The sequence below is a fragment of the Pseudomonas caricapapayae genome (assembly GCF_001400735.1).
Taxonomy (GTDB): Bacteria; Pseudomonadota; Gammaproteobacteria; order Pseudomonadales; family Pseudomonadaceae; genus Aquipseudomonas; species Aquipseudomonas caricapapayae.
Genome location: NZ_LJPW01000054.1, coordinates 1 through 57671, shown reverse-complemented (window position 1 = coordinate 57671; position 57671 = coordinate 1). Strand labels below are relative to the sequence as shown.

The window sequence follows — 57671 nt, the reverse complement described above, 5'->3', positions numbered from 1 at the left end:
CAGTCTTGTCTATCCATCGTCCTTGAGCCACTTAGGGTGATGAACGCCATCACCTTCCGTGCGCACAGCCCGTATTACCGAATACCGATGAGCAGCCCTGGCTGCTCCATCAGGAGAGCACCATGCATCGAAAATCAATTTGCGCAGCACTGGCCATCCTGTCCGCAGCCACACTCACCACTTCATTGGCCTACGGCGCGAGCATCACCGGGCTCCCTGCAAGCGCCCCTGCCGACAGGTCGGTAGGCAAGCTTGAACAGGTGCATGCTTTTTACGATGCAATGCCTACCGGTGTGACAGTCACTGAAACCGGGCGTATTTTCGTCAACTTCCCTCGTTGGGGCGACAAGGTGCCTTTTACGGTGGGCGAGATTCGTGACGGCAAAGTGGTTGCCTACCCGGATCTGGCGGTCAACCGGGAGAATCCGAAGGACCCCGGCGACGGGCTGATCAGCGTGCAGAGTGTGGTGGCGGACGGCAAAGGACGCGTCTGGCTTCTGGACACTGCAGCACCGCAGTTTGCTGCTCCGCGTCCGGGTGGTGCCAAGCTGATTGCGGTAGACCTGGCCACCAATCGAATCGTCAAGCGGCTGGTGTTTCCGGATAACGTCATCTTGCCCAGCACTTATGTCAACGACATGCGCTTCGACTTCCGCAAAGGATCGCAGGGGACTGTCTATGTGACTGACTCTTCGGTGAGCGGACCGGGCGCAATCATTGTCATGGACATTGCCAGCGGGCATGCCGTACGGCGCCTGAGCGGCGCGAAGGCGACGTCTGCCGATCCGGCTTTCGTGCCCGTGGTCGAGGGCGTGCCCGTGCTGGGTGATGGCCCGGACGGATCGCGCAAACCGGTTCACGTAGCCGCAGACGGCATTGCGTTGTCGGCAGATGGCAAGACGTTGTATTTCTCGCCACTGTCCAGCCGCCACCTGTATTCCGTCGCTACCGAGCTGCTGAACGACAGCGCTGTGAATGAGCAGCAATTGGCAGCCGCCGTTCAGGACCTGGGTGAAAAGGGCGCCTCCGATGGTCTTGAGGCTGATGCAGACGGCGCTGTGTATGCAGGTGACTACGAGCACAATGCAATTCGCAAACGCCTGCCGAGCGGTGTCTGGCAAACCGTAGCGCACGATCCTCGCATGCTGTGGCCTGATACTTTATCTATCGGTCCGGATGGCTACCTGTATTTCATCGTCAACCAATTGCACCGTCAGGCCGGTTTCAATTCGGGCCACGACAAGCGTGCAAAACCTTATAGCCTGCTACGCGTGAAAGTCGACGCTGCGCCGGCCCCCACTCATTGATCGAATTGAATACCGGAGCATTGATAATGAATACACCTGCAAAGCCGTTGGCCTTGATCGCAGTCCTGAAAGCCGTTGCCGGCAAAGAGTCCGCATTGAAAGAAGCATTATCAGCACTGGTGGAGCCGTCCCGATCAGAGCCGGGCAATATCGAGTACACACTGTTCGAGGCGCGCGATGAGCACGGCACGTTTTACATGCGTGAATGCTTCAAGGATCAGGCAGCACTGGATGCGCACGTTGCCACGCCACATTACCGACAGTTTGCGGCTGTAAGCGGCGAGTGGCTGGCAGAGCCGCCGCAGCTGATATTCCTCGATCAGGTGTCTGGCTGATCTGGATAAGGGGCTCGACGCGTTCGAGCCCCTGTACGGATACCCCAGACACGCTCAAACGCATGATGGGCACCTTCTCTCAAGAGATAGGTATCATCATTCATTGGTCAAGGCGGCCACTGCCCCGGAAATCACCATTATCAGCTGAATGCCTAGCAATACTGCCAGCCACTTCGGGCCTCTGCGAATAAACCAGTAGGCTGCATTGAGCACTGTCGAGATCAGGTTAGCGAACCACAACGCAGTAATCGCCAGCACTTTCTGTACCTGAAACCAGTCACGTTGCAGGCTCAGAAAAAAGAGGGCGACACCGATGCCGATCACGACAACTGCGATGGACGCAAAACCAATGTACCTGCTTCGGTCGAAAGAGCTGAAAGGCATGCCCGTCTGGTTTTCCATTACGGGGTAAAGGTCTGCTGGTGTGTCATTGAAGTTCGGATGAGTTGCTGTTAACTGCGTAGCAGGGCCGCAGGTGAATTCAGGCTTGCCAGGATAGGCTTCAACAACCAGTAAGCCATTGGGGCGGTCATGGTCAGTGGGGGCTTCCGGAATTGTTTTATCCATCGTTTTCGCTTCCTCTGCAGAGCGCAAAGGTTATAACGAATGTCGTGACCAGTACGAGCACTTGTGCACGCCGTCAACCAACCCTCAGGCAGCAGATACGCCCGGTATCTGCCACCCACCCAGGTTTTAAAAAATATTGATCGGATAGCTGACAATGATCCGGTGCTCATCGGAATCACGCTGGCTGGCGAATTCGGTACGAAGTTGCGCATGGCGCAGTGCAACGCTGAGGTTTTTCGCCGGGCCGGACTGCACCACGTAACTCAGGGTCACGTTGCGTTCCCATTCCTTCTTGTCGCCGTCGGATGTCTGGATGTTCGAACCGCTTTCATACATGGCCAGGAAGTTCAGCCCGGGAACGCCAAGCTTGGCGAAGTCATAGCCGTAACGGACCTGCCAGGTGCGTTCTCCGGCGCGCTGGAACTTGCCGATCATGGATTCGGTCATGAAGTAAGCGGTTGATCCATCGCCCTGATTCAACCACACCGCGTCGCTGTCGCCGGTCACTGCCTGATAACCGGCAGCAAAGGTATGACCGTTGATGAGGTAGGTAAACTGGGCGCTGGACAGGCGGCTGTCGACTTCACCTTTGGTGACACCGTTGCCGTAATAGCCCACGGTGTAGAACGCCGGGTCATGGCCGTTGGCACCGTCCGAGCGGTTGTCGAAGTGACGAAGATCAGTGCGCAGGGTGCCAGGACCCAGTTGCATGTCGTATTTCAAACCGAGAAAGTTCTGCTTGTAGAAGTTTTCCAGGTTGCCGTAGTAGTACTGCAAGGTCAGGTCTTTGGTCGGTTTGTAATCGACGCCTGCGTAGTAGAACTTGTTGACGAACTCGCCGGTCAGCGGGTTGTTGGCACCCGGAATGGACATGCCCATCTGATTGGTCGAGCCACGGCCCATGACATGTTCCAGCTGGCCTGCGGTGAAGGTGAAGTCCTTCAGGTCGCCAGACTGAATCTGCCCGCCACGAAAAGTCTGTTGCAACATGCGGTCGGTGGACATCACCACCGGCAACATCGGCACCAGCGTTCCGTACTTCAGCTCGGTTCTGGACACACGTGCCTTGAGCGTCGCGCCCAGGCTGCTGAATTCATCGACCGCACGCCCATCGCTGTCAGTCGGAAAGACATTGCCATTGAACGCGGTACTTTGCGGGTTGTAGTGACGACCTTTGCCTGAGTCCAGGCGAATGCCCAACTGGCCGAGTGCATCGACACCGAAGCCCACTGTGCCCGGCGTATAGCCGGACTGATAGTTGAGCATGAAGCCCTGGCCCCACTCCTGTGTGTAGTTTGGGTCGGCAGCGCCGCTGCGATTGTCTGCGTTACTGAAGAAGTTGCGCGCGAGAACGCTGGCCTTGCTGTCTTCCAGAAAACCTTCGGCGTAGCCCTGCTGCGCAATCAGCAGGCCACAAAAGCCCGCAACGAAGGGGGTGGCGCGATTGATACGCTCCATCGGGTTCATCCTCATGCTGTCATTAAGTGTTTTGGGGAGGCAGAGTCAGGCGGCAGTCAGGTTTCTTATTGTTTTTCAGCGGCGAGCGCTTCAGATGAGTTCTTTGTGGGGGTTGCTGCACGGGGCACCTGGTGAAGCGTGATGCGAGGCAGGCGATGCAAAGCGAACAGCGCAAGTACGCCGAGCCCGGCGCAGATCAACAGTCCTGTGCCCACAGCCTGGGCGAGGGCGGTGCGGGCAATCAGTAATGCGGCGTCGGCGTGCGCAGGCGTGCGCAACAGCACCTGAGGGTCGGCCAGACGCGTTAACGCCAGTGCCTGTCCTGCTGCAGGCAGCGCACTTTGCAGGTTGGCGACATACAAGACCTTGACCAGTACGCCCATGGCCGCAGTGCCCAGCAACCCGCCGACCAGCCGCAAGGATTGGGTCAGTGCGGTGGCAATGCCGAGAAACTGCCGTTCGGCGAGTGTCTGGGTGAACACGGTAAGGTTGAGCAGAATGAACCCCAGCCCCAGCCCGGCCAGCAGAATGAGCACGAGCAACGTCCAGAACCCGGCATGCAGTCCGACCAGCGCCAAGGCAATACAGGCAACCGACAAGGCGATAAAGCCGGCAACCGGCAGCCGGTTGGGGCTTGCCATGCGCGTGACGATCCGGCTGTTGACGATCGCACCCAGCGTGATGCTCAGGGCCAGAGGGGTGAGCAGCAACCCGGCGTCCTGTGGCGAGTAGCCGTAGCTGCCCTGCAACAACAGCGGCAGGTAGAACAACAGGGTGAACATGATCGCCCCGGCCAGCAGCGAGAGGATGAACAGCAGGCGGATGCTGCGATTGGCAAACAGTCCTGCGGGCAGTAGGGCATAGGCGCAGTGGCGTTCCTGGAACCACAGGCCGGTCATGGCGAAAAGGGTCACAGCGCCGCATGCGAGGCTGGTCGACAGAGAGCGCTGTCCCAGCCATTCGACGAACAGTTGCAGACTGCCCAGGGTCAGTACGATCAGTAATGCCCCGAACCAGTCGAGCCTGATCGCACCGGCAGATTGCGGGCGATACCAGGGTAAAAAACGCCAGGCGAAAAACAGGGCAATCACGCCTAGCGGCAGGTTCAGCCAGAACACCGAACGCCAGCCGAACTCACCGGACAGGTAGCCCCCCAATCCGGGGCCGATGGCGTTGACCACGCTGAACATGGCGCTCAGCAGTACCTGCCAGCGCAACCGCTGGCGAGTGTCGGGAAACAGCTCTGGCACGCACGCAAACGCTGTACCGATGAGCATGCCGCCACCCACGCCCTGCAAAGCGCGGCCAATGACCAGTAGCAGCATGCTGTCGGCCAGCGCGCAGACCAGCGAGGCAAGGGTAAAAATCACTGTGGCGGCCAGCACGAACGGCTTGCGCCCGTAGAAGTCGCCCAGTCGGCCGAAGATGGGGATGGTGACGATAGATGCGAGCAGGTACCCGGTGGCCACCCAGGCATACAACTCGAAACCATTGAGTTCGGCGACGATGCTTGGCAGTGCGTTGCCGATGACCGTCTGATCAAGCGCGGAAAGCATCAGCACCAGCGAAATGCCGAGCATGGCCAACAAGGCCTGTTTGAAGGTCAGGGCTGGATGGCTCGGCGTGGTCATGGCGAGGCGCTCAGCGCAATGCAGCGACAGCAGTCGCAATGCGCGTGCAGCCGGTTTCAAGGGTGTCGAGGGCTGTCGCTGTGGACATGCGGAAAAACGGTGCCAGGCCATAAGCGCTGCCTGCAACCACGGCTACACCCTGGCTTTCCAGCAAGTACAGGACCACATCGGTGTCGGCCTCCAGTACCGAACCCGAAGGGGTAATTTTGCCGATCAGCGCCCCGCAATTGACGTAAAGATAGAACGCACCCTCGGGTTTTATGCAGCTCAGGCCCTCAATCGCATTGATCAGCTCAAGGCATCGGTCGCGACGCTGCCGGTAAACCTTGACGCTCTCGCCGACAAACGACTGGTCACCATTGAGGGCGGCCACCGCAGCGGCCTGGCTTACCGAGCAGGCGTTGCTGGTGGATTGCGATTGCAGGGTGGCCATCGCATTGATGATATCGCCGGGGCCTGCGGCATAGCCGATACGCCAACCGGTCATGGCATAGGTCTTGGATACGCCGTTGATGATCAGCACACGCTCGCGAAGTGTCGGTTCAACCGTCAACAGATGGCTGAGCGGGGCGTCGTCATAGCGAATGTGCTCATAGATGTCATCGGTCATTACCAATACATCGGGGTAGTCGAGCAGTACATCGGCCAGGGCCCGCCATTCAGCTGCGCTGTAGGTGGCACCGGTCGGGTTGCTCGGCGAATTGAGCAGCAGCCAGCGGGTGCGCGGGGTGATGGCCTGGCGCAGTTGCCCGGCGGTGAGTTTGAAATGGTTTTCCTCGGGGCATGGCAGTGCCACAGGACGCCCGTCGCAGGCCAGCACCATGTCCGGGTATGACACCCAGTAAGGTGCCGGGATCAGCACCTCATCGTCGATCCCCAGGGTTGCGGCGAACGCATTGAAGATCGCCGCCTTGGCACCGCTGGTGACAACGATCTGACCAGGAGCGTAGGTCAGACCGTTTTCACGCTTGAGTTTGGCGGCGATAGCCTCGCGCAGGACCGCCGTACCCGCGTTCAGCGTGTAGCGGGTCTCACCGTTTTCGATGGCAGCCGAGGCGGCCTGACGAATGTGTGCAGGCGTGTCGAAGTCCGGTTCGCCGACCACCAGGTTGATGATCGATTTGCCTGCGCGCCGCAGTTCATTGGCCCGATCGGCAGCAGCGCTGCTTGGCGAAGGTTTGATGCGGAGCACGCGGGCTGCGATGCGAGATGCGGTCACGTTGGCATTCCTCGTTGATGGCTTTGACGGGGAACACGTTACGAGCCCGCACGGGGCAGGCCATAAGACGAGTTTGTTCTGGGTTGATAGGCAGCGCTTATGACCGCAGATGAGCCGCCAGCGCACCAAAAGCGGGCGGGCAATGACTGCGGGGGGTATCAGTACGTCGCGAGCAGGCCACTCTGGCGCAGACATAGCAATTGCTTATGTCTGTTTTTCAGAGCTGGCCTGTGTCTTGCTGAAACATCGGCGTCGTGACTCTGGAGTGCAGTACCTTGAACCTTCGCCGCTTGAAATATTTCGTGAAAATTGTCGATATCGGCAGTCTGACTCAGGCCGCCGATGTGCTGCACATCGCACAACCTGCGTTAAGTCAGCAACTGGTGACACTGGAAGCGGAGTTGCAGCAGCAGTTGTTGATCCGCACCAAGCGCGGCGTGACTCCCACCGAGGCTGGCAAGGTCCTTTATGGTCATGCCCAGGTCATTCTGCGCCAGTGTGAGCAGGCGCAAAGTGATGTCAACGCCAGCGGTCTTGCGTTGTCCGGGCCGGTGTCGGTAGGGCTGGCTCCCGGCACCGCTGCGTCGACCCTGTCGCTGCCGTTGCTCAAGCGGGTGCGCGAGCGCCATCCGGGCATTCTGCTGTACCTCAACGAGAACTTTGGCACCACCCTCAGCGAGTTGATCATGAACGGACGTATGGACATGGCCGTTCTCTATGGCGGCCGTGAAGTGCACGGCCTGAGTTTCGTGCCGTTGATACGCGAGCAACTGTACCTGGTCAGCGCCGAAGACGCGCTCCAGGGCAGCGAGGACATACCGCTCGCCGAGCTGGCCGATATCGATTTGCTGTTGCCACGTACCTACAACACCGTTCGCCGCCTGGTGGACGAAGCATTTGTACGCATCGAGCGCAGTGCCCGTGTGGTGGCCGAAATAGAATCATCGACCACCCTGGCGGCCGCGGTGGCTGACCGGTTCGGCTCGACCATCCTTCCCGAGTCTGCTGCACGGGTGCTGGCCGACACGCATGCAGTCAACCTGAGCCGTATTGTCGAACCCGAGATCGAAGCGCCGCTTGCGTTGTGCCTGTCAGGGCACTTGCCGCTTTCGGTTCCGGCCCAGGCGGTCAAAGCCATCCTTCTGGAGCTGGTCGCAGAGATGCGCGGCAATCGCCGTACCCAGTGACTCTGGCGTCATAAGGGTCGCTTATCACCCCACAGTCAAACCGTCTTGGCGGCCGAAAACCGCTCTCGTTACATTGCCCTCAGCCACATTTCTTTCGCCAGGCAAGGGCTCTTGCATGAAACCGGAACGTATCAAAGCGCTTATCGACCTGATGGCCGAATCGGACTTGAGTGAACTCAGCCTGTGTGAAGGCGATGCGCAGTTGCGTTTGCTGCGCGAGCCCGTTCAGGCCGCCTGCCGCGTCACGCCCGCTGCATCTACGTCGTTGAAGGCGTCTGCGGCGGATGCTGAGTCTGCGTCTGCGCCAAGCGTGCCTGCGGATGTGCAAGCGGCACAGGCCTGCGCCTCGTTGTACGGAGTCCTGCACCTGACCCCGGCACCCGACCAGCCGCCTTTTGTCGAGGTCGGTACGTCAGTTGAGGCAGGGCAGACCCTTGCAGTGATTGAAGCCATGAAGATGTTTCATCCGGTGACGGCTGAGGTGGCAGGTGTCGTGACCGCCATTCTGGTTGCCAACGGCGAGGAAGTTCAGGCCGGTCAGGCACTGTTCAGTATCGGTTGAAGGTCCTCGCTTGCCTTGCTGGCTGCCATCCGGATTCACAGATCAGGGGTTTTTGATGTTCGATAAAGTGTTGATTGCCAACCGTGGCGAAATAGCCCTGCGTATACAGCGCGCCTGCAAAGGCCTGGGTCTGCGTACGGTAGCGGTCTATTCCGAAGCGGATCGCGATGCCGGTTATGTACAGCAGGCCGAAGAAGCACTGTGCATCGGTCCTGCCGCGCCAGGCCAGAGTTACCTGAATCAGGCTGCTGTGCTTTACGCAGCCCGGTTGACGGGGGCTCAAGCGATTCATCCCGGCTACGGGTTTCTGTCTGAGAATGCCGCGTTCGCCGAGCGCATCGAGCAGGCTGGCCTGACCTTTATCGGTCCCAGCGCCGCGTGCATCCGCGTCATGGGCGACAAGGTCGCGGCCAAGCGGGCAATGCGTGAGGCAGGTGTACCGTGCGTGCCTGGCCCTGACACCAGCATGCCTGCCGATCCACAAGGCATCTTGAAGATTGCCCGCGACATCGGTTACCCGGTCATCGTCAAGGCCGCTGGCGGCGGCGGAGGGCGGGGCATGCGCGTGGTTCAGGAAGAGCAGCAACTGCTCGATGCGATTGCCCTGACCCGCGAGGAAGCTCGCCGCGCCTTCGACAATCCCGAGTTGTATATCGAGAAGTTTCTGGGCCATCCGCGGCATGTCGAGATTCAGGTGTTGTGCGATGCCTACGGCAATGCAGTCTGGCTCGGCTCGCGGGATTGCTCGATGCAGCGCCGACACCAGAAGGTGCTTGAAGAGGCACCTGCACCTGGCATCGATACGGCACTCCTGGCCAGAGTGGGCGAGCGTTGCGCACAGGCCTGCCGTCAGATTGGTTATCAGGGTGTGGGCACATTCGAATTTCTGTTTGAAAACGATGAGTTCTATTTCATCGAAATGAATACCCGCCTCCAGGTCGAGCACCCGGTCACGGAAATGACCTCCGGCATCGACATCGTCCAGCAGCAGATTCGCATGGCGATGGGTGAACGCCTGAGCATCAGCCAGGCCGATGTAAGCGTATCGGGTCATTCGCTGGAGTGCCGGATCAACGCCGAGGACCCGCGCAGTTTCATGCCGACTCCGGGACAGATCACCCGCTGGCAGATCCCGGGTGGTTTCGGGGTGCGCGTCGATTCTCATGTCAGCCACGGTTACCGCGTTCCGCCTTATTACGATTCGATGGTGGCAAAGGTCATCACCCACGGTGCCAGCCGTGACGAGGCTCTGGCGCGCATGCATCTGGCGCTGAGCGAGATGCACGTCGAGGGCATCTCCACCAACATCGCGCTGCATCGCGACATTCTTCAGGACCCGGTGTTCTGCAAGGGTGGCATGGACATCCATCATTTGGAGCGCTGGTTGCAGACAAGGAGTTACCCATGACCGTCCTGCAGACGCCAAATACGCCAAGAATCACTCTGTTGGGAACCACCGCCTTGTTGTTCGAAGCCCCCGGCGAACTCGATCTGGCACCGCAGCAACGGATATGGGCGCTGGCCAGCCTCAGCAAGGGTTGGCCCCAGGTACGCGAAGCCGTGCCGGGTATGAACAACCTGATGCTGATCTTCGCTCTGCCACCCAGGGATCTGGCCGGTTTGAAAACCCGTTTGCTGGAAACCTGGGAACAGTGCCAGCCATTGCCGTTGCAGGGCCGGATCATTGAATTGCCGGTGGTGTACGGCGGCGAAGGCGGCCCGCATATGGCAGATGTCATTGCCCATACCGGGCTGGATATCGAGACCATTGCCAATTTGCACTGCGAACCGCTTTACCCGGTGTACGCCTTGGGCAGTCATCCGGGTTACTGCTACCTGGGCGGCATGGATCAGCGTCTGGCAACGCCGCGGCGCAAGGTGCCGGTACTCGACATCGGTGCCGGCTCGGTTTCCATTGGCGGCGTGCAGACAGGTATTTCAGCCTCGGCCGGTCCCAGCGGCTGGAACACGATAGGGCGCACGGAAATGGTCTTTTTCGACGCTGATCAGAACCCTCCGGCGCTGTTGCAGCCCCGCGATCAACTGCGCTTGCGTATCGAGAGGATCATTCGATGATCGAAGTTATCAGCGCCACGGCACTCGCGACGGTCCAGGATCTGGGCCGGCATGGCAGCCTGGGTTACGGCGTCGGCACCTCCGGCGCAATGGACACGCTGTCGCTGCGCCTCGGCAACCTGTTGCTGGGCAACGATGAAGACGCAGCCGGTATTGAAATTCCGCTGTTCCCGTTCGAAGTGCGGTTTGTCGAAGCCTGCACCTTTGCGATTACCGGTGCCGCCTGTGGTGCGCTGCTGGATGGCGAGCGGTTGCCGGGCAATTGGGTTGCCCAGGCACGCAAGGATCAAGTGCTGAGGCTCAATTACCCGACGATGGGCAGCCGTGTCTACCTGTGCCTGGCCGGTGGCGTCGATGTGCCGTTGGTGCTCGGCTCGCGCAGCACTCAATTGCGCGGCGCTTTTGGTGGCTGGCAAGGCCGTGCCTTGCAGCAAGGGGATCTGATTCCCGCAGGCGCTGCCAATCAGTCGCGAGCCAGTGATTTTGGGGTGCAATCTTGCGTGGCGGCCTTGCCGTTGAAGGTCGACGGGCTGCCGGCCATCCGCGTGCTTCCGGCTGCGGAATTCGACTGTTTCAGCGCAGAGGCCCAGGAAACGTTTTTTGCCGGCGAGTGGAAAATCACCACGCAAAGCAACCGGTACGGTTACCGCATGGAAGGTACGCCTTTGCTGGCACGCGAGGCACTGGAAATCCGCTCTCATGGCATTGTGCCTGGCGTGATTCAGGTGCCCCACGGCGGTCAGCCAATCGTGCAAATGCGTGATGCCCAGCCCAGCGGCGGCTACCCCAAGTTCGCGACGGTCATCGAGGCCGATCTGTGGCGTCTCGGTCAGGCCCCTATCGGCAGCAAGGTGCGTTTTGTGCAGTGCGGCTACGACGAAGCGGTCAACGCGCTGGAGACCAATCAGGCTTTCATCGAAGACGCCCGGCGCATGCTCGCGCTGCGCGGTCTGTAAGGACATTGCTGATGAACATCAATGAGATTCGCCAGCTGGCAGTCTGGATCCGGGATGCCGGGCTTACTGTGCTCGAACTGAAGCGTCCGGGGTTCGAACTGTTGATCCGCCGCGGCGAACCCGTGCAGAACCGTGCCCTGGAACCTGCTGCGGTGCGTATCGCCGCCGAGCCGTCTGCGGCGGCCGCCCATGTGATAACAGCCAGCAACCCTGGCGTTTTTGTGTCGACTCATCCCGATGAACGCAACAGCTACGTAAAACCTGGAGATACCGTGGCTGCAGGGCAGTTGCTGGGGCTTTTGCGCATCGGCCTGCTGTATCTGCCGGTGCGCAGCAAACAGGCAGGACGCGTGGTGCGTTTTCTGGCCGCCGAGGAAGAACGGGTCGGTTACGGCCAGCCGCTGATAGAACTGGAGGGATAACAGAATGCGCATCGACCTGAATGCCGATCTGGGCGAAGGCTTTGGTCCGTGGACCATGGGCGAGGATGAGGCCCTCATGCAACTGATCTCCTCGGCCAATGTCGCCTGCGGGTTTCATGCCGGTGATCCGCTGATCATGGACGGCACCGTACGCCGCGCAAAGGCGCTGGGCATTGATCTCGGCGCACACGTCGGCTTTCCTGATCTGCAGGGATTCGGGCGGCGCCGGATGAATATCGAACTCAACGAGCTGTGCAGCATGGTGGTGTATCAGTTGGGCGCTTTGGCAGGCATTGCAGCGGCTGCCGGTTACCGTGTCACGCACATGAGTTTCCATGGCGCGCTGGGCAATATGGCCGCAGCCGATGCCGAACTCGCCAGACCGTTGGTCAACGCGGTCGCCCGCTTCGATCCGCAGATGATCATCAGTTCATCCAGCAGCGCCGCCATCGAACAGGCCGCCGAGGCGTGCAACCTGAGGGTGGCGACGACCTTTCTGGCCGATCGTGCCTACGACGAAAACTGCCTGCTGGTGCCGCGTGGCATCACGGGGGCGGTGGTCAAGGACCCCGAGCAGGTCCGCGCCAGGGTTGCGCAACTGCTTCAGGACGGAACCGTTACCACCCTTGGCGGCAAGCGTGTGGCGGTCAATGCCCAATCGATTCTGCTGCATGGCGACACACCGGGCGCGGTGGAGCTTGCGCGCAGTATTCGGCACAGCATCGAAGAGCAGGGCGGTGTCATTACCCCCGTTTCCAGGTTGCTCGGGTCATAAGTGCAGCTTATTGCCACACAACCATTGTGTCTTGGTCGCTGCCCATGACGCTCGTTAAAGTCCAGTACAAGACGATCAGCATTAATAGCCAAGCGGCTGATCGACGCTTATTCAAGGAAACCCCGACATGCCTTTTTCCGATTACAAAACCGCGCTGGTCACCGGCGCATCTTCCGGCATTGGCGAAGCCGTGGTGGAACGGCTGTGTGCCGAAGGCCTGCAGGTGCATGCGCTGGCGCGCAGCGCAGACAAGCTGGCAGCGCACCGGCTGTGTTGCGCATGCTATCGACGTGACTGATCTGGCTGGTCTGACGGCATTGTTTCAGGCTCATCAGTTCGATGTTGTGGTCAACAATGCCGGAGTCGACCGGCCCGGCTCACTGCTCAAGGCTGACGCCGAAGGGATCGATCTGCTGGTCGATGTAAACCTGCGTGCAGTGTTGCAGATCGCCAGGCTTTCGTTGCCGGGTATGGTCGAGCGAGACTGCGGGCACATCATCAACATCAGCTCGATCGCCGCTGCCTACAACTTCGGTGGCAACTCGACGTACCACGCGACCAAGGCTGCCGTGAGCATGCTTTCCCGCCAGTTGCGTATCGATGCCTTCGGCAAGCGCGTACGGGTGACCGAAATCTGCCCGGGCCGCGTGGCCACGGACATTTTCGCGCACGTGCATGGCGACTCCGAGGACGTGCGTAAACGCTTCATCGAAGGCTACGAGTTGCCTGTTGCCAAGGACATTGCCGACGCGATCGCTTACGTGATTGCCGCGCCCATCGCGGTCAATATCGGCCATATGGAAATCACCCCGACGCTTCAGGTCCCGGGCGGGCTGTCAACGGCGCGCCCGCAGGACTACGAAGGCTGAGCCCGCGCCTCGTTGCACGCGCTGTACCTATTACGAGAGCGGCATCAGCCGCCACGCCACATTCGCGACAGAACCCCTGTCGCCTTGTTTCTGCCCTGGCTGAATGTCTATGGAACACACCATGACCAACGACTTCGATCTTTCAGCGATCCTGCAGGGCGAGTACGCCGGGCTGATCGTCAAGGGTATAGAAACAACCGTGCAACTGGCGCTTGTCGCCTGGTGCATGGCCATGGCGGTGGCCTTGCTGCTGGTGTCGATTCGCCTGACGGGCAACAAATACGCCGAACGCCTGGTTGCGGGTTACGTGTCCTACCACCGCAATGTGCCCACGCTGGTGCAACTGATGCTCTGGTATTTCGGTATTCCGACGCTGCTTTCCGAGAGTACCCAGATCTGGTTGTCCAACTACAGCACCGAATACCTGTTCTCGGTCATCGCGCTGGGGCTGTGCCAGGCGGCTTATTTCAGTGAAGACATACGCAGCGGGTTGCGTGCCATTCCGGCCGGGCAAGTCGAAGCGTCGCGTGCTCTGGGCCTGGGCTATGTGCGCTCGATGCGCTATGTGATTCTCCCGCAAGGGATACGCAACTGCCTGCCTTCGTTGATCAATCACTCGGTCCTGCTGTTCAAGAACACCAGTCTGGTCATGGCCATCGGTGTCGTCGAGCTGACCTACGCCACGCGTGAAGTCGAGAACTACACCTTCCGCACCTTCGAAGCGTACCTGGTCGCAACCGTGGTCTATCTGGCCATTTCATTGATGCTGATGGGCCTGGGTGCGTTGCTCGCCCGGCACTTCAGCAAAGCCATGGCGAGGTAGGCGGCGATGTTCGATGTACTCACGATTGTTCGCGACAACTGGACCTTGCTGCTGGTCGGCCAATACCCGCACGGGCCGATGGGCGGGCTGGTTTCGACGCTGATTCTGGCTGCGCTGGCATTGCTGCTGGCGTTTCCGCTGGGCCTGCTGCTGTCGCTGGCGCGGGTCTCGCCGTGGCGCTGGCTGCGTTATCCGGCGACGGTGTGGGTCTACGTGATGCGTGGCATTCCGCTGTTGATGGTGATTTTCTGGACCTACTTTCTGGTCCCGTTGCTGATCGGCCACAACATCACAGGCTTCACCACCATGCTCTGCACGCTGGTGGTCTATCAAAGCGCCTACCTGTGCGAAATCATCCGCGGTGCGATTCAGGCACTGCCGACCGGTCAGTACGAAGCGTCCCGGGCTCTGGGCATGGGCTACCTGCGCACCACGGTCTGGGTGATCCTGCCGCAGGCGCTCTATAACGCATTGCCGAGCCTGATCAGTCAGTTCATTTCGATCATAAAAGAGACGTCGCTGGGCTATGTGATCAATGTCCAGGAAGTGACCTTCGCTGCCAATCAGATCAACAACCAACTGCTGACCAAGCCGTTTCAGGTGTTCTTCATCCTGGCGATCACCTACTACGTGTTGTGTTACGGCCTGACCCGTCTGGCCGCAGTGGTGGAACAGCGGATTGCCCGCAAGCGTGAAGGCAGCGTGTTGCCTGCACCCGTTTCCCGGCCTTTGACTACCGACAATTGAGGGTTGCCCGATGCATCCTATGATCATGTTTTCCAGGATCAACAAATGGTATGGCGAGTACCAGGCCCTGACCGAAATCACCGCTGAAGTGCAGCGCGGCGAAGTGGTGGTGCTGTGCGGGCCTTCGGGCTCGGGCAAATCCACGCTGATCCGCACCGTCAACCGTCTTGAAGAGGTTCAGCAGGGCCAGATCCTGTTTGACGGTCATGACGTGAACGGCACTGACGCCAACGTCAATCGGCTGCGCAGCCGCGTGGGCTTCGTGTTCCAGAGCTTCAATCTGTTTCCGCATCTTTCGGTGCTCGACAACATTATTCTGACCCCGACCAAGGTACGCGGCTTGAAGAACAGCGAGGCACGCGCCAGGGCGATGGAACTGCTGGATCGGGTAGGGCTGGCTCACAAGGCCGGCGCCTATCCGGCGCAGTTGTCCGGCGGTCAGCAACAGCGTGTGGCGATTGCCCGGGCGCTGGCCATGGAGCCGCCTGTGATGCTCTTTGACGAGCCTACCAGTGCGCTCGACCCGGAAATGGTCGGCGAGGTGCTCAGCGTCATGAAAGGCCTGGCCAAAGAAGGCATGACCATGATGTGTGTCACTCATGAGATGAATTTTGCCCGGGAAGTGGCAGACACCATCTGGTTCATGGATGCGGGGCAGATTCTCGAAAAATCCAGCCCGGAAGCGTTCTTTCAGCAACCGGACCATCCGCGTGCCCAGCGCTTCATTGCCGACCTGCGCAGCCATTGATCGCAGGTCCTGATTCACCGAATTCCTTCATTCATTTCCAGGAGTCTCACCATGCGTATGAAGTCTTTGCTGGCTGCACTGGCGTTGTCGCCATTGGCTGTTTCGATTGCCCACGCTGATCAGCTCAGTGATGTGATGAGCAAGAAAACCCTGAGTTGCGGCGTGTATGCCGACGTCCCGCCGTTCTCGGCACCTGACCCGAAAACCCGCGAACTGGTGGGCATGGACGTCGACCTGTGCAGGGCTCTGGCCAAGCACATGGGCGTCGAACTGGAACTGAAGCCATTATCGGTCGAGGCGCGTATTCCAGAAGTCAAAATGGGGCGCGTGGACGTGATTTTCGCCAATCTGGCGTACACCAGGAGCCGCGCCGATCAGATCCAGTTCAGTGATCCTTACTACATCGCCAAGGAAACCCTGGTGGTGCGGGCCGCCAACGCCGATCAGCCCAAGACTTTTTTCAAGGGCAAGCGCATCAGTTCGACCAAAGGCTCTACGTCCGAACAGTCGATCCGCCTGGCTGACGCTACGCCAGTGACCTTCCAGGACACCGGCTCTGCCTACATGGCGTTGCAACAGAACAAGGTGGTAGGCCTGGTGACCAACACCATGACCGCGATCAAGCTGGTCGGACAGGCCAAGGCCAGCGGTGTCGAGCTGGCCATCGCCAAGGAGCCGATGGCACTGGAGCCCATTGGTGCCGGCATGCGCCAGGGCGAACCGGCGTTCCTGGCAAAGGTCAATGAATCGCTGCGGGCGATGGAGGCGGCGGGCGAAATCGACGCGATCTGGGCGCAGTGGATCGGCCCGAATACCGAATACAAGATGGTTCGTGAAGACAAGGTGCAAAGCCTCAGCGAATTGAAGTTCGATCCATTGCCCTGACACGCAGCATGAAGCCGGCTGGAAAAACGTCGGCTTCATGACCTGCCGACCTCGGGACCCTGCCACGACGGCGCAGCAGCGTCTTGATCAAACCTTGATAGTTCCTTGAAGGTTTATTGATAGTCGACGTTCAAAGTGCTGCCAACCGTCTGAATCGTTGGCAGTGCCCGTGTGGGTGCCTGAAAGGAAAAAATGTCTGATCGCTCAGGTTGCGCTCCTCCGTTGCCGGTCGGCCCTTCAGGCGCCAAACCCATGCGTTTCGGTCCATCGCCGGTATGGATGGTTCCTGTCGTTGCGGCCCTGATATGCCTGTCGCTGTTGATCGACAGCGCGCTTTCGAAAGGCCCGAGAATTTTTATCAGCTTTCAGAGCGCCGAGGGACTTGAAGCGCACAAGACAAAGGTCAAGGTCAAAAATGTCGTCATCGGCGAGGTGTCAGCCGTTGCCCTGAGCAAAGACCGCACAGGTGTGGTGGTGACGGTGGACCTCAACGACGACGCCCGGCCTTTCACCGCTCAGGACTCCATGTTCTGGGTAGTTCGTCCACGTATAGGCACCCAGGGCGTGACCGGTGTGGATACGTTGCTGTCCGGGCCATTTATCGCGGCAGACAGTGGTACTTCCACACACATGAAAAAACACTTTGTCGGTCAGGAAAGCCCGCCACCCCTTACGTTTGGCGTAAAAGGCACGCGCTTCACCCTGCACGCCCAGGATATGGGCTCACTCGATGTCGGTTCTCCGGTCTACTACCGACGCATTCAAGTCGGTCAATTGGTTGCCTGCCGTCTGGCCGATGATGGCAAAGGGGTGGACGCCGAGATCTTCATCAATGCCCCCAACGACAGGTTTGTAACCACTGACACGCGGTTCTGGAACGCCAGCGGCATCGGCATGACGGTTGATGCCGATGGATTGAAGATAAAGACCGAATCGGTCTCGACGGTACTGGCCGGAGGTGTGGCCTTCGTTGAACCGGATTACAGCGCTCATGCGCCCAGGGCTGCAGAGCATGCACGGTTCAACTTGTTCGAAGATCAGCAAAAGGCGCTGTCGCCGCCCGATGGCGAACCCGGTTACATCCGCATGATGTTCAGTCAGTCGTTGCGTGGTCTCGAGGTCAACTCGCCCGTAGAATTCATGGGGATCAATCTGGGGCGAGTGGTCTCGGTCGATCTTGACTACGACACTGCCCGCCAGTCGTTCTCCAGTATCGTGGGGGCGGTGATCTACCCGGACCGCCTGGGGATGGCCAATGAAAAGATCGTAAGGACATTGGGCACTGCCGACGACTCGCGCACTGCGCAGTTGATCGCCGACTTCGTCAAGCGAGGCCTGCGTGCGCAGCCTCGCAGTGCGAGTCTGCTCACGGGACAGCTCTATATTTCTCTCGGGTTTATTGCAAACGCTGCGCCAGCGCAGTTCGATGTCAATGCACGGCCGCTGATAATTCCCACCGTGCCCGGAGAGCTGGAAAAGATGCAGGAGCAGGTGCAACTGATCGTTGAGAAGGTCGGTAAACTGCCGATGCACGAAATCGCCGGGCATCTGGATGGCAGCCTCAACGAGGCGCAAAAGACGTTCAAACTGTTCAACGCTGACGTGATGCCTGAACTTCGCAGCGTTCTGGCGCAATCCCGAAGCACGGTGGCGATTGCCGGTGCGACGCTTGCCGAGGACTCGCCGGTACGCCAGCAAGTCAACCGGACAATGGATGAAGTTCAGCGCACGGCACGCTCGGTGCGGGTGCTGACAGACTATATAAGCCGCAACCCCGAAGCATTGATCCGTGGTCGCAGCCAGCAGGATGAGCCGGGTGTCTATTCGGCGGCCAATCCTGCTCAAAGGTCTGATTGAGTCGGAGTCAAACGCGTTTAGTATCTCGGTTTTACTGCCTTCCATTCCGGCTTGTACTTCTGCATCTGCTTCACATCATCACGCTGACGGATGCCACAGCTGAGGTACTGGTCATTGAGCTTGCCGAGTTGATCATAATCCAGTTCCAGGCCCAGGCCGGGCGCGCGGGTGATATTGACGCAACCGTCGACAATGGGCAGCTTTCCGCCCTTGATGACTTCCTCGTCCGGCTCCTGCCACGGGTAGTGCGTGTCGCAGGCGTAGTCAAGGTTGGGTACGGACGCGGCGACGTGGGCCATGGCCATCAGACTGATCCCCAGGTGCGAGTTGGAGTGCATCGACACACCGAGGCCAAAGGTGTCACACATTTTCGCCAGCGCCTGAGTGTCGCGCAGGCCGCCCCAGTAATGATGGTCGGCGAGCACGATCTGCACGCTGTCGAGGGCCACACTGCGACGGAATTCGTCGAAATCGGTCACCACCATGTTGGTGGCCAGCGGCAGGCCCGTGCGTTTGTGCAGTTCCGACATGCCATCCAGGCCCGGTGTAGGGTCTTCGTAATACTGCAGATCATCGCCCAGTAGCTCGGCCATGCGGATCGAGGTTTCCAATGACCAGTTGCCGTTGGGGTCGATGCGCAACGGATAACCCGGGAAGGCCTTTTTCAACGCCTTGATGCAGGATACCTCGTGTTCCGGCTGCAGCGCTCCGGCCTTGAGCTTGATGCTTTTGAAGCCATAGGCTTCGATCATGCGCCGAGCCTGGGCAACGATCTGTTCCTCGTTCAGCGCTTCACCCCAGTTGTCAGGCGCATACGGCGCGTCGGTGTGCTGTGCATATTTAAAGAAGAGATAGGCGCTGAACGGTATCCGCTCGCGAATGGCACCTCCGAGCAAGTCCACCAATGGCAGGTTCATGGAACGTGCCTGGAGGTCCAGAAACGCCACTTCGAATGCCGAATAAGCGTTGCTTACCGCCTTGCTGGCGTGCGAGCCAGGTGCCAGTTCTTCGCCCGCCAGGCTCGCAGGCTTATGCGCCGCGACCGTGGCCTGAACGATGCTGCGCAGTTGATTGAGGTTGAACGGGTCGATGCCGATCAGCTGATTCTGCACGTGTTGCTGAATCAGCAGTGCCGGGGCGTCACCATAGCTTTCACCGAGTCCGATGTAGCCGTTGTCGCTTTCTACCTCGATGATCGAGCGCAGGGCGAAGGGTTCGTGAATGCCGCTGGCATTGAGCAGTGGCGGATCGCGGAAAGCGATAGGGGTGACGGTCACACGTATGATTTTCAAGGGGCTGTCTCCCGGTGGTCAGGGTTTGAGGCTGGAAGGGGTGCCAGGCATGGCAGCACTGTGAGTCGCAATCGGCTGTGCGTTGGGTGTACTGCCGACCTGCGGCGTGGTGCGGGCAAAGAAAATCACGACGGCAGCCAGTAATGAAGTCGCCGCCAGTCCGTAAAGCCCACCCTGAATCGACCCGGTGGTCTGCTCCAGAAAGCCGAACGTGGTGGGCGCAACAAAGCCGCCCAGATTGCCTATGGAGTTGATCAGTGCGATGACCGCTGCGGCAATGCGTGCATCCAGATAGCCCTGAGGAATCGGCCAGAATAGGGCAGACGCGGCCTTGAAGCCGATGGCCGCGAAGCAGATGGCTACAAACGCGAATACCGGGCCGCCGACGGTGGACATGAACATGCCGAAGGCGGCGATGATCAGCGTGACAGCGACCCACGCCTGTTGGTGCTTGAAGCGCGCCGCCAATGCCGCAAAACCATACATGGCCACAATGGAAATGATCCACGGCACCGAGTTGAACAGCCCGACCTCGAAGTCATTGAAGCTGCCCATCTTGCGGATCATGCTCGGCAGCCAGAAGGTAGCGCCGTAGATCGTCAGTGCCACCGAAAAGTAAATGAAACAGAACAGCAGGATCTGCCGGTCCGCCAGCAAGCGTAACACCGACGGCCTGACGGTCTGTGCTGCTTCACGCAGCCTTTGTTCTTCAGCTATTGCAGTGCTGAGTGCGGTCTTTTCTTCTTCACTCAGCCAACTGGCCTCGTGGGGGTATGACTGTAGCCAGAACCAGACGAAACCGCACAGTACGATCGACGCGAAGCCTTCGATGAGGAACATCCATTGCCAGCCATGCAGGCTCAGACCCTCAATGCCGAGCAATGCACCGGACACCGGCCCGGAAATCACCGAGGCAATTGCCGATCCGCTGAGAAACAGCGCCATCGCCTTGCCGCGATCGCTGGAGGGTAGCCACTGGGTGAAGTAATAGATGATGCCCGGAAAGAAACCGGCTTCGGCCGCGCCAAGAATGAAGCGCAGCACGTAGAAACTGGTTTCTCCCTGAACGAACGCCATGGCCATGGCGGCTGCGCCCCAGGTAAACATGATGCGGGTCAGCCAGGCGCGGGCACCGTAACGCTGCAGCAGCATGTTGGACGGCACTTCGAACAGTGCATAGCCGACAAAGAACAATCCGGCACCCAGCCCATAGGCTGCTGCACCGATACCCAGATCGGTTTCAAGATGGCTGCGCACAAAGCCGATATTGACCCGGTCGATATAATTGACGATGAACATCACCACGAACAGCGGCAACACGTGGCGTTTCACCTTCGAGGCCGCACGGGCAAGTGCCGTGGGGTCAGTAGTACCAGAGACGGTATTCAAGGGGCGGCTCCCATTCATTGTTGTTTTTGGGGTGAGTCGATCATGCGCGGGTGTATTATTCCCGTCCAATCCAGTTAGTGACTTGATTGATACCGGGAGTGGATCAATGTTCGAGCTTTCCCAGCTGCGTTGCTTTACCACGGTGGCCACGGAACTGAACTTCCGCCGTGCCGCCGAGCGGCTCAACATGACTCAGCCGCCATTGAGTCGGCAGATCCAGCTACTGGAGCACAATCTGGGTGTCGAGCTGTTCACGCGTAGCACCCGCAGCGTGGCGTTGACGGCAGCGGGCAGGGCGTTCTTCATCGAGGCGCAGACGTTGCTGGAGCGCGCGCAGCAGGCGGCTATTTCAGCCAGGCGCTTTGCCGAAGGCGATATCGGCTCGGTAACCATCAGCTTTGTCGGTAGTGCGGTATACGAGTTTCTGCCCAGGGTGATCGCCGAGGCGCGGCTCAAGCAGCCACAGGTGAAGATTTCCCTGACTGAGATGAACACCTATCAGCAGCACGAAGCGCTCAGGGCGCGGCGCATTGACCTGGGTATCGTAAGAGCGCCGCTATTTCAGCCGGGCTACGACGCGAACCATTCGTGCTGGCGGTGCCGGCCAATCATCGGTTGGCTCACGCTGACGCAGTCGCGGTGGCTGATCTGGATGGCGCGCCGTTTCTGATGTATTCGCATTCGGCCTACCCACCGTTCAACGAACTGCTGACCGGTATGTTTCGTTCCGCACGAGTGGCGCCGGAGTATGTCCAATGGCTTGGATCGTCACTGACTATTCTGGCACTGGTCAACGCCGGCATGGGCCTGGCACTGGTGCCGCGTTGTGCGACCAATGTGGTATTCAAGGACGTAGTGTTTCGTCACATTGATCTGGGTGAGGGTGTGCAGAGCGAGTTGCATCTGGTCTGGCGTGGCGACAATAACAATCCGGCGTGCAGGATGCTGCTCGAGGCCATTCGCGCGGCTGTCAGGGCTGATGAAAGTTGATGCGAAAAACCTTGCTGTGTGCTGGCGTCGACTATCATTCATTCAGTCGATAGTCATCATCATGCAAGGCAAGTTCTGTTTTTCCGGCAAAGGAGGAGGATGGCGCCATAGCCACCTGCTCCAAAGGGAGACGACGCGATGAGAATGTTTAATCTGTTGACGCTTGCTGCCGTTTTAAGCACCAGCATTGTGTTCACTGCGTCGGCCAACGCTGCCGTCTCGCCGGTCTCTGCGTCTTCCGCTCAGTCTTGCCATTTTGTGCCGGTGGCCGACAGTGCCTCCAGCCTGCAACACACTCAATCGGTGGGTGTTTTGTACAGCGAAAATACCCTCAGTAATCTCCAGTACCTGAACAACTACCATTCTGTAGCGCTCAAAAGCGGGCAGAACGGAGCGCTCGATTCGCGTATTCGCAACGCATTCGTCAGCAGTTCGGACCCAAAACTGGCCACCGACTGGCTGGTGGGTTCATTACAGAAAGAGTTTGCCTCGGTGACTGTCTACGACAGCCTCGACGCGCTGATGCAGGCGCGCCCGGATGTTGTGGTCATGCTCGACACCTACAATCGTCTGGTGAGCAAACGCAATAGTCAGGTCGAAGCACGTTTCATGGCCCGCTTCTACGACACCAATCTGCAGTACATCGGCAAGGCGGAAGGTGAGGTGGTCAAGGACATGACCTCGGTCTGGGTGCAGGGTAAAGCCGCTCCGGAAATTGCCGCACAGATCGATCAGCAGCGCGAGCTGCAAGTGAACGCGCTGAAACAATTCGATGCGTCGCTCAAGGCGCTGGTCATGCAGGCCGATCGGGCTCAAGTCGCGGCGAACTGAGCCTGAATCACGCCTGGAAATGGAGCGCTGGCCTGGCGGACACTATCAGATATGCCTTCTGCCTCGCGCTCCGCATTACACCCGTCTTCAGCTATTGATGACCTCGGCGAAATGCTTGCTGAACGCGAACTGTGACACTCCCAGTACGCAGGTGATGGTTCGCGAACCGCTGCCTTGCAGTTGTATCTGCCCGCAGTGGTTGTCCTGTGGCGTGATGTTGGTGTTGACGGACAGAAACTGCTCATCCACTTTCGTCGCTTCAATGCCGCCCGCCATCAGCACGGTCGCCAATGGATCGAATATCGGTACCGGATAACCTTCGGCGTGCGTGCCCGATTTGGTTTCAAGGACCTGCCTGACCAGCGTGGCCACTGGATCGGTGGCAGTAATCTGCTGCGAGTAACTGGCGTCGAGGATAACCTGGTTGCAGACGTCAAGCGGCACAAGCGTCAACGGCAGGTTCGACTGGAAAACGTTATTGGCTGCGACGGGGTCTACAAACACATTCCATTCGGCAGAGTGGTTACTGCTGTAGGACTCACCCTGATCCCACGCCTTCTGAGCGTCGTTCAATGCGGCGACATTGCCGTCAACATAGACGGCACCGGCCATGGCGACAATCCTGTCGATCATCTGCACGTCTGCAGGCTGGTTGCTCAGCGAGAGCATCTTCGCGATGTTGGTAAAGCCGCCGAGCGATAGAACAGTGATTGTATCCTGGCTGTTTTTTACCGTCTGATACAGGTAGTCCCACGCAGTAAGGTTCGACACCTCCGGTAACGCAGCAGGATTAAGGCTTCCCAGAAGACCCATGATGTCATTCATATCGTTTTTGAATGGTTGTGGAAACCGGTTGTCGTATTCGAGTGGCTGAGCGGTGCCTCTTGCAACGACGGTACCGAGTCGATTGCCAATGCCCAGCAAATGCTGCGCGATGATCACGCCCCAGCCCAGATCCGTTTCGCCGCATCCAGTGACGGTAATACCGACGATGTCGATGTCCGGTCTTTTCATCAGGTAGGCGATGGACAGTACGTCGTCCCAGCCCATGTCCGTATCGATAATGACTTTCCTGCTCATGGTAATGCTCCCTGCCCATAGGGGGTGATGGAAAAGAGGTTGCAGGCGCCGTTGATATGCCCGGTCACACGACCGAACAGTGTATCGCCTGTTTATTTCAATTAAACCGATACGCGGCCCGGTTTTACCGTAAAGAATTAACCACACCCGCCGAGAGCATGACAAGCGAGCCGATTATCACGTGGCTTGCATGATGAGCAGCAAGCCACGTGTGCTTTGACTGTAGTGACAGAGAAGCCTTGCGATGCTGAAAAAACTAGTGGGTGCCTTACGCACCCTGATGTCTGTGCCCGCTGATAATCCCAGGCTATTGCAGGCCCAATACGTTGCGTTGTCCCGACAACTGCCGTTGATGTACTTTGTGCTGCTGGTCAACACCTGGGCGTTGGCGTTCACCCATTGGAGCACCGCGCCGATGTGGCTGACGCTGCTGGTTCCGGCGCTGCTGACGACTATCTGCGCCATTCGCGCGCGCAAGTGGCTGCTCACGGTAAACCGCCCGCCACCGGCCCCGGCAACCATTCTGGCGACGTTACGCGGCACCAATGCTCTGGCAGGTTTGATCGCTGCCGGTTTCGCCGCGTGGTCACTGTCGCTTTATCCCTATGGCAATGCCTATGCCCAGGCGCATGTGGCGTTTTTCATGGGCATCACCGTGATTGTCTGCATCTTCTGCATGATGCACTTGCAACCTGCAGCGTTGACCACGGCAGTGGTGGTCAACACTGCGTTCGTTGTGTTCTTCGCCTCGACACACAACATCACGTTTATTGCCACGGCAGCAAACATCGTGCTGGTGTCAATTGGCATGCTGGTCATTCTGCAATATCAGTACCGTGACTTCACCAGCCTGGTGAACGTACAGGTCAGAACCGAACAATTGAGCAATGAGAACTTGCTGCTGGCCAATCAGGACAGCCTGACGGGGCTGCCCAACCGTCGACAGTTCTTTCAGACGCTGGACGCGGCCATGAACGAGGCGCTGGCGCATCGCAGCGGGCTGGCGGTGGGTGTGCTGGATCTGGACGGATTCAAGCCGGTCAATGACCTTTACGGGCATCGTACGGGGGACAGGCTGCTGATGCTGGTCGCTGAACGCCTGACCAGTGTTTCAAGCAATACAGTGCATGTATCCCGGCTGGGCGGTGACGAGTTCGCGCTGGTTATCAAGGGCGACATCAGCAACGAGGCATTGCTGGCGTTCGGTAAGCTCCTGTGCGACCTCATGCACGAAAGCTTCGAGCTGTCGGACATGCCGATCCAGATCGGCGCGACCCTCGGCCTCGCGACGTTCCCGGCCACTGCGGACAATGCGACCCAGCTGTTCGAATTTGCCGATTACGCGCTTTATCAGGGCAAAAACCATAACCCGGGCACCACGTGCCTGTTCTCTGCCAGTCACCGCCAGCAGTTGCATGCCGATGGTGTGACTGAGCAGGCATTGCGACGTGCCAATCTCGACACCGAGTTTCACGTGCTGTTTCAGCCGATCATTGAAAGCTGTACGCGTCAGACCGTGGCTTTCGAGGCGCTGGCGCGCTGGAACAGTCCGGAGCTGGGTCCGGTATCGCCGGCACATTTCATTCCGATTGCCGAGCGAATCGGCATGATCAACAAGCTCACCGCGCCTTTGCTGACTCGCGCGCTGCAGAGGGCTTTGTCATGGCCTGCACCTGTCAGGCTGTCGTTCAATCTGTCTGCCCACGACTGCGCGACCTGGGAAAGTGTCAGCAGAATTGTCGAGATCATTGAAAACAGCGGCTTCGATGCCTCGCGGCTGGATCTGGAAATCACAGAAACTGCGGTGATGCAGGATATCAATCAGGTGCAACAGGCCATCGCGCAGTTCCGGCAACTGGGCTGCGGTATATCGCTGGATGATTTTGGCACCGGGTATTCGAGCCTCAGCCAGTTGCATGCTCTGGCACTGACCAAGCTCAAGATAGACCGCAGTTTTGTAACCGGCGTGCATAACAATCCCGCCAGTTACAAGATCGTCAAATCGCTGGTCGCCCTGAGCCTGGACATGTCCCTTGGCTGCGTGATCGAAGGCGTCGAAACGCAGGATGAATTGAATGCACTGACCAGCCTGGGATGTACGCTGGTTCAGGGTTACTTCTACAGTCCGCCGATCAGCTTCGAGCAGACGCTGGTGTGGATTGAAACACCCGATGAACAGCGCACCTTCGGCTATGCCGCCTCGTGCCCGCTCTGATCAATCGAGCTTGAGCCACTCACCTGCGTGCGTGGAGTAAGATGCGCTTTTGATCCCACGGAATCTTTCTGATGAGCAAACCCGGGCAGACCGTTCTTGTCGCGCTGCGCAAGATGATTGCGTCAGGCGAGCTGGCTGCCGGCGAGCGTTTGATGGAAGTGCCGACCGCCGAGCTGTTCGGTGTATCACGCATGCCGGTGCGCATGGCGTTTCGGACGCTGGAGCAGGAAGGCCTGCTGGTGCCCTTCGGCGGCCGTGGTTTTCAGGTGCGCTCGATCAGCCCGATGGAAATCGCCGGTGCGGTCGACGTGCGCGGGGTTCTGGAAGGGCTGGCGGCGCGGCAGATGGCCGAACGCGGTTTGACACAGGACGCCCGCGACGAGCTTGAGGCCTGTCTGGTGCAGGGTGATGCGCTGTTCGAAAAGGGCTATGTCACTGAGGATGACCTCGAGGTCTATCACGATATGAACATGCGCCTGCATCGAGTGATTGTCGCCGGCAGTGGCAACCGAGCCATTGCCGATGCACTGGCGCGTAACGACCACCTGCCTTTCGCCTCGGTGACTGCGCTGGCAGTGGATCGGGACAACCTGATTCGCGAATACCGACGCTTCAATTTCGCGCATATGCAGCATCATGCGGTAGTGGATGCGTTGATCAGCGGGCAGGGCGCTCGTGCCGAGGCCATCATGCGCGAGCACGCCAACGCCACCTTGCGTTATGCCGAGATTTTCGGGGCTGGCGTGAACGAGCGCATGAAGGTCATTCAGCGCCCGGACTGATCAGAGGTCGAGCACCAGCAGTGGGGTTTTCGAGCGAGAGCAGCAGGGCGTGAACTGATCGTTGAGGGCCTGTTCGTCTTCAGTCATAAACAGGTCCCGATGATCCGGAATGCCCTTCAAGACCCGCGTCAGGCACGTACCACACACGCCTTGCTCGCACGACAACGGAATATCGATGCCGTGGCTTTCGAGCACCTGAGCGACCGTCTTGTTGGCTGGAATGGCAATGACCTGGCCAGTGCTGGCGATCTCGATCGAAAAGCTACCGTCATTGCCGGTATCTGCAGGCTGTGCGGAAAAGTACTCGCGATGCAGATTGTCTTCAGACCAGCCAGCCGCACGGGCGCTGTCGAGTATGTATTGCATGAAGCCACCCGGTCCGCATACGTACAGATGGGTATCGGGCTGCGGGTGGGCGAGCAGCTTAGCGGCATCCAGCGCAGTGTCGGGCTGCTCGTCAAAGTGCAGCGTTACCCGGTCGGCAAATGGCGAGTGTTTCAGACGTTCGATAAACGCGCCGCGCTCGACGGAACGAACGCAGTAGTGCAGTTCGAAATCGGCACCCTCCAGCGCCAGTTGTTCCGCCATGCACAGGATAGGCGTGATACCGATGCCTCCGCCGAACAGGAGTGTGCGACGGCTGGTCACGGCCAGCGGAAACAGGTTGCGCGGTTCGCTGATGCGCAACTGAGCCCCTGGCTGGATCTGTTCGTGCAGGCCGCGCGATCCGCCGCGTGAAGCCGGATCGTTGAGCACACCGATCAGATAGCGATGACGCTCGTTCGGCGCGTTGCACAGCGAGTACTGGCGTATCAGCCCGTCCGGCAGATGCACATCAATGTGTGCACCTGCCGTGAAGGGCGGCAGCAGCCCGCCATCCGGTCGCGCCAGTTCAAAGCTGCAGATATCCAGCGCTTCGTCGTTACGTGATAACACGGTCACGTCGATCATGGTATGTCCTCGGGTGACCGCGAGAAGGGTCACTTCTGATTGTTTTCAACACATCCGGACTGGCAGAAGACCGTCATTTCGTGGCCATCACGGGAATCTGTTCAGACGAGCCGGTCCGCTCGGCAGCGATCAGGCGTTCCAGAATCTTGCGCGACTGCACGCCGCCGGCATCGATATTGAGTTTGAGCAGATTGCGCTGTGGGTGCTGAAGCAGGTTCTGTTGCTGGCGTTCAAGCATCTCCAGATCTTCGGTGAAAATCTTGCCCTGACCTTCGCGAATCGACGCGGTCAGTTGTTCGTCAGCCGGATTGAAGTTGCGCGCCATGCCCCAGAAGTACCAGATCGAAGTGTCGGTTTCCGGTGTGATGAAGTCGACGACGATGCTCGACGCCTTGAACTCCTGGGGCGCGTGATAGCCGCCTTTGCCCGCGTGGGCCACGCCGACTTCGATCAGCACATGGCTGGGCGGGGTAAAGCGGCAGATCTGCCAGCGGTCGACCGGCACATCGTCGGCCAGATTGTTGCCACGCAGCGCCATTTGCCAGAACGGCGGCGGCATGATGTTTTCCATGTGGCGTGCGGTAATGACTTCTTCGCCTTCGACAGTCGTGACGGGAGCTGCCTCGTCAATTTCCTTCTGGCCGATGCTCGACGCATGCACATAAGTTTCGTGGGTAAGGTCCATCAGGTTGTCGATCATCAGGCGGTAGTCGCACTGAATATGAAAAAGACCGCCACCGTAGGCCCATTCGTCGCTGACAGCCCACTCCAGATGATGGATGAGTGCCGGATCAGCCTTTTCCCGGTCGCCTGGCCATACCCAGATGAAGCCGTAGCGCTCGACTGCAGGAAACGTCCGGTTGCACGGGAAGCCCCGAACACGTTGGCCAGGCATGGAAACGGTCTTGCCGTCGCCGCCCATCACCAGCCCGTGATAACCGCACACCAGGTGACCGTTTTCGACATAACCCAGCGAGAGCGGTGCGCCGCGGTGCGGGCAGAAGTCTTCGACCGCGACCACCTGTTGGTTCTGGTCGCGATAGAACACCATCTTTTCGTTGCAGATCTGCCGGCCCAGAGGTTTTTCGGCGACTTCATCCGCTGTACAGGCGACGTACCACGTATTTTTCGGATGCATGACGGTTCTCCACGGTTCGATTATTGATCTTATGGATCCACAGAATGAATCATGTTGCTTTCCTCGCGATTATTAATGCCACAGGATTGAAGCTAAGCCAATGATTAAATTTATTAACTATTATTTAGTGGATCCACTGATGGCCGCTCATGCGGATGCGGATGCGGATGCCAGCAGTGCAGCTCGCAAACGGGGCGCGAGCGCTTCCAGCAGGGTCTGCACAGAACGCAGTGCCCGGCAGTCGGGACGGGTCAGCAGCCACAGATCAGTGCTGCATCCTTGCAGCGGCTCACTCAGCCGTTCCACAGTACCGAGACCCTTGACAGTGAAATCGGTCAGGGCTGCCACGCCCAGACCGGCAGCGACCATCTGAGAGACCGCCGACATGTTGCTGCAGCGGTAGCGCGGGCTTACTCCAGGGAATGCCTGCTTACGCCAGATCACTGAGGTGTGATCCGGCATTGAGTCGTCCGGGCTGATCCAGGGGACGGAGGTGGGGCTTTGCGCCAGTGCATCGCGGTATTCGGGACGGCCACAGATAAAATAGTCGGCACTGCCCAGGCATCGTCCGATCAAGTGCTCGGGCGGGGTATTGGTCAGGCGCAGGGCAATATCTGCATCGCGACGACTGAGGTTGGCGAACGCATTGGAGGTGGCCAGTTCCAGCGTGAGGGCAGGGTACTGCGGCATGAAATCCGCGAGGGTCGGCAACAGCAGGCTGTGCAGGACAGCGTCGGTGCACGTCAGGCGCACCGTGCCGCTGACAACCTGTTCGCCTTGCTGCAACGCAATACGGGCTGCGGCGAGTGCCTGTTCGGCGTGCTCTGCCTGCTCGGCCATGGCCTGGGCGGTGTCCGTCGGGATGTAGCCGCGTCGGTTCTTCTCGAACAACGCTGCGCCAAGAGCGGCTTCAAGGCGTCTGATCGAGCGAAACACTGTCGAGATATCAACGTGCAGCAGATCGGCAGCACGTGCCAGCGTGCGGCCGCGCACCAGTGCCAGTACCAGGGAAAGATCGGCATGGGTGATTTCATATTGCATTGGTGCAATGTTCCTTTGCCTGGGTGCCTATGTTTGTTGCGTGAGTGACTATCCTAGACTGGTTTCATCGTGGCTGGATAGCCTGCTACTGAACCGCAGGACCACCCGACTTCAGAAGGATTCACATATGTCACGACCTCCCTTGATCGGCGTTACCGCCTGCCGCCAGCAGTTGGGCAAGTATTCCTCTCACACTGCGGGCGACAAGTATGTCGAGGCCGCAGCGTTCGCTGGGATTCCGGTCATCCTCCCTGCGCTCGATGTGCCTGTTGAACCTGAGCAACTGCTCGCGTCACTGGACGGCCTGCTGTTTACCGGTTCGCCGTCCAATGTCGAACCACGGCATTACAACGGACCGGCCAGCGCGGAGGGCACGGCCCATGACACCTTTCGGGATCGCACTACCTTGCCGCTGCTCAGGGCCGCCATCGCTCAGGGTGTGCCGGTGTTGTGCATTTGCCGTGGCTTTCAGGAACTGAATGTCGCACTGGGTGGCAGCCTGCATCAGCGGGTGCAGGAGTTACCCGGGTATCTGGACCACCGCGAGCCGCACAGCGATGTACTGGCTGTGCAGTACGCGCCGCAACACGCAGTGCATGTGCAGCCAGACGGTTTGCTGGACGCTCTCGGGCTGGCACCGGGGTTCGAGGTCAACAGCCTGCACAGCCAGGGTGTTGACCGTCTGGCATCGGATCTGCGTGCGGAAGCGTTGGCCCCCGACGGTCTTGTGGAAGCGGTGTCCTTGCCCGGCGCGCCAGGTTTTGTGCTGGGCGTGCAGTGGCATCCGGAATGGGCGCTCCTGGACAATCCCGTGTCGCTGAGCCTGTTCACGGCATTCCGTGAAGCGTGCCTGACTTATGCCAGGCACCGTCGTGACCGCTAAAGCGATGAGCTGCTGAGTGTTGCTGCCAAACGTGATTTAATATCCGCCGTTACGGCCTCGGGCAGTGGACAGTCCATTGCGCCGAGGCCGTCTCATTTACCGGATATCTTTCGCATAAGGCCACTATGGATACGGGAGCACGACTCAAACTGGTGCGTGAGAGCTACAAGCTGTCGCAACGTGAACTCGCCAGACGCAGTGGTGTGACCAATGCCACGATTTCCCTGATTGAGCAAAATCGTGTCAGTCCCTCCATCAGCTCCCTCAAGAAGCTGCTGGAAGGCATCCCTATGACGCTGGCGGACTTTTTCACATTCGATCAGCCTCCTGGGCAGGATCAATATGTGTTCCGGGCCGGTGATCAACCTGACCTGGGGCGCAATGGCGTTCGCTTGTTGCTGGTCGGTGCGACCCTGCCGAGTCGACAGATGCGTTTTCTGCGCGAGCAATACGCGCCGGGTGCCGACTCCGGCGAAGAACCTATCGTCCACAGCGAAGGCGAGGAGTGCGGGCTGGTGACGCGCGGCACGGTGGAGCTGACCATCGATGGGCAGGTCAATATCCTCGGTCCTGGAGACGGCTATTATTTTCCGACTACATTACCGCACCGCTTCCGCAACGTCGGCCAGGACGAGGCCGAGATCATCAGCTCCAACACGCCGGCCAATTTTTAACGGGCAGTTGCCGTGTTACGTCTGAACCTCACTGACATGGCGTTGCGATAGTTTCCGGAGCGTCTTGTCCCCCTGTATGCGGCTCAACTGACCAGCGTCGCGGGTATGTATCCTTGTGGGTTCATGCACTGCCAGCGCCATGCGTCGGTAAGCATCGAATCAAGGTCGTGCCTGGCGTGCCAATTCAATTCACGCAATGCTTTCGAGGGATCGGACCAGCACGCGGCGACGTCTCCTGCCCGACGGGGCTCAAGGATCAAAGGCACGGCGTTGCCAGAGATACGCTCGAAGGCGTGAACCACTTCGAGCACTGAATAACCCTGTCCTGTCCCCAGATTCCAGACGGATACCCCGCGTCCGCGGCGTATTCTATCCAGCGCTTTCAAATGGCCATCTGCTAGATCCATGACGTGAAGGTAATCACGCACACCTGTTCCGTCCGGCGTCGGGTAGTCAGTGCCATAAATATGCAGAGCAGGGCGCAGCCGATTGGCGACCTGCAGCAGGAACGGCAGCAGATTGTTCGGTGTGTTGCAGGGCGACTCACCCAACAGGCCGGACGGATGTGCGCCAATGGGGTTGAAGTAACGCAGCAGTCCGATCGACCAGCGCGGATCCGAGTGAGCGACGCTTTTCAGCACCTGCTCGGCCATCAGTTTGGAATGCCCGTAAGGACTGGTCGGCAAGCCGAGTGGGCAGTTCTCATCCAGCGGCATCCGTTCACACTGGCCATAAACCGTTGCGGATGAGCTGAACAGCAACTCGAACACGCCTGCTTCTGCCATTACCTGACACAGCTTTACGCTGCCGCTTACGTTGGTCTCGAAATAGCGCAATGGCTCCCGGACGCTTTCGCTCACAGCCTTGAGCCCGGCGCAATGCACCACCGCCTTGACAGGGTAATGAGCGAACAATCGGTGCAGCGTCGCTTTACTGCGAATATCGCCGTGAATGAAATCCACGTGTCGCCCGCTGAGTTTTTCTATCCGATCCAGCGTCTCTCGCGAACTGTTACTCAAGTTATCGAGTACCACTACATCACGGCCCTTCTCAAGCAGCTCAAGCGTAATGTGAGCGCCAATGTATCCCGCACCGCCGGTCACCAGAATCATGGTTGTCCTTCCTGGATTTTCGCCGCCTCGGGAAGAGGCGAGCTGACGGCTCCATGCCATGACCTTTATTACCGGGCCGACAGGGGAGCCTTGCTTGCGAAAATCAGGACCAGACCACCGCGTGGGAAAAACGTACCGCAGGTGCCAAAAAGCATTCGCTCAAGACTAAGTGGGTATTCGTTGCGACGAGTTCAACGGCTCATTCCCAATGGCGCTTACCCTTTATCGGAATCAATGAACACCTGTTTTGTCGTGCGCTCGACATTGATAAGCGTATCCGTGACGCTTTCCTGTTTTTCACTCACAGGGTTGCATCACGTACGACTATGAAACAGCCGCCCACGCATACCACACACATACTCCACATGAATGCCGTCGAAGTTCAGCCCTTTGCAGAGCCCTTCAGTTTCATCCAGGACTTTTAACAGAAGGGAAACTCTATGAACGGTGTTCAATCAATTCTTTCCGAAGCATCGGTTTCAGCCGGGGTCGAAACTGCAATCAGACCTTTGCTGTTATGCCTGTCCCACCTCAGGTGGGGGTTCGTTTATCAGCGTCCACAGCACATCATGTCGCGCATGGCGCAGGATTATCAGGTGTTGTTTCTTGAGGAGCCTGTTCTGTCGGACTCTCCAGATGTCTGGCTTGAGTCACTGCCGCAAGCATGCGGCGTCACCGTGATGGTGCCGCATCTGCCCTTGAAGATGCCGGCCGACGAGCTGATTACTGCGCAGCGCTCGTTGCTCGACAGCTTTCTTGATGCGCAACGGTTCGGCGAGCTGCTGCTGTGGTACTTCACCCCGATGAGCCTGGCCTTTACCGACCACCTCAATGCGCAAGCGACAATCTTTGATTGCATGGATGAGCTGTCTGCGTTCAAAGGTGCGCCGCCACAGCTTGTCGAACAGGAACAGGCGCTGATGAAGCGTGCAGATGTTGTCTTTACTGGCGGCTTCAGCCTCTGGGAAGCCAAGCGACTGCAGCATGCCAACGCACACGCCATGCCCAGCAGCGTCGATGCAGAGCATTTTTCAGCCGCTCGCAGCGTGCAGTCTGACCCGGTGGACCAACGCTGCATTCCGTACCCGAGACTCGGTTTTTTTGGCGTCATCGATGAACGCTTTGATATTGAGCTGGTTCGAGAGGTGGCAGCGTTACACCCCGAATGGCAAATCGTCTTGATCGGCCCTGTAGTAAAGATCGATCCGGCAAGCCTGCCGCACATGGCCAATGTCCATTATCTGGGCAACAAGTCCTATGACGACTTGCCAGCCTATCTGGCCGGTTGGGACGTGGCGTTGATGCCATTCGCCCTGAACGACTCCACACGCTTCATCAGCCCGACCAAGACTCCTGAATACCTGGCGGGTGGCTGCCCGGTGGTCTCGACCCGGATTGCCGATGTTGTGAGAAGGTACGGGGCTTGCGGTGTCGTCGCAATTGCCGACGATACCAAGGCGTTTGCGCACGCGATTCACGAGGCGCTGACGCATAAAGGTGCTGACGATTTTCTGCGCAAGGTTGACGCAGTGCTGACTGGCGAGTCCTGGGACAACACCTGCGCTGCGATGAAGGCTCATATCAGCCGGGTTGTCGTCAGGAGTGAAATCGAATGACCGGTATAACGCCTGAATCAGCCGCGCTGGACGATACGTACTATGACTTCCTGATTGTCGGTGCAGGTTTTGCCGGCAGCGTGCTGGCGGAAAGGCTGGCGGCGGGGCTGGGCAAGCGTGTCCTGCTCATCGACCGACGTCCACATATTGCCGGCAATGCTTACGATCATCTGGACAGCGCCGGGGTGCTGGTTCATCAGTACGGGCCGCACATATTCCATACCAACGCCGAGCGGATCGTGGAGTATCTTTCACGATTTACCGAATGGCGAGACTACGAACACCGTGTACTCGCCAGCGTAGACGGTCAGTTGCTACCCATTCCGATTAACCTCGATACCCTCAACAGTCTGTACGGCTTGCAGATGAACGAGCAGCAAGCCGAAGCGTTTCTTGCCCGTCGAGCCGAACCCGTCGAGATGATAAGGACCTCCGAAGATGTTGTGATCAATCAGGTCGGTCGGGAGTTGTACGAGAAGTTCTTCCGGGGTTATACCCGCAAGCAATGGGGCCTGGACCCGTCTCAACTCGACAGGTCGGTTACTGCCCGGGTGCCCACCCGTACCAGTGCCGACAGTCGGTACTTTACCGATACCTTTCAGAAAATGCCGCTGCATGGTTACACGCGGATGTTTGAACGGATGCTGGATCACCCGCTTATCAGTGTCAGGCTGGGGGTCGACTTTGCCGAGGTTCGCGAACGGGCGCAGTATCGGCACCTCGTCTATTGCGGGCCGATCGATGAATACTTCGATTATAAATATGGCCGTCTACCGTATCGGTCGTTGCGTTTCGAGCACAAGACCGTCGATCAGGCTCAGTTTCAATCCGTGGCGGTGGTGAACTTCCCGGATGAGGCCGTTCCCCATACGCGCATCACAGAATACAAGCATCTCACCGGTCAACTGCACGCCAAAACCAGCCTCACGTATGAGTTTCCGAGTGCCGAGGGCGATCCTTATTACCCCATTCCCCGACCGGAAAACGCCGAGCTGTACAAGCGCTACAAGGCGTTGGCCGATCAGTCGGCTGATGTTACGTTCCTTGGGCGGCTCGGTACTTACAAGTACTACAACATGGATCAGGTCGTGGGGCAGGCTCTGGCGTTATACCAAAAGCTGGCCGATCAAGCGCCTGGGCCGAATACCGAACCGCTGCAACAGCCTGCGCGAGGTTGAGCATGAACGGGTTGTTCGACAGCTTTTTCATGGGCGGATTCGAGTGTGCCAGCCATCGGCGACGTGATGGCACACGTCTCGACCTGCTTGATTCCACCGGGCACAGCCGTTGGCCCCAGGCAGACTTCGCGGTGATGGATGCATGCGCAATCCGTACGGTGCGCGACGGCTTGCGCTGGCATTTGATTGAAGCGAGCCCTGGCACCTACGACTGGAGCAGTTTTCTACCCATGCTGCACGCCGCGCGGCATCAGGGCATACAGGTAATCTGGGACCTGTGCCATTACGGTTATCCCGATGATCTGGATATCTGGAGCCCGCAATTTGTCGAGCGCTTTGCGCGATTTGCCGCTGCGGTGGCTCAGTTGATCAAGGATGAAGGGGAGACTGCACCTTTCTATTCGCCGATCAACGAGATTTCGTTCTGGAGTTGGGCGGGCGGCGACGTGGCTTATTTCAATCCCGGCAGCCGGCAGCGCGGCATGGAGCTCAAACAGCAACTGGTCCGGGCCAGTATTGCGGCAATAGACGCGATACGCACGATAGCGCCCAGCGCGCGCTTTGTTCAGGCCGAGCCATTGATTCATGTCGTACCGGCCACGCGAGGTCACGGCGAGGCAGCGGCGGCAGAATGTTATCGACAGGCGCAGTTCGAGGCCTGGGACTTTTTATCCGGACGGCAATGGCCCGGACTGGGCGGTCGCCCCGAGTATCTGGATGTGCTGGGCGTCAACTTCTATCCCCAGAATCAATGGCAGTTCAACGGCCGAAAGCTCTTGCAGAGCGATCCGCAATACAGACCCCTTCAAGGTATGCTGAACGAGCTGCACAGGCGATACGCCAGACCGCTATTGATCTCTGAAACAGGAGCCGAAGGCGCTCAGCGTCTGCCCTGGTTCAATTACATATGTGCAGAGGTTGGCAAGGCCGTCAGGGCCGGCATACCGGTGGAAGGTATCTGCTGGTACCCCATTCTCGATTATCCGGGCTGGGACGACGACCGATACTGCCCGGCAGGATTGCTCGGGTATGCTGACGAACAGGGCAAGCGGTCTGTCTTCAAACCTCTGCAGAATGCAGTGCGCGACAACGCAAGTGAATGGGCTGCCCTATTCACAAAAAGAGCGGAAAAGCGCTGTTTGAGTGACGGTGTTCCAAGCGCCAAGCCCCTCGAATGAATATAATCCGGTTTTTTATCAAAGACCTCAGAACCCTTGAGAGGGTAGACCGGTCTCAGGTTTTAGCACACGTGGCAGTCCCAACCAATTATTCGTGGAGTTTCTGGAGTGTCGGAAAATAAAACCCGTGTCGACAACGCGGCGACGGGAGATATCAAACATCAGGGAAAAGATATCTTTTTTGCGGCGGTGGAAACGACACGGATGCCGATGATCGTGACCGACCCCAATCGCGCGGACAATCCGATTATTTTCGCCAACCGTGCCTTCCTGGAAATGACGGGGTATGCGTCAGAAGAAATTCTCGGCAGCAACTGCCGGTTTCTGCAAGGGCCTGAAACTGATCGGGCGGTGGTGCAGTCCATTCGCGATGCGATAGACGAGCGCGTGGATATCTCTACCGAGATTCTCAACTACCGCAAGGACGGTTCTTCGTTCTGGAATGCCTTGTTCATTTCTCCGGTTTACAACGATGCCGGGGACCTGATCTATTTCTTTGCCTCGCAACTGGATATCAGTCGGCGTCGAGATGCTGAAGAAGCCTTGCGTCAGGCGCAGAAGATGGAAGCCCTGGGGCAGCTTACCGGGGGCATCGCTCACGACTTCAACAACCTGTTGCAAGTCATGGGTGGCTATATTGATCTGATCGGCAGCGCTGCGGAAAAACCCGTCATCGATGTGCAGCGCGTTCAGCGCAGCGTTTATCACGCCAAGTCTGCAGTCGAGCGCGCGAGCACGCTAACCAAGCAATTGCTGGCATTTGCCCGCAAACAGAAACTGCAGGGGCGAGTGCTCAACCTCAACGGCCTGGTTTCTACCACTGAGCCCCTGATCGAGCGTACGTTCGGGCCGGAAGTGACGATCGAAACCGATCTGGACCCGGCATTGAAGAACTGCCGTATCGACCCGACTCAGGCAGAAGTTGCCCTGCTGAATATTTTCATCAACGCCAGGGATGCTTTGATTGGCAGACCGGACCCGAAAATATTCATTGAAACCCGCAACCTGGTTGTCGATGAGCTCGCCAATATGTCCTATGACGGTCTGCTGCCGGGCCGCTACGTTTGCATTGCCGTGACCGACAACGGCATTGGCATGCCATCCAGTATCAGGGACCGGGTAATGGACCCGTTTTTTACCACCAAGGAGGAGGGCAAGGGCTCCGGCCTCGGTCTCTCGATGGTCTACGGCTTTGCCAAGCAGTCCGGTGGCGCGGCCAGGATCTATACCGAAGAAGGGGTTGGAACAACGCTGCGCCTGTATTTTCCGGTAGACGAGGCTGTGTTGAGCAAGACCGACCCGCCAAAGGCCTCCGAGAGGCGTATAGGCAGCTCCGAGCGGATCCTGATCGTGGAAGACCGGCCAGACGTCGCCGAGCTGGCGAAGATGGTGCTGGATGATTACGGGTATGTCTCCGAAATTGTCCTGAATGCCCGTGAAGCACTGAAGCGGTTTGAATCCGGCAGCATGTATGACTTGCTGTTCACTGACCTGATCATGCCGGGCGGCATGAACGGCGTCATGCTCGCACGGGAAGTGAGGCGCAGGTATCCCAAGGTCAAAGTGTTGCTGACCACCGGGTACGCTGAAAGCTCGATCGAACGAACCGACATCGGGGGTTCAGAGTTCGATGTCGTGTCCAAACCATGCATGCCTCAGGAGCTTGCCAGGAAGGTCAGGCAAGTACTGGATGGGCCGAACGGTATCGCCTGAAGGGTGCCGGACAATGAGGACCTGTCTGTTTCGGCAGGTCCTCATACCGTAAGGCGAACTGAGGCAGGCGCCGGAGTACTATTCCGACACTGTTATTCCGGCGTGCGTTTTTTTGCGCTCTTATCAAAAACCGAACAGTGGATATGCACACTCAGTGTGTGGTGCTTTACGTTGCGCATTCTTCTGATTATCGCTGTTTTCATCAATAGACATCAGACAACTTCAATCATCAGCATAACGGCATAACGGCATAACGGCATAACGGCATAACGGCATAACAAGATAACAAGGCGGAAAGTTGTAAGGCGCTTGGAGCGTTGCTCTCACGTTACGTTCCTCTGATAGGGATCAACATCGTTACCGATTTTATGGGCCGGTGGGCGCGCGAAAAAAAGTTTATAAAAGTTTTAAACTTCTTGAGCGCCGTCTGGGTCATTGAAGTGTACGCCACACATTTGTGCGTTCACTGCCAATGACTCAAAGGACTATTATTATGATTCGCGACGACCGTATCGCCTCAGGTGCCCCTGTGTACCACGAAACTCATGCAGCGGCTCCGCTGCTTAAACGAATCTCCTGGAGTGCGATTCTGGCCGGTGTTGTTCTGGCCATGGTTGTTTCGCTGCTGTTGAATCTGTTGGGGACGGCAATCGGAAGTGCCAGTATCGATCCCATGCAGGAAGCCAATCCACTGTCCGGCATTGGTACGGGTGCCGGTATCTGGGTAGTGGTCAGCTCGGTTATTTCTCTGTTCGTCGGTGGTTGGGCGGCAGGCCGTCTGGCTCAACGCGAAGGCGCTTTTCATGGTCTGCTGGTGTGGGCGAGCGTATCGCTGATCACGGTCTATCTGGTGTCCAGTGCAGTGACAGGTGTCGTGCGCGGTGGCCTTAACCTGGCAGGTAGCGGTATGTCGGCACTGGGCAGCGGTATCGCTCAGGTGGCGCCTGCCGTTGGTGGCAAGATTCAGGATCAGCTGCGCGCTCAAGGAATCGATTTCAACCTGGATGACATTCAGGGCGAGATCGAAACAGCGATGCGCCAAACCGGCAAGCCTGAGCTGAACCCGGACAATGTCAAGCAGGAAGCCCAGGCAACTCAGGAAGATGCGCAGAACACTGCCAAACAAAGCGCACAGAATCCTCAGCAAGCCGATGAGCAATTGGGCGGCCTGATGGACCGTATCAAAGCCAAGGGCGACCAGGCATGGGACGCTGCTGATCGTCAGGCGCTGGTTAACCTGATCAAGGCGCGCGGCAACAAGACTGACGCCGAAGCCAACCAGATCGTCGATCAGGCCCAGGCCAGCTACCGTCAGGCTTATGCCAAGTACCAGGAGCTGAAAGCTCAGGCAGAACAGAAAGCTCGTGAAGCGGCTGAAGTGACTGCCAAGCGCGTTTCGCAAGGTGCCTGGATTCTGCTGATCACTCTGGTGATCTCGGGTCTGGTAGCGGCGGGTGCAGGTGTACTGGGTCGCCGTACTCAGCCGCCAGCCAAGGTCGTTGCTGCGGTTTGATGTAATGCGCGGTATTCAGATCTGAACGGATGGGGAGCGTTTATCGCTCCCCATTTTCTTTTCTGGGTACCGATTCTGATGTATCCAGTATTGTTGGGTGTGTCATAAAGCTGTTTGTCATTGTACGTAAAGAGCACTCACTCTGCGCACTATCCAAGGGCGCCGGTGTCGGCGCCCGCAGCTATAATCTGGCCGAGGTCACCCTACTCAAAGGCCAGTAACTTCCAGTGATGCCGCAGACGTTTATCGCTCACGGCCCACTTTTCCACCTTCCACTTCCTGTTCGGGTGGCTCTACCGCCTGGATCATTGCGGAACGCTCAAAAGGCAAATGTGCTGACAACGCGTTATTTGGGAGGTCGCTGATCTCAACCGTCGCACCTTTGTCAGCAATGCCGATCACGGTGATGCGCTTCCCCGACAGCAAATCGTCTAACGACTTGCCTTGCACCAATGGAGCGTCTTTCATTCGTCCCTCGCTGTCTGGCGTTGTATCCACGAGCGTGTTGGAGACGGAGTTGCGACCAAAACGAGCCACTCTCACAATAACGCCGTTGACAAACGGGTCGTCCGGGGACCAGCTTTCAAAGCCTGGTGAAAGCGCACGAAACTCCAGCGTCAGATAACTGCCATCGCTGCGATACAGGTGTAAGCCTCTGACAACCGAGGCAGTAGCTTCTTTAAATAAGGGGGCAATTTCATACCTGCCATTTCTAATCACTTCAGTGAACTGTTGATCTGTAAGCCAGCCTGCATAGTACAGATAAGGAATAGGATAAAGACGTGACCCTCCGCCATTCAGGGTATCCGAGGGATCACCGCTGTCAGTGACGACGCACTCATTGCCACTGATTTGCACAACATTTTGACGGTACGAACAACGTTCCAACGATTTCGCGTGTGGCCCGCCGAGACTATGACCAAACTCGTGTTGCCACATCCACGGCTTCCACCCCGTACCATTACCCATGGCCCAAGAGCCCGGCATTGCAGCAAGCCCCGCCCAAGAGCATGACGTTGAAGGAATTTCGACGGCGACGTAATTATAACTGCTTGCGTCAAATCCCCTTTCGCGCGCGAGGTTTATGGCTTTATGCCTCAACTCAGTTGATGGGCAATCCGAAGGTAGCGGACCCAGGTCCAGGTCCGTCACCGTATCCACCTTGAACGTTAGTTGTCCGCCGGAGGCCATACGAACCGCGTTGATGAACGAATAGTTATCGCCAGGGCTGCCCACAAAGCCCTGTTGAACCTTTGCGAGGTCGGTAGCGGGTTCATTACTGTATTTTGCATGCAGCAGTAGAACTTTACTTTCTTTTCCTGTGACAGGGCGCTGGGGTATGGAGGGGGCCTGCAGCTCGAAGTGCCATGTCACTGCAGGCGACTGTATCGCCGGTACCATCTGGACCGTATCTCCTGAAAAACCTAGCGTCTCCTGGCCGCCCAGATCGTTTCGGAATTTATTGCGTAGTATAAAACCAGGCACAGAGACGAGCAGGGGTCTGCTATAACTCCACGAGCGTTGCGAGGTATAACCACTGCCTTGACAATCCATCATTTTGACAGTGGAGCCCAGACACTTTTCTCTTTCTCCGCCGGCCAATGAACGATTGGTCAGCTTGTCGTATCCCGCCGCGATCAAGGACATCCGCCAGTCTTGCCTGGGGTCACTCTTGCAGGGAGAAAATTCGACATCGACGTTATTGGAAGACAGCGCTAGACACGTTTCCTGCCCCCTCTCAACGTTCCTGATATACCCATAGCGTTTGGCGATCATCCAGTTCACGCCGTCGTCCCTGGGACTGCCGAACACTAACTGCTCGTCTGCATTGCTGTGCAGATAGTTGTCATATCCTCGATCGCTAATGTATTTATTTGATAATAGGCTTGGGGTGTTGCCTTCTCTGCTCCAAAGACGCTTGGACTGATAGTCATTACTGCCAGCACTGGCGCAGGTTGCCATTTTGACGCTGTTTTGATTCTCTGCAAACAAGCACATTTGTTGCTGCAATTCGCCCAGCGCTTTGTTTTTTATATACAGCCTTGGCCCGACTGGAGTGAAAAGCCATTGCTGATTGTGTCGGCCTGTGCAGGTTTCCAGCGCCACGGAGGTCGCGTCATCGACCAGCGTCAAGCACTTTTCGCTGCCCCGAACGGTGTTGACTATCTCCTCATAAATAGGTTGAGTGATAGTCCATTCTGCGGCGGCTTCTTTGGCACTGCCAAATACCAACTGCTCGTTTTCAGCGCGACGCAGGTAGTTATCAAACCCCAGATCAGCTATATATTTATTTGACAATACACTTGGCGTGTTTCCGTTTCGGCTCCACAGCCGCTTGGACTGGTAGTCATTACTGTCAGCGCTGGCGCAGGTGGCCATTTTGACGCTGCTTTGATTGACCGCAAACAAACAAATTTCCTGCGCTGACCCGCCCAGCGCTTTGTTCTTTATATAAAGCATATTGCCCGATGAAATGAAAATCCACTGCTGACGGTCTGTGGTGTCACACTCCTGCAGTGACACAGCGCTCAAGTTACTGTCGAGCGCCAGACACGCGGAGGTGCCGTGAGACGTGTTAAGTATCTGTTCATAAGGATTCATCTCTGCAGAGAAGGCACTCGAATGAAAAAAACACAGCAAGGATAAGTACGCAAACGCCAGTAATGTTTTCATGACACTCCCTGTATCGTGGTGGCGTAGTATCCCTTACGCCGTTCATTTTTACTTATTCCAAAACGACTTCACCCTCAGCACCGGGCTGAACCAATGGATCGGTAAAGTCCGGGCATGCACCACGATAAGTCATGGTGTCTATAACATTAGCAGCTCCGCAACATGACTTGATTCAGTCGATGAGCGGTGCGCTGCTGGTGTCGAATGTAGAGGCGTGAGGTTTCCAGTCTGCGACCCGTACCGGCCTGAAAGAACAATCATGAAAATCCTTTCACTCAACTTGATCAATTTTTCATATCTCATTGACCAGGCATCGACGTCTTGCTGATCAACCTGTCCTTTGCCAACAGGCAGCGCCAGCACAGTCGCTGTTTGCTGAACAGGTCAGGCATGCGGAGCGAATTGATGAGTCAGGGTGACAAACCCCGAATGACGAATACCAGGGCGTTGGTGCCTTCTGGCGGCAGGGGCAGCAATGGGCTGTATACTTCTATGAGTTCACGCATACTTTCGCCGTTATTGCTGCTGCTGAGTGCCTTGCTGTTTTTCTTCGCACTGGGAAATCACCAGTTGCAGAATTCGACAGAGCCACGCGTTGCTGGCATCGCCATGGAAATGCACCTGAGCGGCAACTGGATTACGCCGAAGCTGAACGATCAGCCTTTCCTGGAAAAACCGCCGATGAGTGTGTGGCTGGATGCAGCCGCTATTCGGATATTCGGTCCTGAACCTTGGTCGGTAAGGCTGGCTTCTGCCTGTGCCGGGCTGCTTGGCGTGCTGCTGCTGTACAGCATGCTGCGGCGTTTCGGGCGACCAGCTTCAGTCGCTTGGGTTGCCGCGTTCATGCTCGCGACGCAGGCCAGCTTCTGGAGCAATTCGCGGCAAGTGGGCGAGGACGCATTGTTGGCTCTGGGTGTCGCTACAGCATTGCTGGCATTCTTCCACGCCAGTAATCGATTGCGCAGCGACGCATTCTCCATACGGCCCTGGTTGCTGTTCGCGCTGGGTATCGCAGTGGCGACCCTGAGTAAAGGTGTATTGGGGCTGGCCATGCCGGGGGTGGTGATTTTCGCCGTGCTAGTGTGCGAGTCCTTGCAACACAAACGCATGGTACTGGCTGATTGGCTGCGCCCGGCAATGTTCACGTTGCTGGGCCTGACCCCGCTGCTGTGCTGGTTGTGTTTCCTGTATAGCCAAGGCGGTGTGCAGGCCTTGAAGGATGTTCTCTGGACCAATAGCGTCGGCCGCTTCAGTGGTTCGTTCGAAGAAGCGGGGCATTATGAGCCTGCCTATTATTACCTGACAAAACTGCCCGAAGCCTTTTTGCCATGGAATGTCCTGGTTTATCTGGGACTGTGGCACTTGCGCAAGCAGCTAATGGCCAACCGTTATCTGCTGTTTTTCACTCTGTGGTTGAGTGCGCAGTTCCTGCTGTTGTCGCTGGCTTCCAGTAAACGCATGGTTTATCTGATGTCGTTGGCACCCGCTGCGGCGGTCATTGCAGCGGAGTATGCATTTGTTCTGGGCGAGCGATTGCAGGCTCGGTCGAGTGATTCTTCGTTTGCGGCGCTTATCAGTCGCAATCAAAAAGCAATCATTGCTGCGGGAGTCGTGCTGATTACGGCAGGTTATCTGAGCGCAGCCCTATGGCTGGTACCACGAGCAGACCGGCAGTCACTTCTGCCGTTGACCGACAAGGTTCACGCCTTGCAGTTGCAGGGACGGCAGGTTGCTTTGTTCCAGCCCAGTGAACGGCTGGCAGGGGCCAGCGTGTTCTATAGCCAGCGCTTGCTTGAAACACTCGCTTCTGACACGCAACTGAACAGCTTTCTTGCAAACGCCGACAAAAACGTCGCCGTCATGGAAAGTCTGCAGGTGCCGAGGCCACCGCTGCGGATTATTGACAGCGTCAAGGTCGGAGAGCGTAGTTACTATTTTGTCAGCCAGGCACCAATGGCTGTCGATAACTGACGGCCACCCAGCATCGTGATCGGCGCTGCGCTGTTATAGGGCCTGGCCACTGACCAGGTCGTCGTACTGCGTCCACTGTTTCTGCGGGATCGGCAGGTCGCACGATTCACCTCGACCCATGGGGAAATAGTGGAAGCCTCGTTTTGCCAGCCGTTCCGTGTCATACAGATTCCGGCCATCGAAGATGACGGGCGCGCTGAGCCGCTGCTGTATCAGCTCAAAGTCCGGAGCTTTGAACTGCTGCCATTCGGTGCAGATGATCAGTGCGTCGGCATCGTTGAGCGCCGATTCCGGTGTTCCCATGAGAATCAGGTCCTTGCGATGACCATAGATGTGCTGGGTTTCCTGCATGGCTTCCGGGTCAAATGCCCGAACGCTGGCACCGGCTTCCCACAGTGCTTCCATCAGGACACGGCTGGGGGCATCGCGCATATCATCAGTGTTGGGTTTGAATGCGAGGCCCCACAAGGCAAATGTCTTGCCGCGCAGGTCGCCCTCATAAAAAGCATTGACCCGCTCGAACAGTTTGTTCTTCTGCCGCTCGTTAATTGCCTCGACGACCGACAACAGGTCGTTGGAGCAGTGGGCTTCTCTGGCGCTGTGGATCAGCGCGCGAATGTCCTTGCCAAAGCATGAGCCACCATAGCCGCAACCCGGATAGATGAAATCGTAACCAATGCGTGAGTCTGCACCGATGCCCAGCCGCACGGACTCGACGTCTGCGCCCAGATGCTCCGCCAGCTCGGCGATCTGGTTGATGAAGCTGATCTTGGTCGCCAGCATGCAATTGGCGGCGTATTTGGTCAGTTCGGCGCTGCGCAGGTCCATGAACATGATCCGGTCATGATTGCGGTTGAATGGTGCATACAGCTCACGCATGACTTTGCGCACCGCTTCATTTTCGCAGCCGATGACAATCCGGTCCGGTCGCCGACAATCGTTGACCGCCGAGCCTTCCTTGAGGAATTCCGGGTTGGACACCATATCGAATTGCAACAACCGACCGGCGTGACGCAGCGCTTTGTCGATATGGCCTCGCAGGGCATCTCCACTGCCGACCGGCACGGTGGACTTCTCGACGATGATCAGCGGTTCGCGTCGGTGTCGGGCGATGGCTTCGCCTACCGCGAAAAAACCGCTCAGATCGGCCGAACCATCCATTCGGGAAGGCGTACCGACCGCAATGAAAAGCACCTCGGCGTGGACCACCGCCAGTTGTTCGTCGGTGGTGAAGTGCAGGCGCTCATGGTCCAGGTTGTCGCGTACGAGATTGGCCAGGCCAGGCTCGTAAATGTGCACCTGCCCTTGACGCAGTTGATCGATTTTTGCCTGGTCAATATCCATGCAGACAACATCATGGCCGACTTCGGCAAGTACGGTCGCTTGTACCAGGCCTACATATCCGCTACCGAAAACGCTGATTTTCATGGGAAAGATCCTGAGTGGGTGAGCTGGGAATGCGGCGCAGGTTGATGGTCAGGACACCTGTCACGATCAGCGTGACACCCACAGTTTTCGATACCGTGAACGTCTCGTTGAAAAATGGAAGTGCAGCGGCCAGCGTATAGACCAGCGCATAACTGATACTGAGCAACGAATAGGCACGGCTCAGAGGTAAATCGCGAAGGGCCAGCAGCCAGAAAAGCATGGAGAGTGCATAGGCCGTGATCGAGACGCAGATGACGGCGACAGCGCCGGACTCAACCTGCGCGGCAGCCTGCAGGTTGAGCCACTGTCCGGGCGAGGGCAGGCGGCTCATGCTCCAGCGCATGCCTAACTGCGCGCCGCTGACCAGGCCAACGCTGGTCATGGCGCACATGATCGCGCGGCGGCGGCTCATGCCTGGTGCCCCAACTGAAGTACACCGACCAGGATCAGCGCGATACCAAGCCAGTGTTGCGGATCAACCGGCTCTTTGAAAACATAGCGACCCACCAGTGTGATCAGTACGAAGTTGAGGCCCAGCATCGGATAAGCGATGCCTACCTCCATGCGTTGCAGTACCAGTAGCCAAGTCAGCAGACCCAGCCCGAGGAAGACCATCGCCAGCCAGAGCCGCTTCGAGCGCAGTGCAGTCAGCACGCCGGGAAATGCACCGCGCCAGCCTTCCACTGCGTACTTCTGTTCGATCTGGCCCAGGCACGTCAGCAGGCATGCGCTCAGCAGCATCAGCCAGGTCATAATGTTGACTTCTCGTAAATGAGGATGACCAGGTTGCCTTCTTCGTAGCGCATGCTGCTCTTGGGAAGTCGCTCAAGCTCTTGCTGCTCTTCATCGCTCCTGCCACGCATGATGACGCCGACCCGGCCGTCGCTGCGGGCGTTAGCCAACCAGGTGTCGATGTCCTGCAAACGGACTTTGCGGCTCTGCGCGTCCGGATAACCCAGGCCGTATTCCAGTTCGCCCCAGGTATTGAACAGGGCGATTTCCGGTCGTTTCAAACGCCACGACAACGCAGAGGCAGCGCCCAGATCGTTGCTCAGCAAATGTGTGCAGGCTGCCAGCTCCGCGTGATGTCTGGCGATAAACTGGTCGGGAGTCTTGTTGTACACCACCTCATTTGGCAGCGCCGTGGGTAGCAATGCGATCAGCAACCAGCTGCCCACTGCCGGCATGGCCCAGAAGGTCAGGGGCCGGATGCCCTGCAGGGTGCTGGTGAGCGTCCACCCGACAAGCACGATGACCGCCAGCAGCAAGTGCATCGGTTCGTTTTGGTACACGGGCTGTTTCAATTGCAGGTAAATCAGCGCCAATAGCCCGAGAAACGTCACTGTCGCGTTCAGTATTCCGTTAACGCGTAACGCCGTGCCCCGGCCCTGATTGAGACATTCGACCAGGGCATCGGCCATCAGCAGCGCTACAGGCAACAGGCAAGGCAGTATGTAGGTCGGCAATTTGCCTTTGCTCAGACTCAGAAATGCCAGCGGCAGTACCAGCCACATCAGCAGGAAGGCAGTCTCGGGCCGACTCTTTTGTTGCCACGCCTGCTTCAGCGTCGTCGGCAGCAGCGCTGCCCACGGAAGGCAGGCCGCCACCAGCAGAGGCAGATAGAACCACCAGGGTTGGGCATGTTGCGCATTGTCCCCGGCGAATCGGCGAATGTGTTCGTGCCAGAAAAAGTAGCGCCAGTAGTCAGGCTCTTGCCGGTACACGGCCAGTGCCCAGGGGAGGCAAAGTGCAACGGCAATCGCCACCGCGAGCGGGCCGAACCTGAACAGCTCAGCCAGGCGTCTTTGCCACAGCATGTAGGGCAGGGTGATGATGACCGGTAGCGCCCAGGCCAGAAACCCCTTGGTCATGAAGCCTATGCCGCAGGCTACGCCGACCAGCGCCCAGGCAATCAGACGGGCGCGGCCGATGCTGTGCACGGCGTACCAGAACGCTACCAGCGTGGCGTTGGTCCAGAGGGTAAATTGTGGATCGAGATTGCTGTAACCCGCCTGGCCGGCGACGAAAGCGAAACTCATGAACAGCAGAGCGCTGGCAAAACTTTTGCGCGGGTCGCCCCAGATTTTTCCTGCCAGCAGGTAGGCCAGCAAGATGCTTAAACCTGTGCTTAACGCCGAGGCGATGCGCACACCGAACAGGTTCTCGCCAAAGACCGCCTGGCCTAGGGCAATCAGCCAGTAGCCGGCAGCCGGTTTTTCAAAGTAACGCAACCCCATGAAGTGCGGCGCGATCCAGTTGCCGCTGTGCAGCATCTCCTGGCTGATCTGGGCATAGCGGGTTTCATCGGGAATCCACAAACCGTGGAAGCCAAGTGGCAGCAGATAAGCCAGCGCGAACGCCAGTAACAGCAGTGCGCAGTCACGGTGTCTGCAGTGCATCACTGTTGTACCCCCAGCCAGCCTTCGCGACCGGGCAAGTGGCCGCGAACAAGGTGTCCGCAAGGCAGCGTTTCAATAGACTCCGGCAGCAGTCGGCCCAGCGGTTTGAAGTGGATTTCCCGGGCATTGGCTTGCCGTAACAACTGCCTGAAGCCATCAGCCATGAGGATGCCCTCAACTTCAGCGTGAATCGTGTAAACGTTGAGCTTTCGCGCAGAAAAACGGCTGAGAATATAGTCGTTGAACGCTCCCGGCTGGAGTTGCGGGCCCACCACCTCATCGAAGGTTGGCAAGTCCACCGGAATCTGAGGTGCGCCGAGGCTGCCATCGGCCAGTTCTGGTCGAAACAGGCTGGTGCCGCGGCAGTCGCTGTTGTAGCGGAAGCCGAAAGCCTGTTTGGCCTGCACGATATGCTGATCGGCACGCCAGCCTGCTGCTGCCGAGCAGATCACCGGGTTGCCCAGAATGTCGCTCAGGCAATCGACGCCCCGGTGTATCTGTGCGGTCAACTGTCTGTCGTTCCAGCGCCCGGCATTGGCTTGCCAGCCATGATGATCCCATGCATGCAGGCCGACCTCGTGACCTGCATCCAGCGCCCGGCGCATCAGCGGGCCAAGGTCCCGTCCGATCGGTTTACCCGGCCAGGCAGTGCCCGCCAGTAAAATGTCCCAGCCATACAGGCTCGCTGCCCTGGAGCGAAGCATCTTCCAGAAAAACGCGGGACGTGCGAGGCGCCACAGATGACGCCCCATGTTGTCGGGACCGACGCTGAAAAAGAACGTCGCCTTGAGTCTGGCTTCGTCAAGTATGTCCAGCAGTCTTGGCACGCCTTCGCGGGTGCCCCGGTAAGTGTCGACATCGATTCTCAGGCCTGCGTGCATCAGCGCTGGCCCGCCTTTTCAGCCATGGCTTCGCGAAGGAAGAAGTCCAGGGTTTTGCCGATGGTCTCGCCCAGCTCGATACCGGGAGTCCAGCCAATCAAATGCCGGGCGTTGTCGACGCTCGGTTTACGGTGGCTGACATCCTGATAACCCTTGCCATAAAAGGATTGGCTTTCAACTTCGCGAAATCCTGCAAACGGCGGAAAGTTGCCGCGCAGCGGGTGCGCTTCGAACTGGCGCAATAGTTCCTCACCCAACTGGCGGATGCTGGCTTCATTGTCGGGATTGCCGATGTTGATAATCTGACCGTTACAGCGGCCATCGCGATTTTCAATAATCCGCGCCAGCGCCTCGATGCCGTCGGCGACGTCGGTGAAACAGCGTTTCTGGGCTCCGCCATCCACCAGCCGGATCGGCGTGCCTTCCACCAGATGCAAAATCAGTTGGGTGATGGCCCGGGAGCTGCCAATACGCGCCGAGTCCAGTCGATCAAGACGGGGACCCATCCAGTTGAACGGGCGAAACAGGGTAAACTGCAAGCCTTTCTGCCCGTAGGCCCAGATAACGCGGTCCAGCAGTTGTTTGGACACTGAGTAGATCCAGCGTTGTTTGTTGATCGGGCCAACAACCAGATTCGAGGTGTCTTCGTTGAAGCTGGCGTCCTGGCACATGCCATAGACTTCAGACGTCGACGGGAAAATAACCCGCTTGTTGTATTTCACGCAGTAACGGACGATCTTCAGGTTTTCTTCGAAATCCAGCTCGAACACCCGCAGTGGATTGCGGGTGTATTCAATCGGCGTGGCGATTGCCACCAAGGGCAATACCACATCGCATTTCTTGATGTGATACTCGATCCACTCGGTATGGATGCTGATATCACCTTCGATGAAGTGAAAGTTCGGCTTGGTGCGCAAACGCTCGATGGCGTCCGAACCGATGTCCATGCCGTAGATCTCGTAACGATCGTCCTGCAACAGACGCTCTGAAAGATGGTTGCCTATGAAACCGTTGACGCCAAGAATCAACACACGTGTACGGCGGGCCGGGCGACGCTTCTCTGTATCCATCAGTTGCGAGCCTTGCACCAGACCGAACTCGCGAGCCAGCTGCGCGCCACTGAGGTATAAGCCGTTGCCGCCGCGCTGCCCTGCATCGATCACCAGCGAACCCTCGCCGCAGGCAATACGTAGCGGGTCTTGGCTGATGACCGTACCAGGTCTGTCGCCAGCGCTCCGTGCTTCGACACGGGCAGCCCAGACAATCAGCCTGTTCTCGCCTACGGGGTAAAATGCGCCAGGGTAGGGCTGTGTCACCGCACGGATCAGGTTGTATAGCTGGGTGGCCGGAAGCGCCCAGTCGATCAAGCCGTCGGCCGGCGTACGGCGACCGAAGCAGGTTGCAAGGGCTTCGTCCTGAGGCGTGCCTGAAAGTTGCCCGTGGGCAAGCAGCGGTAATGTTTCGCCAAGCAGGTCGGCAGCCGCTTCACGCAGCTTGCCATGCAGCGTCAAGGCCGTATCGGTAGCACTGATCGAGACCCGCTGCTGAGCGAGTATCGGCCCTGCATCGGCACGTTTGACCATTTGGTGCAGGGTTACGCCGGTTTCACTTTCGCCGTTGACCAAGACCCAGTTCGCCGGCGCACGTCCGCGATAGCGTGGTAACAGCGAGCCGTGCAGGTTCAATGCGCTTTTTTTTGCGCAGGCCAGTAACGCATCGCCGAGAAGCTGGCGGTAATAGAAGGAAAAAATGAAATCCGGGGCCAGCTTGCCGATGCGCTCCACCCACAATGGATGATTCGGGTCTTCAGGCGCATGCACTGGAATGCCATGCCGAGCGCATAACTGAGCCACAGAGCCGAAGAAGGTTTTTTCCCTGGGGTCGTCGGCATGAGTAAACACTGCAGCGATTTCATAACCTGCGCCCAGCAATGCTTGCAGGCCGACACAGCCAATATCGTGATAAGCGAAAACGACAGCTTTAGGACTCATGGCGCAACCTTGTTTGTATAGGGAGTTACAGAGGAATCAATGCTGTCGGCGGCGATACTCGACGAGCTGCGCACGATCTTTTCGATGAAGAAACGCGGGCGCGCACGGACATCGCTGTACATCCGGCCGAGGTACTCACCCAGCAGTCCCATGCCGATGAACTGTCCCCCGGTGAATACGAACAGCACGGCAAACAGCACAAAAGTGCCGTCACCGGCCCATGACGCCCCGAAAATCAGGCGCAGAACGATCAGTACGGCAGCGAATAGAACACCGAGAAACGCCATGCTGAAGCCGATTATGCTGAGCAGGCGCAGCGGCGTAGTGGTCATGCAGGTGATCAGGTCGAACATAAGGTTGACCAGACGCATCGGGCTGTATCTGGAATCGCCATGTTCGCGTTCGGCGTGGTCGACCAGCACCTCGGTCGTGTGCCGTGCAAAGCTGTTTGCCAGGATCGGAATGAAGGTGCTGCGCTCCCGACATGCCAGCATCGCATCGACTATCGTGCGTCGATACGCCCGCAGCATGCAGCCATAATCGCTCATGGCCACGCCGGTGGAACGCTGCACCGCCAGGTTGATAAGTTTTGATGGCCAGCGTCGCCAGGCAGAGTCCTGGCGATTGTTGCGCACGGTGCCGACCACGTCGTATCCCTGTTCGGCGAGCGTCACCAGACGGGGAATTTCTTCGGGAGGGTTTTGCAGATCGGCATCAAGGGTGATCACCACGTCACCTTTGCATTGCTCGAATCCGGCCATGATTGCGGCGTGCTGACCGTAATTGCGGTTCAGTATGACCGCAACGAAGGGACTGCCGGCCCGATCTGCAGCCTGCTGCAGGATCTCTGCCGAGTCGTCACGGCTGCCGTCATCCACAAGGACGATTTCGTACCGGTGATTCAGTTGCTCGCAGGCTGTTTCAGTGCGCCGCAACAGCTCGGGCAGACTCTGTCGTTCGTTGTAGACAGGAATGACGACAGACACGAACTTGATTGGATACGGTTTCAATGGCTGGATTCCACGATCGATTCGATGGCACCGACAACCCGCTCGGCATCATCGAGCGTCATGTCAGGGAACAGGGGGATAGAGCACAGTCTTGATGAGTTCCATTCGGTGTCGGGCAGGCAGATATCAGGGAATCGCTTGCGGTAATAGCTGTGCAGGTGAGTGGCGATGAAGTGGATGCCGGTCCCGATGTTCCGGACCTGCAAAGCCTTCATGAACGAATCGCGATCCAGCCCGCAACGCTCGCGATCAATGCGCAGAATGAACAGGTGCCATGCATGGTGCTGGGCATGGCGGGGCAGGGACAGAGGCAGCACAGGGCTTGCAGCCAGCCGTTCGAGGTAATGGCTGGCGAGCGCATGGCGCTTTGCATTGATTGCATCAAGGCGTTGCAGCTGCACCAGCGCAATGCTGGCATTGATGTCGGCCAGGTTGTATTTGAAGCCGGGTTCCATGACTTCGGCCTGGGGCTTGCGACCCAGAGTCAGGCGGTCGTAAGCGTCGACCCCAAGGCCATGAAATTTAAGCTGGCGCACCTGATCGGCCAGTCGGGCATTGTCAGTGACGAACATCGCACCTTCGGCACAGGTCAGGTTTTTGATTGCATGAAACGAAAATATCGCAGTGCCCTGCTTGCCGACCGGACGGCCTTTGTAGCCAGTCCCGACTGCATGCGCCGCGTCTTCGATCACGGTGATGCCGTGTCGGTTTGCCACTGCATAAAGCGGATCGAGGTCGAATGCGGCTCCAGCGTAATGTACCGGTATGATCGCTTTGGTTCGGGGTGTGATGGCTGGCTCTATCAGTGCTGCACTGCTCATCAGGGTGTCTCGGTCGACATCGACAAAAACCGGTGTGGCCCCTAACAGGCAGATCATGTTGGCGGTCGACACCCAGGTTTGCGACGGCGTAATCACTTCATCACCAGGCCCTACACCCAGTGCCAGCAACGCAATATGCATCGCCCCGGTGGCGGACGACAACGCAACCGCGTGTTGTGCGCCAACCCGTTCGGCGAATTGCTCCTCGAGCTTCTGACATTCCGGTCCGGTCGTGATCCATCCGGAACGCAGCACGCGCGTCACCGCAGCAACTTCTTCATCACCGATGGACGGCCGTGAAAAGGCAAGAAACGCTGTGCTCATCTATAGCTTCCTCATTTTTCGGCAGGACAATTCAAGCCGCGGACAGGTGAACGCAAAACAAAAGTGTCCGACCCCGGACAGTGCTTATTAAGAGACTTGTACCGCAACGGTAGTCGCCAACTTATAAAAATAGTGTGGGCAATGTGTCGGTTTTTCATTCCTTTTTATCGTTCGCAAGGCATAGGGTAGGGGCTGATTTATTACGGTGGCAATATGGCAATGGCTCTATGTAAAATTATTAATGTGCTGCACAGATTTAATTTAACGAGTGGTGAATGGACAGCTGAAGTTCAGGTTCGCCGTGCTACGGTTGGCTGTTTATATCGCGTTATATCGCTGTTTAAAAATAAGCGCCGCAGCGTATTAAATACACTGTCTCTCGGCGCAGAAAACGGCGGTGCCGGCAGAGTGTGCCGGGTCAATGGGTTAAAACAGTGGTTTATAACAAATGCCGCTGCGTATCACTCTTTTTATTGTGCGTCATGATGGTGTAATAAAGTCATGGTGCCCCTGCTTGAGTATCGAGTAGTCGCCCCCATCGACTCTCAATGGATCTTCAACTATGCCTGCACCCTTGGCGTTTGTAGAAACTTCCTCCGATCTGCCGACCGAGGCCGATGTGGTCGTGATTGGCGGGGGAATCATTGGCGCGTTTACAGCCTATTACCTGGCCAGGCGCGGCATGAACGTCGCCCTGGTCGAAAAGGGCCGGATCGGCGCTGAACAATCGAGCCGCAACTGGGGCTGGTGTCGGCAGCAGAATCGAGACGCACGCGAGCTTCCAATGGCGACCAAAAGCCTTGAATTATGGGAGCAGTTCAGCGCAGACACAGGTGAGCAGACAGGCTTCACGCGATGCGGTCTGCTCTATTTAAGCAATAGCGAGGCAGAGCTTGCCGGTTGGGCGCGCTGGGGTGAGTTTGCCCGCAGCGTCAACGTAAAGACGCATATGCTGAGCGCGCAACAAGCTGCCGAGCGCGCCAAAGTCACGGGCAAACAGTGGAAGGGAGGTGTCTTTTCACCTACTGACGGTATCGCCGATCCTTCCCGTGCTGCGCCAGCAGTTGCTCGTGCAATCATGGCGCTGGGCAGCTCGGTCCATCAGGGATGCGCCGTACGTGGCATAGAGACTCAGGGCGGTCGACTGTCGGCAGTTGTCACTGAAAAAGGCAGCATTCGCACTCGCATTGCAGTCCTTGCGGCGGGTGCCTGGGCGTCTTCGTTCTGCCGCCAGTACAGCATCCGTTTTCCTCAGGCCACCGTCCGCCAGACCGTGCTTTCCGTTTCTCCACCTTGTCACGAACTGCCCAGCGCATTGCACACGGCCGGTGTCTCCATGACACGCCGCTTTGACGGGAGTTACACGCTGGCGATCAGCGGAAGAGGGCGAGTGGACGTGACACCCCAGTTACTGGGTTTCGCCACGAAGTTCCTGCCCATGTTTCAGCGCAGGTGGCGCAACCTTGCGCCTGGCGGGCTCGACGGCATACGTGCCGGTCATGAAAGCTGGAAGCGCTGGCGTCTGGATGAGACGACGCCGATGGAAAGAACGCGCATTCTCGACCCCAGGGCAGACCTCAAGGTTGTCGAGCTGACTTACAGGCGTGCGGTAGAACTCGTCCCGTTTCTCAGCCAGTCATCTGTTACTGCGGCTTGGGCAGGCTACGTTGACAGCACGCCTGACGGTGTTCCGGGAATCGGAGAAATGGCCAGCCTTCCAGGATTGGTGCTGGCAGCCGGGTTCAGTGGTCACGGTTTCGGCATTGGGCCAGGTGCTGGCCATCTGATTGCCGACATCGTCAGTGGCGTCACACCCATCGTCGATCCTCGGCCGTATCACCCGGACCGTTTCAACACCTCGGCCTGGGGCAAGGTCGCAGACTTCTGAGCGGGTTGGGCAATGTGAGCAGCTGCGCGCCCTGGCCCGCGCGCAGCGTTCGATCAATAAGCCGCGACCAGTCCGTCTTTCCTTGGATCAGTCCCGCCCACATATCCATGCGCGGTGCGCTGGATAATCTGGGCACCGCCAAAGGCAAATACACCGCTTGGTTCTTCGACATCAATGTCATGCCCCTTGGCGCGCAATGCGTTGATCACTTCAGGGTCAAACGCACGCTCCACTGCCACTTTCAGGCCGGATTCAATCCTCCAGCGCGGTGCATCGGCGGCGGCTTGAGGGTTCTGCTTATAGCGCAGGATGCGCATCATCATCTGTAAGTGGCCCTGCGCTTGCATCGGGCCGCCCATCAAGCCGAATGACATCAGCGGCGTGCCGTCAGCATTCATGACATAACCGGGGATGATCGTGTGGAACGGGCGCTTGCGCGGTGCAACGTAGTTAACGTGCTGCGGATCCAGAGAGAAGCCTGCGCCGCGGTTCTGCAGGCTGATCCCCGTACCGGGTACAACGACACCCGAGCCGAAGCCCATGTAGTTGGACTGGATGAACGAGATCATCATGCCGTTTTCGTCTGCCGCTGACAGGTACACCGTGCCGCCCGGTTTTGGCGAACCGTGCCCGGGGTTGGCGGCCTGATCGGTGACCAGTCCCGCGCGCTCCATCAGGTATGCCTTGTTGAGTAAATCCATTGCAGGAACGCGCATGTGATCGCTGTCGGCGACATGTTCGTCGAGGTCGGCCAACGCCAGCTTCATTGCTTCGAGCACCGGGTGAACCGTCTCAAGGCTGTCCACCGGGTGCTCGCCGACGCCCAGTGCTTCGAGCATGGTCAGGCCGGCGAGGGTCGCAATGCCCTGGCCATTCGGTGGGAGTTCGTGAACCACAGCACCTGCGTATGGCACTGACAGGGTGTCGATCCAGTCCACTGTGTGCGTCGCCAGATCGTCGAGGCTCATTACGCTGCCATTGACGTTGGCATGAGCGATGATCGCTTGCGCCAGTTCACCGCGATAAAACGCTTCCCCTTTGGTCTGCGCGATCAGCTCCAGCGTGCGGGCGTGGTCCTTGAGCTGGATTTTCTCCCCGGCCATGGGGGCCTTGCCACCTGGCATGAAGCACTCGGCAAAGCCCGGTTGGTCCTTGAGCAGATGCGAGCCGCGTTTCCATAGCTCGGCGATGATCGGCGTGACTTGATAGCCATCGCGCGCATAGCCAATCGCCGGTTCGGCCAGAGCTGCGAAGGGCAGTTTGCCATAACGCGCTGACAGCTCCACCCAGGCCGACACCGCACCCGGTACGCTGACCGCAGGCCAGCCGCGTTGCGGCATCTGGCTCTGGCCTTCGAAGTATTCAGGGGTCCAGGCTTGTGGCGCGCGGCCGGAAGCGTTCAAGCCTTGCAGTTTGCTACCGTCCCAGACAATGGCGAAGGCATCGCTGCCAATCCCGCAACCGGTGGGCTCGACCACGGTCAGCACCATGGCCGCTGCGATCGCGGCGTCCACTGCGTTGCCGCCACGGCGCAACATGTCCAGCCCGGCCTGAGCGGCCAGAGGCTGGGAGCAAGCGACCATGTTGCTGCCCATCACCGGCGAGCGAGCCGAAGCGTAGGGTTGGCTGTAATCCAGATCATCGAACATAAGCGTTTCTCTTTGACAGAAGACGAAAGGTTTAGCCCTTGGGGTCCAGCGCATCGCGCAGGCCGTCACCCAACAGGTTGAAACACAGGACCGTGATGTAGATCGCCACACCCGGCGCAATCGACATCCACGGAGCCTGCTCCATGAAATTCTTCGCAGTATTGAGCATCGATCCCCAGGACGGCGACGGCGGTTGCTGGCCCAGGCCAAGGAACGACAGGCTGGCTTCAGCCAGAATCGCGGAAGCGATGGTCAGCGTTGCCTGCACTACCAGCGGCGACATGACGTTGGGCAGGACGTAGCGCAGGATAATCCAGCGATCCGGCAGACCGATGGCGCGGGCACCTTCCAGATAATCCTCATGCTTGATCGACAGCACCTGGCCGCGGGTCAGTCGGGCAAAGATCGGCATGGCGGACAAGCCGATGGCGATCATCGCGTTGGACAGGCTTGGGCCCAGAAAGGCACCCAAAGCAATGGCCAGGACCAGAAAAGGGCAGGACAGCAGCGCTTCCATGACCTGTGAAATGATCATGTCCAGCTTGCCCCCAAAATAGCCTGCCAGCAGCCCCAACGGTACGCCGACGAACATGGCGATGGCCACCGAGACACCGCCCGCCAGCAGCGAGCTGCGGG

Annotated in this window: 49 protein-coding genes and 2 pseudogenes; 29 read left to right on the top strand and 22 right to left on the bottom strand. The window is 58.2% G+C overall.

Annotation, left to right across the window (positions count from 1 at the left end; genetic code table 11):
* Nucleotides 1-122 precede the first annotated feature (122 nt).
* Nucleotides 123-1307, top strand: coding sequence for an L-dopachrome tautomerase-related protein (locus ALO80_RS07445; protein ID WP_055008490.1), 1185 nt, complete (start codon nt 123-125; stop codon nt 1305-1307).
* 26 nt (nt 1308-1333) lie between these two features.
* A complete protein-coding gene (locus ALO80_RS07440; protein ID WP_055008489.1) occupies nt 1334-1642 on the top strand; it encodes a putative quinol monooxygenase in 309 nt (102 codons plus the stop codon).
* A 96-nt stretch (nt 1643-1738) separates the two neighbouring features.
* Here ALO80_RS07440 and ALO80_RS07435 read toward each other — a convergent pair whose 3' ends face one another.
* The 4 genes from ALO80_RS07435 to ALO80_RS07420 all read right to left on the bottom strand — a co-directional run bounded on the left by ALO80_RS07435 (nt 1739) and on the right by ALO80_RS07420 (nt 6517).
* Nucleotides 1739-2209: a hypothetical protein gene (locus tag ALO80_RS07435; protein ID WP_055008488.1), complete on the bottom strand. Its 471-nt coding sequence runs from the start codon at nt 2207-2209 to the stop codon at nt 1739-1741.
* Between the two features lie 126 nt (nt 2210-2335).
* A complete protein-coding gene (locus ALO80_RS07430; protein WP_055008487.1) occupies nt 2336-3667 on the bottom strand; it encodes an OprD family porin in 1332 nt (443 codons plus the stop codon).
* A gap of 65 nt (nt 3668-3732) precedes the next feature.
* Nucleotides 3733-5298, bottom strand: a complete 1566-nt coding sequence (locus ALO80_RS07425) for an MFS transporter (RefSeq protein WP_083493179.1) — start codon at nt 5296-5298, stop codon at nt 3733-3735.
* 10 nt (nt 5299-5308) lie between these two features.
* The gene (locus ALO80_RS07420) at nt 5309-6517 is read right to left on the bottom strand and encodes an aspartate transaminase (protein ID WP_055008485.1); all 1209 of its coding nucleotides are present in this window, start codon (nt 6515-6517) and stop codon (nt 5309-5311) included.
* Nucleotides 6518-6792: 275 nt separating this feature from the next.
* Between ALO80_RS07420 and nac the strand changes: the two genes are divergently transcribed.
* From nac to ALO80_RS07355, 13 genes and pseudogenes are all read left to right on the top strand, one after another.
* Nucleotides 6793-7704, top strand: coding sequence for a nitrogen assimilation transcriptional regulator NAC (nac, locus tag ALO80_RS07415; protein ID WP_055008484.1), 912 nt, complete (start codon nt 6793-6795; stop codon nt 7702-7704).
* Nucleotides 7705-7819: 115 nt separating this feature from the next.
* The gene (locus ALO80_RS07410) at nt 7820-8266 is read left to right on the top strand and encodes an acetyl-CoA carboxylase biotin carboxyl carrier protein (protein WP_055008483.1); all 447 of its coding nucleotides are present in this window, start codon (nt 7820-7822) and stop codon (nt 8264-8266) included.
* A gap of 55 nt (nt 8267-8321) precedes the next feature.
* Nucleotides 8322-9674, top strand: coding sequence for an acetyl-CoA carboxylase biotin carboxylase subunit (accC, locus tag ALO80_RS07405; RefSeq protein WP_055008482.1), 1353 nt, complete (start codon nt 8322-8324; stop codon nt 9672-9674).
* A complete protein-coding gene (pxpB, locus tag ALO80_RS07400) occupies nt 9671-10342 on the top strand; it encodes a 5-oxoprolinase subunit PxpB (RefSeq protein WP_055008481.1) in 672 nt (223 codons plus the stop codon). The genes accC and pxpB overlap by 4 nt, the downstream gene beginning before the upstream one ends.
* On the top strand, nt 10339-11298 hold the full coding sequence (locus tag ALO80_RS07395; protein ID WP_055008480.1) for a 5-oxoprolinase subunit C family protein: 960 nt from the start codon (nt 10339-10341) through the stop codon (nt 11296-11298). The genes pxpB and ALO80_RS07395 overlap by 4 nt, the downstream gene beginning before the upstream one ends.
* An 11-nt stretch (nt 11299-11309) precedes the next feature.
* On the top strand, nt 11310-11720 hold the full coding sequence (locus ALO80_RS07390; protein WP_055008479.1) for a biotin/lipoyl-containing protein: 411 nt from the start codon (nt 11310-11312) through the stop codon (nt 11718-11720).
* Between the two features lie 4 nt (nt 11721-11724).
* Nucleotides 11725-12495, top strand: coding sequence for a LamB/YcsF family protein (locus tag ALO80_RS07385; RefSeq protein WP_055008478.1), 771 nt, complete (start codon nt 11725-11727; stop codon nt 12493-12495).
* 127 nt (nt 12496-12622) lie between these two features.
* A pseudogene (locus ALO80_RS07380) lies at nt 12623-13364 on the top strand (SDR family oxidoreductase).
* A 121-nt stretch (nt 13365-13485) separates the two neighbouring features.
* Complete coding sequence (locus tag ALO80_RS07375; protein WP_055008477.1) at nt 13486-14187, top strand: amino acid ABC transporter permease; 702 nt, start codon at nt 13486-13488, stop codon at nt 14185-14187.
* A gap of 6 nt (nt 14188-14193) precedes the next feature.
* Entirely contained in the window at nt 14194-14934 is a 741-nt protein-coding gene (locus ALO80_RS07370; RefSeq protein ID WP_055008476.1) for an amino acid ABC transporter permease, read from the top strand.
* A 19-nt stretch (nt 14935-14953) separates the two neighbouring features.
* Nucleotides 14954-15682, top strand: coding sequence for an amino acid ABC transporter ATP-binding protein (locus tag ALO80_RS07365; RefSeq protein ID WP_174518944.1), 729 nt, complete (start codon nt 14954-14956; stop codon nt 15680-15682).
* Nucleotides 15683-15733: 51 nt separating this feature from the next.
* Nucleotides 15734-16567 (top strand): ABC transporter substrate-binding protein, encoded by an 834-nt coding sequence (locus ALO80_RS07360; protein WP_055008474.1) that lies wholly within the window; start codon nt 15734-15736, stop codon nt 16565-16567.
* A 192-nt stretch (nt 16568-16759) separates the two neighbouring features.
* Nucleotides 16760-18424 (top strand): PqiB family protein, encoded by a 1665-nt coding sequence (locus tag ALO80_RS07355; RefSeq protein WP_055008473.1) that lies wholly within the window; start codon nt 16760-16762, stop codon nt 18422-18424.
* Between the two features lie 17 nt (nt 18425-18441).
* On the opposite strand, the gene ALO80_RS07350 is transcribed toward ALO80_RS07355, so the two are convergent.
* Together ALO80_RS07350 and ALO80_RS07345 are read right to left on the bottom strand one after the other, a co-directional pair.
* Nucleotides 18442-19716: a glucarate dehydratase family protein gene (locus ALO80_RS07350; RefSeq protein WP_055008472.1), complete on the bottom strand. Its 1275-nt coding sequence runs from the start codon at nt 19714-19716 to the stop codon at nt 18442-18444.
* A gap of 18 nt (nt 19717-19734) precedes the next feature.
* Nucleotides 19735-21123 carry an MFS transporter gene (locus ALO80_RS07345; RefSeq protein ID WP_055008471.1) on the bottom strand — a complete coding sequence of 463 codons (1389 nt, stop codon included), beginning with the start codon at nt 21121-21123 and terminating at the stop codon, nt 19735-19737.
* Between the two features lie 88 nt (nt 21124-21211).
* Here ALO80_RS07345 and ALO80_RS07340 point away from each other — a divergent pair.
* Together ALO80_RS07340 and ALO80_RS07335 are read left to right on the top strand one after the other, a co-directional pair.
* Nucleotides 21212-22095 (top strand): annotated as a pseudogene (locus ALO80_RS07340) (LysR family transcriptional regulator).
* A 138-nt stretch (nt 22096-22233) separates the two neighbouring features.
* Nucleotides 22234-22926 (top strand): hypothetical protein, encoded by a 693-nt coding sequence (locus ALO80_RS07335; protein ID WP_055008470.1) that lies wholly within the window; start codon nt 22234-22236, stop codon nt 22924-22926.
* A gap of 87 nt (nt 22927-23013) precedes the next feature.
* Here the strand turns inward: ALO80_RS07335 and ALO80_RS07330 are convergent, their stop codons facing one another.
* Nucleotides 23014-24006, bottom strand: a complete 993-nt coding sequence (locus ALO80_RS07330) for a nucleoside hydrolase (protein ID WP_055008469.1) — start codon at nt 24004-24006, stop codon at nt 23014-23016.
* Between the two features lie 244 nt (nt 24007-24250).
* Between ALO80_RS07330 and ALO80_RS07325 the strand changes: the two genes are divergently transcribed.
* On the top strand, nt 24251-26221 hold the full coding sequence (locus ALO80_RS07325; RefSeq protein WP_055008468.1) for a putative bifunctional diguanylate cyclase/phosphodiesterase: 1971 nt from the start codon (nt 24251-24253) through the stop codon (nt 26219-26221).
* Nucleotides 26222-26292: 71 nt separating this feature from the next.
* Entirely contained in the window at nt 26293-27003 is a 711-nt protein-coding gene (locus ALO80_RS07320; protein WP_055008467.1) for a GntR family transcriptional regulator, read from the top strand.
* On the opposite strand, the gene ALO80_RS07315 is transcribed toward ALO80_RS07320, so the two are convergent.
* The 3 genes from ALO80_RS07315 to ALO80_RS07305 all read right to left on the bottom strand — a co-directional run bounded on the left by ALO80_RS07315 (nt 27004) and on the right by ALO80_RS07305 (nt 30133).
* Nucleotides 27004-27954 (bottom strand): PDR/VanB family oxidoreductase, encoded by a 951-nt coding sequence (locus ALO80_RS07315; protein WP_055008466.1) that lies wholly within the window; start codon nt 27952-27954, stop codon nt 27004-27006.
* 73 nt (nt 27955-28027) lie between these two features.
* Entirely contained in the window at nt 28028-29092 is a 1065-nt protein-coding gene (locus ALO80_RS07310) for an aromatic ring-hydroxylating oxygenase subunit alpha (protein WP_055008465.1), read from the bottom strand.
* 147 nt (nt 29093-29239) lie between these two features.
* The gene (locus tag ALO80_RS07305) at nt 29240-30133 is read right to left on the bottom strand and encodes a LysR family transcriptional regulator (RefSeq protein WP_055008464.1); all 894 of its coding nucleotides are present in this window, start codon (nt 30131-30133) and stop codon (nt 29240-29242) included.
* 127 nt (nt 30134-30260) lie between these two features.
* Here ALO80_RS07305 and ALO80_RS07300 point away from each other — a divergent pair, with 127 nt between their 5' ends.
* Both ALO80_RS07300 and ALO80_RS07295 read left to right on the top strand, forming a co-directional pair.
* Nucleotides 30261-31016: a gamma-glutamyl-gamma-aminobutyrate hydrolase family protein gene (locus ALO80_RS07300; RefSeq protein ID WP_055008463.1), complete on the top strand. Its 756-nt coding sequence runs from the start codon at nt 30261-30263 to the stop codon at nt 31014-31016.
* A gap of 125 nt (nt 31017-31141) precedes the next feature.
* Complete coding sequence (locus tag ALO80_RS07295; RefSeq protein ID WP_054984204.1) at nt 31142-31690, top strand: cupin domain-containing protein; 549 nt, start codon at nt 31142-31144, stop codon at nt 31688-31690.
* A gap of 83 nt (nt 31691-31773) precedes the next feature.
* Here ALO80_RS07295 and galE read toward each other — a convergent pair whose 3' ends face one another.
* Nucleotides 31774-32802, bottom strand: a complete 1029-nt coding sequence (gene galE, locus ALO80_RS07290) for a UDP-glucose 4-epimerase GalE (protein ID WP_055008462.1) — start codon at nt 32800-32802, stop codon at nt 31774-31776.
* Between the two features lie 440 nt (nt 32803-33242).
* Between galE and ALO80_RS07285 the strand changes: the two genes are divergently transcribed.
* The 5 genes from ALO80_RS07285 to ALO80_RS07265 all read left to right on the top strand — a co-directional run bounded on the left by ALO80_RS07285 (nt 33243) and on the right by ALO80_RS07265 (nt 40000).
* Nucleotides 33243-34418: a glycosyltransferase family 1 protein gene (locus ALO80_RS07285; protein ID WP_055008461.1), complete on the top strand. Its 1176-nt coding sequence runs from the start codon at nt 33243-33245 to the stop codon at nt 34416-34418.
* The gene (glf, locus tag ALO80_RS07280) at nt 34415-35596 is read left to right on the top strand and encodes a UDP-galactopyranose mutase (RefSeq protein ID WP_055008460.1); all 1182 of its coding nucleotides are present in this window, start codon (nt 34415-34417) and stop codon (nt 35594-35596) included. Before ALO80_RS07285 ends, glf begins: the two co-directional genes overlap by 4 nt.
* A 2-nt stretch (nt 35597-35598) precedes the next feature.
* Nucleotides 35599-36774 (top strand): hypothetical protein, encoded by a 1176-nt coding sequence (locus ALO80_RS07275; protein ID WP_055008459.1) that lies wholly within the window; start codon nt 35599-35601, stop codon nt 36772-36774.
* A 108-nt stretch (nt 36775-36882) separates the two neighbouring features.
* A complete protein-coding gene (locus ALO80_RS07270) occupies nt 36883-38487 on the top strand; it encodes a hybrid sensor histidine kinase/response regulator (protein WP_055008458.1) in 1605 nt (534 codons plus the stop codon).
* A gap of 493 nt (nt 38488-38980) precedes the next feature.
* Nucleotides 38981-40000: a hypothetical protein gene (locus ALO80_RS07265; RefSeq protein WP_055008457.1), complete on the top strand. Its 1020-nt coding sequence runs from the start codon at nt 38981-38983 to the stop codon at nt 39998-40000.
* A gap of 243 nt (nt 40001-40243) precedes the next feature.
* Here the strand turns inward: ALO80_RS07265 and ALO80_RS07260 are convergent, their stop codons facing one another.
* On the bottom strand, nt 40244-42673 hold the full coding sequence (locus ALO80_RS07260) for a lectin (RefSeq protein WP_055008456.1): 2430 nt from the start codon (nt 42671-42673) through the stop codon (nt 40244-40246).
* Nucleotides 42674-43165: 492 nt separating this feature from the next.
* Here ALO80_RS07260 and ALO80_RS07255 point away from each other — a divergent pair, with 492 nt between their 5' ends.
* A complete protein-coding gene (locus ALO80_RS07255) occupies nt 43166-44644 on the top strand; it encodes an ArnT family glycosyltransferase (RefSeq protein WP_055008585.1) in 1479 nt (492 codons plus the stop codon).
* Between the two features lie 33 nt (nt 44645-44677).
* Here ALO80_RS07255 and ALO80_RS07250 read toward each other — a convergent pair whose 3' ends face one another.
* From ALO80_RS07250 to arnB, 8 genes are read right to left on the bottom strand one after another with little or no spacing between them, the layout of a single operon-like run.
* The gene (locus ALO80_RS07250; protein ID WP_055008455.1) at nt 44678-46072 is read right to left on the bottom strand and encodes a UDP-glucose dehydrogenase family protein; all 1395 of its coding nucleotides are present in this window, start codon (nt 46070-46072) and stop codon (nt 44678-44680) included.
* Nucleotides 46050-46454 (bottom strand): 4-amino-4-deoxy-L-arabinose-phosphoundecaprenol flippase subunit ArnF, encoded by a 405-nt coding sequence (arnF, locus tag ALO80_RS07245; RefSeq protein WP_055008454.1) that lies wholly within the window; start codon nt 46452-46454, stop codon nt 46050-46052. Before arnF ends, ALO80_RS07250 begins: the two co-directional genes overlap by 23 nt.
* Nucleotides 46455-46480: 26 nt before the next feature.
* Nucleotides 46481-46825, bottom strand: a complete 345-nt coding sequence (arnE, locus tag ALO80_RS07240; protein ID WP_054984215.1) for a 4-amino-4-deoxy-L-arabinose-phosphoundecaprenol flippase subunit ArnE — start codon at nt 46823-46825, stop codon at nt 46481-46483.
* The gene (gene arnT / locus ALO80_RS07235; protein WP_055008453.1) at nt 46822-48471 is read right to left on the bottom strand and encodes a lipid IV(A) 4-amino-4-deoxy-L-arabinosyltransferase; all 1650 of its coding nucleotides are present in this window, start codon (nt 48469-48471) and stop codon (nt 46822-46824) included. Before arnT ends, arnE begins: the two co-directional genes overlap by 4 nt.
* The gene (gene arnD / locus ALO80_RS07230; RefSeq protein ID WP_162491668.1) at nt 48471-49355 is read right to left on the bottom strand and encodes a 4-deoxy-4-formamido-L-arabinose-phosphoundecaprenol deformylase; all 885 of its coding nucleotides are present in this window, start codon (nt 49353-49355) and stop codon (nt 48471-48473) included. Before arnD ends, arnT begins: the two co-directional genes overlap by 1 nt.
* A complete protein-coding gene (gene arnA, locus ALO80_RS07225) occupies nt 49352-51343 on the bottom strand; it encodes a bifunctional UDP-4-amino-4-deoxy-L-arabinose formyltransferase/UDP-glucuronic acid oxidase ArnA (protein WP_055008451.1) in 1992 nt (663 codons plus the stop codon). The genes arnD and arnA overlap by 4 nt, the downstream gene beginning before the upstream one ends.
* On the bottom strand, nt 51340-52353 hold the full coding sequence (gene arnC / locus ALO80_RS07220) for an undecaprenyl-phosphate 4-deoxy-4-formamido-L-arabinose transferase (protein WP_055008450.1): 1014 nt from the start codon (nt 52351-52353) through the stop codon (nt 51340-51342). Before arnC ends, arnA begins: the two co-directional genes overlap by 4 nt.
* Complete coding sequence (gene arnB, locus ALO80_RS07215; protein WP_055008449.1) at nt 52350-53498, bottom strand: UDP-4-amino-4-deoxy-L-arabinose aminotransferase; 1149 nt, start codon at nt 53496-53498, stop codon at nt 52350-52352. Before arnB ends, arnC begins: the two co-directional genes overlap by 4 nt.
* A gap of 213 nt (nt 53499-53711) precedes the next feature.
* Here arnB and ALO80_RS30580 point away from each other — a divergent pair, with 213 nt between their 5' ends.
* Together ALO80_RS30580 and ALO80_RS07210 are read left to right on the top strand one after the other, a co-directional pair.
* The gene (locus tag ALO80_RS30580) at nt 53712-53984 is read left to right on the top strand and encodes a hypothetical protein (RefSeq protein WP_144434209.1); all 273 of its coding nucleotides are present in this window, start codon (nt 53712-53714) and stop codon (nt 53982-53984) included.
* 76 nt (nt 53985-54060) lie between these two features.
* Nucleotides 54061-55386 (top strand): NAD(P)/FAD-dependent oxidoreductase, encoded by a 1326-nt coding sequence (locus tag ALO80_RS07210; protein ID WP_055008448.1) that lies wholly within the window; start codon nt 54061-54063, stop codon nt 55384-55386.
* 53 nt (nt 55387-55439) lie between these two features.
* On the opposite strand, the gene ALO80_RS07205 is transcribed toward ALO80_RS07210, so the two are convergent.
* Nucleotides 55440-57035 (bottom strand): gamma-glutamyltransferase family protein, encoded by a 1596-nt coding sequence (locus tag ALO80_RS07205; protein WP_055008447.1) that lies wholly within the window; start codon nt 57033-57035, stop codon nt 55440-55442.
* 31 nt (nt 57036-57066) lie between these two features.
* On the bottom strand, nt 57067-57671 hold a 605-nt coding region (locus ALO80_RS07200), incomplete at its 5' end, for an ABC transporter permease (protein ID WP_055008446.1).

Excerpts from the sequence above, each read along its gene's own strand:
- ALO80_RS07370 (WP_055008476.1), top strand. The coding sequence starts at position 14,194 with ATGTTCGATGTACTCACGATTGTTCGCGACAACTGGACCTTGCTGCTG.
- ALO80_RS07355 (WP_055008473.1), top strand. The coding sequence starts at position 16,760 with ATGTCTGATCGCTCAGGTTGCGCTCCTCCGTTGCCGGTCGGCCCTTCA.
- ALO80_RS07425 (WP_083493179.1), bottom strand. The coding sequence starts at position 5,298 with ATGACCACGCCGAGCCATCCAGCCCTGACCTTCAAACAGGCCTTGTTG.
- ALO80_RS07430 (WP_055008487.1), bottom strand. The coding sequence starts at position 3,667 with ATGGAGCGTATCAATCGCGCCACCCCCTTCGTTGCGGGCTTTTGTGGC.
- ALO80_RS07445 (WP_055008490.1), top strand. The coding sequence starts at position 123 with ATGCATCGAAAATCAATTTGCGCAGCACTGGCCATCCTGTCCGCAGCC.
- ALO80_RS30580 (WP_144434209.1), top strand. The coding sequence starts at position 53,712 with ATGGCAATGGCTCTATGTAAAATTATTAATGTGCTGCACAGATTTAAT.
- pxpB (WP_055008481.1), top strand. The coding sequence starts at position 9,671 with ATGACCGTCCTGCAGACGCCAAATACGCCAAGAATCACTCTGTTGGGA.
- ALO80_RS07330 (WP_055008469.1), bottom strand. The coding sequence starts at position 24,006 with ATGAGCAGGAAAGTCATTATCGATACGGACATGGGCTGGGACGACGTA.
- ALO80_RS07265 (WP_055008457.1), top strand. The coding sequence starts at position 38,981 with ATGATTCGCGACGACCGTATCGCCTCAGGTGCCCCTGTGTACCACGAA.
- arnE (WP_054984215.1), bottom strand. The coding sequence starts at position 46,825 with ATGACCTGGCTGATGCTGCTGAGCGCATGCCTGCTGACGTGCCTGGGC.
- ALO80_RS07295 (WP_054984204.1), top strand. The coding sequence starts at position 31,142 with ATGGATACGGGAGCACGACTCAAACTGGTGCGTGAGAGCTACAAGCTG.
- ALO80_RS07360 (WP_055008474.1), top strand. The coding sequence starts at position 15,734 with ATGCGTATGAAGTCTTTGCTGGCTGCACTGGCGTTGTCGCCATTGGCT.
- ALO80_RS07320 (WP_055008467.1), top strand. The coding sequence starts at position 26,293 with ATGAGCAAACCCGGGCAGACCGTTCTTGTCGCGCTGCGCAAGATGATT.
- ALO80_RS07250 (WP_055008455.1), bottom strand. The coding sequence starts at position 46,072 with ATGAAAATCAGCGTTTTCGGTAGCGGATATGTAGGCCTGGTACAAGCG.
- arnF (WP_055008454.1), bottom strand. The coding sequence starts at position 46,454 with ATGACCAGCGTTGGCCTGGTCAGCGGCGCGCAGTTAGGCATGCGCTGG.
- arnB (WP_055008449.1), bottom strand. The coding sequence starts at position 53,498 with ATGAGCACAGCGTTTCTTGCCTTTTCACGGCCGTCCATCGGTGATGAA.
- ALO80_RS07300 (WP_055008463.1), top strand. The coding sequence starts at position 30,261 with ATGTCACGACCTCCCTTGATCGGCGTTACCGCCTGCCGCCAGCAGTTG.
- glf (WP_055008460.1), top strand. The coding sequence starts at position 34,415 with ATGACCGGTATAACGCCTGAATCAGCCGCGCTGGACGATACGTACTAT.
- ALO80_RS07385 (WP_055008478.1), top strand. The coding sequence starts at position 11,725 with ATGCGCATCGACCTGAATGCCGATCTGGGCGAAGGCTTTGGTCCGTGG.
- accC (WP_055008482.1), top strand. The coding sequence starts at position 8,322 with ATGTTCGATAAAGTGTTGATTGCCAACCGTGGCGAAATAGCCCTGCGT.
- ALO80_RS07255 (WP_055008585.1), top strand. The coding sequence starts at position 43,166 with ATGAGTTCACGCATACTTTCGCCGTTATTGCTGCTGCTGAGTGCCTTG.
- galE (WP_055008462.1), bottom strand. The coding sequence starts at position 32,802 with ATGATTCTGGTGACCGGCGGTGCGGGATACATTGGCGCTCACATTACG.
- ALO80_RS07335 (WP_055008470.1), top strand. The coding sequence starts at position 22,234 with ATGAGAATGTTTAATCTGTTGACGCTTGCTGCCGTTTTAAGCACCAGC.
- ALO80_RS07210 (WP_055008448.1), top strand. The coding sequence starts at position 54,061 with ATGCCTGCACCCTTGGCGTTTGTAGAAACTTCCTCCGATCTGCCGACC.
- ALO80_RS07375 (WP_055008477.1), top strand. The coding sequence starts at position 13,486 with ATGACCAACGACTTCGATCTTTCAGCGATCCTGCAGGGCGAGTACGCC.
- ALO80_RS07440 (WP_055008489.1), top strand. The coding sequence starts at position 1,334 with ATGAATACACCTGCAAAGCCGTTGGCCTTGATCGCAGTCCTGAAAGCC.
- ALO80_RS07325 (WP_055008468.1), top strand. The coding sequence starts at position 24,251 with ATGCTGAAAAAACTAGTGGGTGCCTTACGCACCCTGATGTCTGTGCCC.
- ALO80_RS07205 (WP_055008447.1), bottom strand. The coding sequence starts at position 57,035 with ATGTTCGATGATCTGGATTACAGCCAACCCTACGCTTCGGCTCGCTCG.
- ALO80_RS07395 (WP_055008480.1), top strand. The coding sequence starts at position 10,339 with ATGATCGAAGTTATCAGCGCCACGGCACTCGCGACGGTCCAGGATCTG.
- ALO80_RS07345 (WP_055008471.1), bottom strand. The coding sequence starts at position 21,123 with ATGAATGGGAGCCGCCCCTTGAATACCGTCTCTGGTACTACTGACCCC.
- ALO80_RS07285 (WP_055008461.1), top strand. The coding sequence starts at position 33,243 with ATGAACGGTGTTCAATCAATTCTTTCCGAAGCATCGGTTTCAGCCGGG.
- arnA (WP_055008451.1), bottom strand. The coding sequence starts at position 51,343 with ATGAGTCCTAAAGCTGTCGTTTTCGCTTATCACGATATTGGCTGTGTC.
- arnT (WP_055008453.1), bottom strand. The coding sequence starts at position 48,471 with ATGCACTGCAGACACCGTGACTGCGCACTGCTGTTACTGGCGTTCGCG.
- ALO80_RS07315 (WP_055008466.1), bottom strand. The coding sequence starts at position 27,954 with ATGATCGACGTGACCGTGTTATCACGTAACGACGAAGCGCTGGATATC.
- ALO80_RS07275 (WP_055008459.1), top strand. The coding sequence starts at position 35,599 with ATGAACGGGTTGTTCGACAGCTTTTTCATGGGCGGATTCGAGTGTGCC.
- ALO80_RS07435 (WP_055008488.1), bottom strand. The coding sequence starts at position 2,209 with ATGGATAAAACAATTCCGGAAGCCCCCACTGACCATGACCGCCCCAAT.
- ALO80_RS07305 (WP_055008464.1), bottom strand. The coding sequence starts at position 30,133 with ATGCAATATGAAATCACCCATGCCGATCTTTCCCTGGTACTGGCACTG.
- ALO80_RS07310 (WP_055008465.1), bottom strand. The coding sequence starts at position 29,092 with ATGCATCCGAAAAATACGTGGTACGTCGCCTGTACAGCGGATGAAGTC.
- ALO80_RS07390 (WP_055008479.1), top strand. The coding sequence starts at position 11,310 with ATGAACATCAATGAGATTCGCCAGCTGGCAGTCTGGATCCGGGATGCC.
- ALO80_RS07365 (WP_174518944.1), top strand. The coding sequence starts at position 14,954 with ATGATCATGTTTTCCAGGATCAACAAATGGTATGGCGAGTACCAGGCC.
- ALO80_RS07260 (WP_055008456.1), bottom strand. The coding sequence starts at position 42,673 with ATGAAAACATTACTGGCGTTTGCGTACTTATCCTTGCTGTGTTTTTTT.
- ALO80_RS07410 (WP_055008483.1), top strand. The coding sequence starts at position 7,820 with ATGAAACCGGAACGTATCAAAGCGCTTATCGACCTGATGGCCGAATCG.